This is a genomic window from Paucihalobacter sp., from assembly GCF_036825875.1.
Taxonomy (GTDB): domain Bacteria; phylum Bacteroidota; class Bacteroidia; order Flavobacteriales; family Flavobacteriaceae; genus Paucihalobacter.
The window spans coordinates 1-46145 of sequence record NZ_DAISXK010000022.1; the positions used below are offsets into that span (position 1 = coordinate 1).

At 34.9% G+C, this 46145-nt stretch carries 38 protein-coding genes and 1 pseudogene; 18 read left to right on the top strand and 21 right to left on the bottom strand.

The window, feature by feature from the left end:
* The 5 genes and pseudogenes from V7Z48_RS07890 to V7Z48_RS07910 all read right to left on the bottom strand — a co-directional run.
* Positions 1 to 359, bottom strand: a pseudogene (locus tag V7Z48_RS07890) (efflux RND transporter periplasmic adaptor subunit); the annotation flags it as partial.
* Between the two features lie 18 nt (positions 360 to 377).
* On the bottom strand, positions 378 to 4715 hold the full coding sequence (locus V7Z48_RS07895) for a CusA/CzcA family heavy metal efflux RND transporter (RefSeq protein ID WP_334112864.1): 4338 nt from the start codon (positions 4713 to 4715) through the stop codon (positions 378 to 380).
* Positions 4716 to 4834: 119 nt separating this feature from the next.
* Positions 4835 to 5230 carry a hypothetical protein gene (locus tag V7Z48_RS07900; protein WP_334112865.1) on the bottom strand — a complete coding sequence of 132 codons (396 nt, stop codon included), beginning with the start codon at positions 5228 to 5230 and terminating at the stop codon, positions 4835 to 4837.
* 93 nt (positions 5231 to 5323) lie between these two features.
* Positions 5324 to 5887 carry a PepSY domain-containing protein gene (locus V7Z48_RS07905; protein ID WP_334112866.1) on the bottom strand — a complete coding sequence of 188 codons (564 nt, stop codon included), beginning with the start codon at positions 5885 to 5887 and terminating at the stop codon, positions 5324 to 5326.
* Between the two features lie 34 nt (positions 5888 to 5921).
* Positions 5922 to 8402: a TonB-dependent receptor gene (locus V7Z48_RS07910; protein WP_334112867.1), complete on the bottom strand. Its 2481-nt coding sequence runs from the start codon at positions 8400 to 8402 to the stop codon at positions 5922 to 5924.
* 210 nt (positions 8403 to 8612) lie between these two features.
* Between V7Z48_RS07910 and V7Z48_RS07915 the strand changes: the two genes are divergently transcribed.
* The 10 genes from V7Z48_RS07915 to V7Z48_RS07960 all read left to right on the top strand — a co-directional run bounded on the left by V7Z48_RS07915 (position 8613) and on the right by V7Z48_RS07960 (position 16854).
* The gene (locus V7Z48_RS07915) at positions 8613 to 8948 is read left to right on the top strand and encodes an arsenosugar biosynthesis-associated peroxidase-like protein (RefSeq protein WP_334112868.1); all 336 of its coding nucleotides are present in this window, start codon (positions 8613 to 8615) and stop codon (positions 8946 to 8948) included.
* Positions 8949 to 9059: 111 nt separating this feature from the next.
* Positions 9060 to 10112 carry an arsenosugar biosynthesis radical SAM (seleno)protein ArsS gene (gene arsS / locus V7Z48_RS07920; RefSeq protein WP_334112869.1) on the top strand — a complete coding sequence of 351 codons (1053 nt, stop codon included), beginning with the start codon at positions 9060 to 9062 and terminating at the stop codon, positions 10110 to 10112.
* Positions 10113 to 10121: 9 nt separating this feature from the next.
* Positions 10122 to 10625 carry a rhodanese-like domain-containing protein gene (locus tag V7Z48_RS07925; RefSeq protein ID WP_334112870.1) on the top strand — a complete coding sequence of 168 codons (504 nt, stop codon included), beginning with the start codon at positions 10122 to 10124 and terminating at the stop codon, positions 10623 to 10625.
* Positions 10618 to 11229, top strand: a complete 612-nt coding sequence (locus V7Z48_RS07930; RefSeq protein WP_334112871.1) for a TIGR04282 family arsenosugar biosynthesis glycosyltransferase — start codon at positions 10618 to 10620, stop codon at positions 11227 to 11229. The genes V7Z48_RS07925 and V7Z48_RS07930 overlap by 8 nt, the downstream gene beginning before the upstream one ends.
* A 6-nt stretch (positions 11230 to 11235) precedes the next feature.
* Positions 11236 to 12048, top strand: coding sequence for a purine-nucleoside phosphorylase (locus V7Z48_RS07935; RefSeq protein WP_334112872.1), 813 nt, complete (start codon positions 11236 to 11238; stop codon positions 12046 to 12048).
* A 114-nt stretch (positions 12049 to 12162) separates the two neighbouring features.
* Entirely contained in the window at positions 12163 to 13131 is a 969-nt protein-coding gene (gene arsM, locus V7Z48_RS07940; RefSeq protein WP_334112873.1) for an arsenosugar biosynthesis arsenite methyltransferase ArsM, read from the top strand.
* 14 nt (positions 13132 to 13145) lie between these two features.
* Entirely contained in the window at positions 13146 to 14252 is a 1107-nt protein-coding gene (locus V7Z48_RS07945) for an inorganic phosphate transporter (RefSeq protein WP_334112874.1), read from the top strand.
* Between the two features lie 36 nt (positions 14253 to 14288).
* Positions 14289 to 15200, top strand: coding sequence for a sterol desaturase family protein (locus V7Z48_RS07950; protein WP_334112875.1), 912 nt, complete (start codon positions 14289 to 14291; stop codon positions 15198 to 15200).
* Positions 15201 to 15206: 6 nt separating this feature from the next.
* Positions 15207 to 16130 (top strand): DUF547 domain-containing protein, encoded by a 924-nt coding sequence (locus V7Z48_RS07955; RefSeq protein WP_334112876.1) that lies wholly within the window; start codon positions 15207 to 15209, stop codon positions 16128 to 16130.
* Positions 16123 to 16854, top strand: coding sequence for a TIGR04283 family arsenosugar biosynthesis glycosyltransferase (locus V7Z48_RS07960; RefSeq protein ID WP_334112877.1), 732 nt, complete (start codon positions 16123 to 16125; stop codon positions 16852 to 16854). The genes V7Z48_RS07955 and V7Z48_RS07960 overlap by 8 nt, the downstream gene beginning before the upstream one ends.
* A gap of 36 nt (positions 16855 to 16890) precedes the next feature.
* On the opposite strand, the gene V7Z48_RS07965 is transcribed toward V7Z48_RS07960, so the two are convergent.
* Positions 16891 to 18168 (bottom strand): hypothetical protein, encoded by a 1278-nt coding sequence (locus V7Z48_RS07965; RefSeq protein WP_334112878.1) that lies wholly within the window; start codon positions 18166 to 18168, stop codon positions 16891 to 16893.
* 141 nt (positions 18169 to 18309) lie between these two features.
* Positions 18310 to 19320 carry a glycoside hydrolase family 113 gene (locus V7Z48_RS07970; protein WP_334112879.1) on the bottom strand — a complete coding sequence of 337 codons (1011 nt, stop codon included), beginning with the start codon at positions 19318 to 19320 and terminating at the stop codon, positions 18310 to 18312.
* An 88-nt stretch (positions 19321 to 19408) separates the two neighbouring features.
* Between V7Z48_RS07970 and V7Z48_RS07975 the strand changes: the two genes are divergently transcribed.
* The 6 genes from V7Z48_RS07975 (at position 19409) to V7Z48_RS08000 (ending at position 27128) form a co-directional block, all read left to right on the top strand.
* Positions 19409 to 20707 (top strand): NAD(P)/FAD-dependent oxidoreductase, encoded by a 1299-nt coding sequence (locus tag V7Z48_RS07975; protein WP_334112880.1) that lies wholly within the window; start codon positions 19409 to 19411, stop codon positions 20705 to 20707.
* 67 nt (positions 20708 to 20774) lie between these two features.
* Positions 20775 to 21335 (top strand): transposase, encoded by a 561-nt coding sequence (locus V7Z48_RS07980; RefSeq protein WP_334112881.1) that lies wholly within the window; start codon positions 20775 to 20777, stop codon positions 21333 to 21335.
* A gap of 569 nt (positions 21336 to 21904) precedes the next feature.
* Positions 21905 to 23503 (top strand): 4Fe-4S binding protein, encoded by a 1599-nt coding sequence (locus tag V7Z48_RS07985; RefSeq protein WP_334112882.1) that lies wholly within the window; start codon positions 21905 to 21907, stop codon positions 23501 to 23503.
* A gap of 60 nt (positions 23504 to 23563) precedes the next feature.
* Positions 23564 to 24256 carry a glycosyltransferase family 2 protein gene (locus tag V7Z48_RS07990; protein ID WP_334112883.1) on the top strand — a complete coding sequence of 231 codons (693 nt, stop codon included), beginning with the start codon at positions 23564 to 23566 and terminating at the stop codon, positions 24254 to 24256.
* The gene (locus tag V7Z48_RS07995; protein ID WP_334112884.1) at positions 24253 to 25743 is read left to right on the top strand and encodes a cellulose synthase family protein; all 1491 of its coding nucleotides are present in this window, start codon (positions 24253 to 24255) and stop codon (positions 25741 to 25743) included. The genes V7Z48_RS07990 and V7Z48_RS07995 overlap by 4 nt, the downstream gene beginning before the upstream one ends.
* Entirely contained in the window at positions 25740 to 27128 is a 1389-nt protein-coding gene (locus V7Z48_RS08000) for a glycosyltransferase 87 family protein (protein WP_334112885.1), read from the top strand. Before V7Z48_RS07995 ends, V7Z48_RS08000 begins: the two co-directional genes overlap by 4 nt.
* Before the next feature lie 77 nt (positions 27129 to 27205).
* Here V7Z48_RS08000 and V7Z48_RS08005 read toward each other — a convergent pair whose 3' ends face one another.
* From V7Z48_RS08005 to V7Z48_RS08030, 6 genes are all read right to left on the bottom strand, one after another.
* Positions 27206 to 27538: a hypothetical protein gene (locus V7Z48_RS08005; protein WP_334112886.1), complete on the bottom strand. Its 333-nt coding sequence runs from the start codon at positions 27536 to 27538 to the stop codon at positions 27206 to 27208.
* 2 nt (positions 27539 to 27540) lie between these two features.
* Positions 27541 to 28518, bottom strand: coding sequence for a deoxyhypusine synthase family protein (locus V7Z48_RS08010; RefSeq protein ID WP_334112887.1), 978 nt, complete (start codon positions 28516 to 28518; stop codon positions 27541 to 27543).
* A complete protein-coding gene (speB, locus tag V7Z48_RS08015) occupies positions 28505 to 29443 on the bottom strand; it encodes an agmatinase (RefSeq protein WP_334112888.1) in 939 nt (312 codons plus the stop codon). The genes V7Z48_RS08010 and speB overlap by 14 nt, the downstream gene beginning before the upstream one ends.
* On the bottom strand, positions 29436 to 30833 hold the full coding sequence (locus V7Z48_RS08020; protein WP_334112889.1) for an arginine decarboxylase: 1398 nt from the start codon (positions 30831 to 30833) through the stop codon (positions 29436 to 29438). The genes speB and V7Z48_RS08020 overlap by 8 nt, the downstream gene beginning before the upstream one ends.
* Before the next feature lie 301 nt (positions 30834 to 31134).
* Entirely contained in the window at positions 31135 to 31983 is an 849-nt protein-coding gene (locus V7Z48_RS08025) for a pseudouridine synthase (RefSeq protein ID WP_334112890.1), read from the bottom strand.
* Positions 31984 to 32016: 33 nt separating this feature from the next.
* Complete coding sequence (locus V7Z48_RS08030) at positions 32017 to 34575, bottom strand: ATP-binding protein (protein ID WP_334112891.1); 2559 nt, start codon at positions 34573 to 34575, stop codon at positions 32017 to 32019.
* A 438-nt stretch (positions 34576 to 35013) separates the two neighbouring features.
* Between V7Z48_RS08030 and V7Z48_RS08035 the strand changes: the two genes are divergently transcribed.
* Together V7Z48_RS08035 and V7Z48_RS08040 are read left to right on the top strand one after the other, a co-directional pair.
* Positions 35014 to 36450 carry a glycosyltransferase gene (locus V7Z48_RS08035; RefSeq protein WP_334112892.1) on the top strand — a complete coding sequence of 479 codons (1437 nt, stop codon included), beginning with the start codon at positions 35014 to 35016 and terminating at the stop codon, positions 36448 to 36450.
* 84 nt (positions 36451 to 36534) lie between these two features.
* Entirely contained in the window at positions 36535 to 37878 is a 1344-nt protein-coding gene (locus tag V7Z48_RS08040) for a sigma-54-dependent transcriptional regulator (protein WP_334112893.1), read from the top strand.
* 1 nt (position 37879) lies between these two features.
* Here the strand turns inward: V7Z48_RS08040 and V7Z48_RS08045 are convergent, their stop codons facing one another.
* From V7Z48_RS08045 to V7Z48_RS08080, 8 genes are all read right to left on the bottom strand, one after another.
* A complete protein-coding gene (locus tag V7Z48_RS08045; RefSeq protein ID WP_334112894.1) occupies positions 37880 to 38521 on the bottom strand; it encodes a porin family protein in 642 nt (213 codons plus the stop codon).
* A 6-nt stretch (positions 38522 to 38527) separates the two neighbouring features.
* Entirely contained in the window at positions 38528 to 39415 is an 888-nt protein-coding gene (locus V7Z48_RS08050) for an MORN repeat-containing protein (RefSeq protein WP_334112895.1), read from the bottom strand.
* A 5-nt stretch (positions 39416 to 39420) separates the two neighbouring features.
* On the bottom strand, positions 39421 to 40248 hold the full coding sequence (locus tag V7Z48_RS08055) for a DUF2490 domain-containing protein (protein WP_334112896.1): 828 nt from the start codon (positions 40246 to 40248) through the stop codon (positions 39421 to 39423).
* A 9-nt stretch (positions 40249 to 40257) separates the two neighbouring features.
* Entirely contained in the window at positions 40258 to 42270 is a 2013-nt protein-coding gene (locus tag V7Z48_RS08060; RefSeq protein WP_334112897.1) for a hypothetical protein, read from the bottom strand.
* 49 nt (positions 42271 to 42319) lie between these two features.
* Positions 42320 to 42928, bottom strand: coding sequence for a porin family protein (locus V7Z48_RS08065; protein WP_334112898.1), 609 nt, complete (start codon positions 42926 to 42928; stop codon positions 42320 to 42322).
* A 94-nt stretch (positions 42929 to 43022) separates the two neighbouring features.
* Positions 43023 to 43928: a geranylgeranylglycerol-phosphate geranylgeranyltransferase gene (locus V7Z48_RS08070; RefSeq protein ID WP_334112901.1), complete on the bottom strand. Its 906-nt coding sequence runs from the start codon at positions 43926 to 43928 to the stop codon at positions 43023 to 43025.
* A 50-nt stretch (positions 43929 to 43978) separates the two neighbouring features.
* The gene (locus V7Z48_RS08075; protein ID WP_334112899.1) at positions 43979 to 44908 is read right to left on the bottom strand and encodes a mevalonate kinase family protein; all 930 of its coding nucleotides are present in this window, start codon (positions 44906 to 44908) and stop codon (positions 43979 to 43981) included.
* A gap of 85 nt (positions 44909 to 44993) precedes the next feature.
* The gene (locus tag V7Z48_RS08080; RefSeq protein ID WP_334112900.1) at positions 44994 to 46073 is read right to left on the bottom strand and encodes a diphosphomevalonate/mevalonate 3,5-bisphosphate decarboxylase family protein; all 1080 of its coding nucleotides are present in this window, start codon (positions 46071 to 46073) and stop codon (positions 44994 to 44996) included.
* Between the last annotated feature and the right edge of the window lie 72 nt (positions 46074 to 46145).

Sequence of the window (46145 nt, forward strand, 5' to 3'; positions counted from 1 at the left end):
TGAAGTTTTAAAAATTCCGGGTTTTCAATACTAACTAAAAAATCTCCTTTTTTTACCACATTACCCACCAAAAGGGGCGTTCTTTTAATATAACCACCCTTAATGGCATTCACCATAGCTTTATTTTGCGGTGGTACATCTATCATACCGGTAACATTTACAGTCATTGGAAAATCCTTGGTTTCAGCTTTTCCAATAGCCATGTTATTAAGGTCTAATTGTGCTTTTGTAATGACCAAAGTATCTGAATCTTCGTTCTCAATATTTTCTGTAGATTCTTTTTTAATATCGCAGCTAGAAGCTATAATCAACAAGACCATAATACTAAAGAAGGCTGGTTTTATTTTAAATATATTCATGATTTATTTTTTAAACTTTTAAAGACTTAAGTAATTGATGGCTATAACGGTTTGGTTATAATTGTTGAGGTCATCTAAATAATCTAATTCAATTTGAAAGGCATTTTCAATACTTAAAATATATTGAAAAAAATCTATTTCACCATTTCTAAAACTACTTTCGGCGGTTTTTAAAATAGCTGCTGAAAGGGCTTGACCTTCATTTTGATAATAGGTGACGTGTTGCTGAAATTTCACCAATTCCTTCTCTAAGGCATTCCGTCTAGAATTCATTTGTAATTCTATATCTTTTAATGAAGCCTCGGCTGCTGAAATCCCTATTTTAGAAGCTTTTATTTTAGATGATTGTGCGCCAAAGAGAATAGGTATTTTTAACCCTACCTGATAACCGTACAAATAACCGCTAAGCAATTCATTGGTACCTTGAAAATATTCCAAACTGATGTCTGGCAGTAGCCTGTTTTTTTCTAATTTATTTTCGGCAGTCATAACTTCTAAGCTACGCTTAAACATATCAACTTCTGGTTGTTGTTGCACATCAATTGAGACTAAATCTAATTGCGATTGAAGTGGTTGAGCTATGTTCAGGCTATCTTCTGTTTGAACCAATTTGTGTAATTCTTCATACCAAATACCTATATCCATAAGTGCTTGTTGGCGGGCAATTTGTATTTGTCGCTGTTTGGAGTTGGCCGTAATAGATTCTAAATAATTAGTTTCACCTAGCTCAAATCGGCGTGCAGCATTCTTAGCAAAATTGGTGTATAAACTATCTAAGCTTTTGTAAATTTCGGCTTTTTGTGAAGCTGTAGTATAATGATAATAAGCTGAAGTAACTGCTCTGGCAACCTGTTTAGAAGCTACCGCATATTTGCTATTGTTAAATTCGTACTGTTTGTTTAACAACCGTTTAGAAGCTGTATAAACCGTTGGAAACAAAAAGTTTTGCTGTATACCAAATACCCAAATTGCCTGTCCGTTTTCAGCAATATTATTTTCATCAAACCCATAATAAATATTGGTTTTATCAAAATTGAAAGCACTACCTTTTAACTCACTTGATTGCTCAAGTTTAAAGGCCTCCGATTTTAACGCACTGTTATTCTCTGTAGCGAGTTGAATAAGTGCTTCTAAATTTTTAGGTGAATTTTGAGCTGTCCCTCCCGAAAAACTACCCAATCCAAAAACAATTAGCATTGTTTTTAAAGCAGTCTTGGACTTTGGTCTTTTAAAATTCCATTTTTCAAAATAAATGTACAGTATTGGTAATACAACCAAGGTTAAAAAGGTGGAGGTTATTAAACCGCCAATAACCACTGTTGCAAGTGGTCTTTGTACTTCAGCACCAACATTTACCGAAACCGCCATTGGCAAAAAGCCTAATGCTGTTGAGGATGCGGTAAGCATAATAGCTCTAAAACGATCTTTGGTGCCTTGTTTGACTAATGCCTCCATATCTTTAAATGTATGTTGTTCTTTTAAAGTTTTAAAATGTTCTATCAACATAATGCCGTTGAGTACAGCCACGCCAAACAGCGCAATAAATCCAATACCTGCCGAAATACTAAACGGTAAATCACGTATCCACAAAAAGAATACGCCACCTATAGCAGCAAGCGGTATAGCCGAATAAATCATCAAGGCATCTTTCACAGAGTTAAAGGCGAAGTATAACATCACAAAAATTAAAATTAGGGCCACCGGCACCGCTATCTTGAGTCTTTGTAAAGCACTTTGCAGATTCTCGAATTGGCCGCCATAGGTAATGGTGTAACCAACAGGCAGTTTTAATTGAGCTTTTAAAATAATTTGAATATCGTCTACCACGCTTTGTAAATCTCTATTTCTTACCATGACACCAACTACCATACGCCGTTTGGTATCATCTCTGGATATTTTTGCTGGTCCCACCTGATAGCTGATGTCTGCGAGTTCACTCATAGGAATTTTACCGCTACTAGGCGTATCAACATAAAGGTTTTTGATCCCTTCTATATCTTGACGACCCATGGCTTCTAACCGTACCACCATATCAAATTGTTTTTCGCCTTCAAACACGGTTCCCATGGTCTTGCCAGCAACTGCCATAGCCAAAACATCGTTAACCTGACTTATGTTTAATCCGAAGCGTGCAATTTTTTTCCGATTGTAGACAACGCTAATTTGCGGTAGTCCTTCTATTTTTTCAACAGTAATATCGGCAGCGCCTTCAACGTTTTCAATGAGTTTTTTAATTTCTTCACCTTTATCGGCCAGGATGCTCAAATCTTCTCCAAACACTTTAATGGCTATATCGGCTCTAACTCCGGTGATGAGCTCGTTAAATCGCATTTCGATGGGTTGTGTAAACTCGAGTTCCATACCGGGAATGATTTCAAGTACTTCCTTAAAACGGTCGGCCAATTCATCTTTACTGTTGGCTTTGGTCCATTGTTTTCGAGGTTGTAATGTGATGATAACATCACTTTCTTCCATACTCATGGGGTCGGTGGGTACTTCGGCTGCTCCAATTCTGGACACTATTTGGTTCACCTCGTCAGGAAATTCATCTTTTAAAATTCGTTCTATCTGGGTGGTTATTTCAACCGTTTTCGCAAGGGATGTTCCAGTTTTTAAGACGGGTTGAATTACAAAATCACCTTCGTCTAATGTGGGTACAAATTCGCCACCCATCGTACTGAATAAATAAACACTAAACACCAATAACGCCAATGCTCCAATCAAAACTAATTTTTTAAAATCCAAGGCTTTATTGATGATTGGCTGGTACAAATTATAAAGCCAATTGTTGATTTTTACCGAAATAGATTTATTGGTTTCTTTGGAAGGTTTTACAAACAAGGCCGTCATCATAGGCACATAAGTCAAACACAAAATCATAGCTCCAATAAGTGCAAAACTAAAAGTAAGTGCCATGGGCTTAAACATTTTGCCTTCTACGCCGCTTAATGCCAAAATGGGAATAAATACTATAATAATTACCAGTTGCCCAAACACGGCAGAATTCATCATTTTAGACGCCCCTTTTGCAGTAATATTGTCTTTAATGTTTTGTTGATCTAATCTTGATAGTCCTATAAAACTGCCTGCTTTTCGGGTGATTTGGAAACTCACAAACTCAACTATAATGACTGCACCATCTATGATAATCCCAAAGTCGATGGCGCCTAAACTCATTAAATTGGCATCTACTTTAAACAGGTACATTAAACTTAAAGTAAATAACATACTTAAGGGAATGATTGAGGCAATCACCAAACCAGAGCGCCAATTTCCTAACAACAAAACCAACACAAATACCACAATAAGGCAGCCAATGGTAAGATTTTCAATGACTGTAAAGGTTGTTTTACCAATCAATTCACTTCTATCTAAAAATCCGTTGATATAAACCCCTTCGGGTAAACTACCTGAAATTTGCTCAATTCTATCTTTAACGGCATCTATGACTTGTTTTGAGTTGGCGCCTTTGAGCATCATAACCTGACCTAAAACTTTTTCGCCCTCGCCGTTGCCCGTAATTGCGCCAAATCTTACAGCACTGCCAAACTGCACCTTCGCGACATCTTTGATGTAAATTGGTGTGTTGCCAATATTTTTTACCACGATATTTTCAATATCACTTAAACTTTCCACCAAACCTTCACCGCGAATAAAATAGGCCTGATCTACTTTTTCGATATAACCACTACCAGCAACACTGTTGTTATTTTCTAAAGCCCTGAACACCTCATCAAAAGAAATGTTCATCGCGTTGAGCTTATTAGACTGTAAGGCAATTTCGTATTGCTTAAGAAATCCGCCCCAAGTGTTAACCTCTACCACGCCTGGAATACCGGACAATTGTCTTTTAACAATCCAATCTTGAATCGTTCTTAAGTCGGTAGCTGTGTAGCGGCCCTTAAACTCTGGTTCAACATCGAGAACATATTGATAAATTTCACCCAAACCCGTTGAGATAGGTCCCATTTCGGGAGTGCCAAACCCTGCAGGAATTTTTTCTGCCGCTTGCTTTATTTTTTCAGCAATCAATTGCCTGGGTAAATAGGTACCCATATCATCTTCAAAAACCACAGTCACCACCGATAAACCAAACTTTGAAACCGAGCGTATTTCAGTGACGCCGGGTAGATTTGCCATTTCTAATTCGATTTGATAAGTGATGAATTTTTCAACGTCTGCAGTAGATAAATTTCGAGTTGTAGTTAAAATTTGAACCTGATTGTTGGTGATATCTGGCACGGCACCAATAGATATTCTGGTAGCCGAAAATATTCCGAAAACTACTAAAAGCAAGGTAAATAACCAGATGATAAATTTATTGTGAATGCTAAAATGAATGATTTTAGTTAGCATAATTTTAATTATTTTGAAAAAGGTTTGTGGAAAACACCAATTAAACGGACTACCAATTTTACTAAGCACTAAAATTTAATGCGTGTAGGTAAATCAAATAATCGTTTTAAATAAATTAATTATGCTAAGCGTGGTGGTTGGAAAATACCAGACACAAATACATTACTACTTGGAGTATTGTAGAAAAATAGGGATTGTTGATTCTGTAAAGGAAAATCTTTTAAATATGAGAAAGAAGTGCTGTTCAAGTCTAATACAAACACAAAAGACAACTGGAAATTCTGCTGAAAAGGCAAATTTTCATGGCTACTTTGATGGTCTTCATGACCTGCGTGAAGTGCTTTTTCTATGCCGTAATGTTTGGCTATAAATTGAAAAAAATTATCGCCAAATTCTTCTTTGTGTTCTTGGGCGTGTTCAATTAATTCTCCAATATTTAAAACATCGGCAATATTGATATTGACACTTTGAAGTGTAATCACTGTGGAAAGTAGTATGGCTAATAATTTGCTCATTGAAACAAATGTAGGGAAATTTACTGAACTATAATCTGATATTCATCAAAGCACCATCTTATTTAGTTAAAAATGAATGATAAACAAATAACATTAGTCTGAACCTCTCAACCTTCGCATCACCTTCGGTCCATACCATAGCCAAAAACCCGATACCGTAAAAAGCAGTAAAGCCAAACTCATAATGCTGGTATAAATCAATTTAAAAACACTACTGTTGGTTTTAAAAAGTACATCTAAAATGGAGCCGTCATGAATATTTTCAACAAAGTCTGAGCGTCTGCTGGCTGTTTGTAAAATGGAACCGTTACCCAAATCTACTTGCACTTCGTAATAATCATTGTCAAATACCACTTTGGCTACTGCATTTTCAGGGCGAATATCAATTCTATCAATTGAAGGGGTTAGAGATTTATAATCCTTTTCAAACTGAATCAACGCAATTTTTTGCACTGAGTCAATCGAAATAAATTTTTCATGACTTACCAAAGTGCCTTGTTGGGTTTGTGGCAATAAAAAGCCATTGCTGTTTTTTTTCCATCCTAATAAAAAAGCGGTTATAGAAACCACAAAAAAGAATGAAAATAATGTGGCACCAGTAATGCGGTGAACCTTTCGGGTATTTCTAAGTAAATAGGCGTGGTTTTTTCTGTTCATTCAATTTAGGATGCAAGGGCAACAAAAATAACCTTTAAAAATTTGCTCTCAAGGCCATTATGAAATTTCTTCCTGCACCAGAAATACCAGAGCTAAATGGTCTATAACGTTGATCGGTAATATTTTCTAATCCAGCCGTAATCGTCAACTTTTCTGTTAGCGGGTACAAGGCCTTGAGGTTTAATGTGTACCAGGCAGGCGCGTAATTGTTACCATTATCATCTTTAGCATAGATTTCATCTTTGCTGCGTTCTTCTATGGCGAGATTTTCAAAACTTTGTTCTCCTTGATATTGGGTATAAAGCTGAAGATTGAGTTTCTCGCCTTGATAAGTCAATCGAGAAAAGCCAAAGAAGGGTGGTGCATGACGTGACGGACTTTTAACACCGTTATCCATTTCTTCTTCTCCTTTTTGAAAATTCAAGTCGGTTGAAAATTTAAATCCATCAGGAAGTTTTAACTCAGCCCCAATTTGCACACCATAAACATATGCCATAGCAGCGTTTTGTATGGACTGTACTCTGCTTAACTCGCCTTCGTATTCAATAAAATCGTCACCATTAAACTGCGAGTTTCTTCTCACCATGGCATTATCCAGAATTGTATAATAACCGGTAACATCGAACTTTATAAAATTACCGACCACCATAGCGACACCCAAATCCAAATTGTAGGCATATTCTGGTTTTAAATTGGTATTTGGCACTGTAACTGCACCTGGTTCTGAATCGAAAATTTTACCAATATCATCAACATTAGGAGCTCTAAAAGCCGAACCGAAATTAGCTTTAAAAATCCATCGTTTGGTGGGTCTATAAACTGCACCTAAACTTCCTGTAAAAGCGCTATTAGAGACATTAGCTTCAGTAAATGGGAACTCCAAAAATTGACTGACAAATTCAGAATTCACCTTAAAATAATTGTAACGCAAACCACCTTGTAAGGTAGTTTTAGCATTCAACTTATATTCATTAGAAACATAAACAGCAGCCGATTGCCATGTGGATTCCGGATATCTTGATAATGCAGCATTGGTTTCGTTAGTGTTTATGTTTTGCTCACTTCCACTAGACTTAACCTCGTTAAATATATACTCGGTACCATAATATAAAGTATGACTCTGATTTAATTTCTTCTTAAAATCTAAATTAACCGACATTGCATTGACCTGTTCTACCTGGCTGTTCTGAATATCGTTATTAAATCTGCGGTTGATACGGCTTTCTTCAAAATGTTGATGCGCAAGTCTCACCGTAAACTCATCGTATAATTTTTGTTTTTGGTTGTGGGTGATATTTAAATTATTCATCATCCAAATTTGCGGGCCATAATCCCATTGGGCAAATTGTGGCAAATCGTTTCGCAAACGGTTATGCCTGTCGTATCGGCCATAAGCCGAGGTTTCTGAATAGTGAAATCCGTATTGAAAATCCCATGCATTGTTGGGTTGAAACCGCACCTTTTGCATCACATTAATTTGAGAAAATGCCGATGGCGTTTGTGAAAGTTTATTGTCTTGGCTAATAATTTGATCTTGACCATTAATTCTTTGAACAAAATAGGGCTTTAAATAATCGTCTGGCCCATGACGACCTTGCCGGAGGTGGTCGTAATCTTGCGACGTTAAACTGGTTAAAATCGCCCATTGCTTCCAACCTACATTGGCGTGAAAATGGCCCGTAGATTCGCTATTAGCCGATGCATAGCGATAGACCGCACTACCTTTCACCAAAGGTTTATCGTCTAATGAAAATTGTGGTGTTAGCATTTGAAAACTCATCACGCCGCCAATGGCATCACTTCCATAAATTACTGATGATGGGCCAAATAAAATCTCTGTATTTTCAGTGGCAAAGGCATCTAACGATATCACGTTTTGAAGATTGCCGCTTCTAAAAATGGCATTATTCATTCGTACACCGTCAACAGTGTAAAGCAATCTATTTGAAGAAAACCCTCGAATCATAGGACTTCCACCACCCTGCTGACTTTTTTGAATAAATACTTTTCCCGAAATCTCGAGTAAATCGGCGGCTGTTTGAGGATTTTGTAAAACCACCTCTCGCTTTGCTATGTTTTCAATTTTAGTTGGTAAGTACCGATTTGACTGGCGCCATCTGTTTCCCGAAAGGACAACTTCATTCAAACTGAGATTGGAAACCTGCATTAATATTAAAAAATTGTTCTGTTGCAAGTCAGAATAGCTTTTTATTTCAGTTTTATAACCTAAAGAACTGAATTCAATTTCCCTTATTTCTTTAAAAGCTTCAATATTCACTTGACCTTTGGCATTGGTAATGGCATAAACGTTTGTCGCCTCATTCCAAAGTGTAACCATTTCTAAGGGTTCATTGGTTGTTGCATCTTTAACGGTAAGCGTTTGAGCATTTACTGCTAAGGACAACAAAAAGCAAAGGCCAATCCATACATCAAATTTAAACTTGATTTTAGCGTGAAAAATAGACGGATATGTGGAACGCGCAAAGCAAACTCCTTGCGGCTGACGATGATTCATAAATGATTTTTCAGTTGGTAAACGCAATATATCAAAAATCACACCAAAGCAGGCTTTTTAGTGTTGAAAGTGCTTAAGTCGATTTTAAGTTGGAATAAAATATTAGTTATCTTTAACCCTTAATTTTATAAAACCAAAAGTAAAGTACTTTCGTATGTAATGATATATTGCATTAAACGACCAAAAAAATAATTAACCTAGAACAACGCTATGCAAAAAACTTATTACGACCCAGCCGACCTCAAGAAATTTGGTAAAATATCTGAATGGAACGAAGAACTTGGCGCCAAATTTTTTGAATACTACGGAAAAGTATTTGAAGAAGGTGCACTAAGTGCCAGAGAAAAATCATTAATAGCCCTCGCAGTAGCCCATACCATCCAATGTCCGTATTGTATCGATGCCTATACAGGCGATGGATTACAACGAGGCATTACCAAAGCAGAGATGATGGAAGCACTACATGTAGCAGCGGCCATTAGAGGTGGCGCCTCCTTGGTGCACGGTGTTCAAATGATGAATAAGGTGAATAAATTGGATTTTTAAGCAGTGAACCAATTTTTTTATAAAAAAAATTGTGTGAATCGCTTATCCTGAGCAAAGCGAAGGATCTATTACAACATGAATAATCATTTAAAAAAAAATTGCTAAAAATCTATGATTAAATCCTTACACAAGCGCGAAAGCGAACTTGCCAACAGTAAACGACAATTAGAAATTTTATCGAATGGCATTTTTCAAAGTGGCGACTTACCAAAATTTGCTGATCGAATTGCTGAAACCAATCAGTTTCCGCTAAAGGCCAAAAAACTGGAGATTTTACAAGTAAACGTTGGTTATATGTGTAACCAAGTTTGCTCCCATTGTCATGTAGATGCCGGTCCGGATCGGAAAGAAATCATGACCCGCGAAACGATGCAACAAATTCTGTCGGTCATCGAAAAAACTGGAGCCCATACTTTAGATTTAACTGGTGGCGCACCCGAGATGAATCCAGATTTTAGGTGGTTTGTGGAAGAAGCTTCAAAAGTAGGTATTAAAGATTTCATTGTGCGTTCTAATCTTACCATTATTCGCGCCAACAAAAAATATTACGACTTGCCAGAATTTTTTAAAAAACACAATATTCATGTGGTGAGTTCTATGCCGCATTGGACCAAAGGTAAAACCGATAAACAACGTGGGGATGGTGTTTTTGATAAATCAATCAAAGCACTAGAAGAGCTCAATGCCATAGGTTACGGTATGCCAGGAAGTCCGTTAAAACTAGACTTGGTTTATAATCCGTCAGGAGCATTTTTACCTGGAGATCAAGCCTCGATGGAGAAAGATTTTAAAAAGGCTTTAATGGAAGATTTTGGTATTCAATTTCACAACTTATTCGCCATTACCAATTTGCCAATTAGCAGATTTTTAGATTACTTGATTGCTTCAGAAAATTATGAAGATTATATGTACGCTTTGGTTGAAGCCTACAATCCTTCAGCAGTTAAAAACGTGATGTGTACCAACACACTTTCGGTGAGTTGGGATGGTTATTTATTCGATTGCGATTTTAATCAAATGCTGCAACTTCCTGTCAACAGTAAGGCTAAACATATATCAGCGTTTGAAACCGAATTGCTAGAAGGCAGAACCATTGCCATTTCCCAACATTGTTACGGTTGTACGGCTGGTGCAGGTAGCAGCTGTCAAGGCAGCGTAACTTAATTTTAATTGATGAAATTTTTAAAATTATCCATCGTCATTTTGTTCTTTTTGGCAGTAAACTCAAGTTTCTCCCAGACTAGTTTTGACGAAGTTTTTAAAAAATACACCAAAGGCACTGTTGAAGTTGTTTCGGTTGAAGATTTAGCCGCTGCTTCCAATACAGTCCTTATTCTTGATGCACGTGAATTCAACGAATATCAAGTGAGCCATTTAAAAGATGCCATTCATGTTGGACATCATAAGTTTGACATTGAGCAAATCACGGAGCAAATACCCAATAAAAACCAACCCATTGTGGTGTATTGTTCTATTGGTGTTCGTTCAGAAATTATTGGTCATGAGTTAAAAAATGCCGGTTATACCCATGTAAAAAACTTGTACGGTGGTATTTTTGAGTGGAAGAATAAGAATTTTTCAATAGTTAATTCAGAAGGAAGGGAAACCGATAGTGTTCATGCATATTCTAAAGAATGGGGCAAATGGTTACAAAAAGGCATTAAGGTTTATGAGTAAAAATGTCGTCATCGTGTTTACCCGAAATCCAGAATTAGGCAAAGTCAAAACTAGGCTAGCCAAAACTATCGGCAATGAAGCAGCCTTAGAAGTCTACAAATTATTACTCCATCACACCGAAGCAGTTTTAAGCACTATAGATTGTGATGTGGCGGTTTATTATTCTTCTGAAATTGCGCCAATCGATATTTGGAATAAGGCTAATTATCGTAAATTTATTCAGCAAGGTGAAGATTTAGGCGATCGCATGCATGAGGCGTTTCAGGAACAATTCAATTTGAAGTATGAAAAGGTGATCATTGTAGGCAGCGATTTATTCGATTTAACCCCGCAACACATCAACCAAGCCTTCAAAGTCCTTGAGCAAAGCGACGCGGTGATTGGACCCGCTAAAGACGGCGGCTACTATCTTCTAGGAATGAAAGCTTTATTGCCAGCCATTTTTTCTAAGAAACAATGGAGTAGCGAGACGGTTTTTAAGGACACCATAAAAGATTTAAAACCTTACCAATTTGAAACCATAGAAACCTTAAACGATATAGATACTTTTGAAGATTTAGAATTACATCCAGAAATTCTCAAACAAATAGCTTTTTTAAAATAGCACATTATGATAAAATTTATAGAAGAAACCGCCAACTATCTTAAAGAAAAAGGTTTTGACCAACCCGAAATAGGCATCATCCTTGGCACAGGCTTAGGACAGATATTAGACCACGTAGACATTATTAAAGAAGTCAGCTACAACCACATTCCGTATTTTCCAACTGCCACGGTTGAGTTCCACAAAGGCAAACTCATTTTTGGCAAAGTTGAAGGCAAAAAAGTGGTGATTATGCAAGGTAGATTTCATGTATATGAAGGTTACTCCTTACAAGATGTAACCTATCCCGTTCGTATTATGAAACAATTAGGCATTAATACCTTGTTAGTATCTAACGCAGCCGGCGCCATCAATCTCAACTTTAAAAAAGGTGAATTGATGCTGATTGAAGACCATATCAACCTCCAAGGCAGCTCACCTCTAGCATTTAAAGGCGTGGCAAAATTAGGAGTGAGATTTGCTGATATGAGCGCTCCCTACAATGCAGAAATTAACCAAAAAATAGAAACTATTGCTGCAAACCACAACATCACCTTACACAAGGGTGTGTACGCCAGCGTGGTTGGTCCGCAGTTAGAGACCCGGGCAGAGTACCGCATGCTTAAAATTATGGGCGCCGATGCGGTGGGTATGAGTACTGTTCCAGAAATTATCGTTGCCAATCATCTAGGAATGAAGGCGGCAGCTGTTTCGGTTTTAACGGACGAATGCGATCCAGAACACCTAGAACCAGTCAACATAGACGAAATCATTGCCATGGCCAACAAAGCTGAACCTAACATGATCACTATTTTTAAAGAATTAATACAACAACTATAATTTTTTTGGAGCCAATCCTGCTTTCCGCTGTATCTCTCCCCAAGTCGGCTTGGGGAGAGGATGCCGCTGCAATCAGGGCTAGAGCTTAGATACAATAATTAAAATCACGCAATCATGGGATATTTAGATACCACTTACGACGTTTACAAAGAAGCAGCTTTAACACCAGATGTGGGTTTGTGCTGCACCACCAATCCCATTTGGGAATTACCGGGTTTAAAAATCCCAAAAATTATGCAAGAAATGAATTATGGTTGCGGAAGTACCGTTCATGCTCGCGACTTGTCAAATAATCCGAAAATGCTTTATGTAGGTGTTGGTGGCGGAATGGAATTACTACAATTCTCCTATTTCAACAGACAGAAAAACGGCGTGATTGGTGTTGATATGGTAGATGAAATGCTGGAAGCCTCCCGCAAAAATTTCTCAGAGGCCGAAGCCTTGAATCCATGGTTTAAAAGTGATTTTGTAGAACTTAAAAAGGGAGACGCTCTTAATTTGCCAGTGGAAGATAATAGCATAGACGTGGCAGCACAGAATTGTTTATTCAATATTTTTAAAGCTGAAGATCTTAAGAAAGCCATTGATGAAATGTACCGGGTTTTAAAACCACACGGAAAATTAGTTATGAGCGACCCTACTTGCGAGCAACCTATGAATGAAACATTGCGCAACGACGAACGATTACGGGCCTTATGCTTAAGCGGAAGTTTACCAATTAAAGATTACGTTAAAGCACTTACAGACGCTGGCTTTGGCACTATCGAAATCAGGGCGAGAAAACCTTATAGAATCTTAGATCCCAATCATTATCCAACAGACGAACTTATTTACATCGAATCTATTGAGGTTGCAGCTATCAAAGACCCTATGCCAATTGATGGTCCATGCATTTTTACCGGAAAAGCTGCCATTTACTTTGGAAACGAATCCTATTTCGACGACCACAAAGGCCATGTTTTAGTACAAAACCAACCACTGGCTATTTGCGATAAAACAGCAGCAGCTTTGGCATCTCTAAATAGACAAGATATTTTTATAAGCGAATCTACCTTCCATTATGATGGTGGTGGCTGCTGCTAAAAACCTATGCGAAATTGATTGTACTCTTAATCATAGCTGTATTCTTTTTGGCCTACTCAAATGGTGCTAATGACAACTTCAAGGGCGTTGCCACCTTATTTGGTAGCCAAACCTGTAGTTATAAAACGGCTTTAATTTGGGCAACCGTTACTACTTTTTTAGGTGGTCTTGCTGCCATATTTTTTGCTCAGCAACTCATGTCCAATTTTTCGGGAAAGGGAATTTTAGACGATGCCTTAATTCAATTGCCAACATTTGGGGTTTCAATTGCTATGGGTGCAGCCATAACTGTTTACATTGCCACTAAAATTGGGATGCCAATTTCTACAACCCATGCTTTGGTTGGAGCATTAACCGGACTTGGGTTAATAGCCAACACCAATAATGGATTTTTCAATAGCATCATGATACTCTTTTTATTGCCTTTGTTTGTTGGTCCTATTTTAGCCTCGGTACTGAGTTTTGTTATGTATAAAATTTTTAATTACGTTCGTATGCAAACCAGTATTACTAAAGACTACTGTATTTGTATCAACGAAAAAACACAAGAGTTTTTATATTACCAAGAAACAGAGAAGTGCGCTGCAATAACTAAGAATCCAATAATTAGCAGTTGTACTGTATCCGAACAATATTCAGGAAAACTGTTGGGGATTACCGCACAACACATCATAAGGCTTTTACATTTTTTTAGTGCGGGATTGGTGAGTTTTGCACGCGGATTAAACGACACTCCAAAAATTGCAGCTATTCTTTTAATTACAACCAATACCAATACTAGCTTGAGTTTAGTTGCAATAGCAGTCGCTATGTCAATTGGCGGGATTCTCAATGCTAAAAAAGTTGGTGTCAATATGAGTAAAAATATCACTAGCATTAACGAGGGCCAAGGATTTACAGCTAATTTAGTTACTGGATTTCTTACAACAACGGCAAGTGTTTTTGGGCTACCCGTATCAACTACACATGCTTCTGTGGGTGCTATCTTTGGAATTAGTTTTGCTAATAAAAAATCAAATATTAGGACCACCTATAAAATAGTGTCGTCTTGGCTGATTACATTACCAATGGCAGCTTTCGTTGCTGTTATAGTATATATTATATTAAATTTATTCTTTTAATGAAAGTATAGGAAACCTGTTACGCAGGAAGTGATTATGGAAAAATACATCGACATTTTTTTAAAATCCTATAAGGGTTACTGGAATTACCTGAAGCACGAACTTATTAATGTTAACCATTGGGATAATTATTTCTATGGCTTAATCATCATTTCAATTGTAGTTTGGACGCTGGAAATACTATTCCCATGGCGGAAAAATCAAAAAATCTTCAGAAAAGACTTTTGGTTGGATACGTTTTATATGTTCTTCAATTTTTTCCTGTTGAATCTAATCGTATTAATAGCTTTATCAAATACGGTGGCCGAATTATTCAATGATTTTATAGGTTTTTTCGGTTTAAACATCAACAGCCTGCAGCTCATTGATATGAACATCTTACCCAAGTTTTGGGGACTGTTCATTTTCTTTTTGGTAAGCGATTTTGTACAATGGAATACCCATAGATTATTGCATCGCGTGCCGCTATTATGGAATTTCCACAAAGTACATCACAGCGTCAAAGAAATGGGTTTCGCAGCACACTTGCGCTATCATTGGATGGAACCTATTGTTTACAAAACCATCTTGTACGTGCCTATCGCAATAATCGGAGGATTTAATGCCCAAGATGTGGCCATTGTTCACTTTTTTAATATTGTAATTGGACATTTAAACCATGCCAATTTAGGTTGGGACTACGGCATTCTAAAATACATCTTTAACAACCCTAAAATGCATATTTGGCACCACGCCAAAAAGCTTCCTGAACACGTAAGGTATGGTGTTAACTACGGACTAACTTTGAGTCTTTGGGATTATCTGTTTAAAACTTGCCATGTCCCTGAAAGCGGACGAGATATTGAACTTGGTTTTGATGGTGATGAGCATTTCCCAAAAGATTTTTTAAGTCAAGAATTGTATCCGTTAAATAAACAAAACAAGCTGAAGAGGCTTGTAAAACCTTAACTTACAATGAAAAATTTATCAATATTGCTAATATTACTTTTGCTTGTTACAGGCTGTAAAAGTGTCCGAACAACGTCTATTGTTGCCAAAGAAACGCCAAAGACTCAAACACCTGAAAGTGCAATAACAACTCAAATCAACACCAATAAAGTTATTGATTCTGTCGCTAGCCAAACTGCTGAAAAGGCAAAAACTGTAACTCAAGAACAAACAAGCGTTATTAAAGATACAATTACTATTAAGTTGGAACAGGAGGCCACAGATAAAACCCTGCCTAAAATGGTTGAAGCCTTTAATCATGAAGATTGGCATAAGCTTTTGCAAGCCCATGTTACAGAACAAGGTCATGTAAACTATAAAGCCTTTAAAGCAAACAGACAACAATTAAATAACTATATAAACAGTTTAGCGCAACAACTCCCTGATGATATGTGGACTAAAAACGATGTTTTAGCCTACTGGATCAATGCCTACAATGCGCTCACGGTCGATTTAATTTTAAGACATTACCCCATTAAAAGCATCAAAGACATCAAAAACCCTTGGGATGAACGCTTATGGAAATTAGGCAACAAATGGTATAATCTAAGTGAAATAGAACATCAAATATTACGAAAAATGGAGGAGCCGCGCATTCATTTTGCCATTGTTTGCGCCTCTTTTTCTTGTCCGAAACTTCAAAATCACGCCTTCACGTCTTCTAATTTAGAAGCACAACTCACTGAAAGTACTAAGGCTTTTTTAGCAGATCCTAACAGAAACATCATTACCGAAAACGACTTAAAACTCTCCAAGATATTTCAGTGGTTTACAAAAGATTTTAAACAGAATGGCTCAGTGATTGATTTTATCAACGGCTACACTGATATTGAAATTAGCCCGAAAGCCAAAACGAGTTACTTAGACTACAACTGGGATTTGAATGAGTAAAATTTCAATTGTCATACCAGTTTATAATGAATCTGTTAGGATAGTCAATCTTATTAAATATTTATTGGCACATTCATCAGGATTCAATGTTTCGGACATTATAGTTGTGGATGGTGGCAGCACCGATCAAACAGTTAACGAAGTAAATTACTTTATCAAATCCAATCAACCTGCAAACAACGACAACTTTATTCCGGTTAAATTATTACATTCTGAAAAAGGAAGAGCCAAACAAATGAATACTGGCTCTAAAGCTTCAACTGCCAATATACTTTACTTTTTACATGCCGATTGTTTTCCACCTAAATATTTCGACCAATATATAATAGATACCATTAATAAAGGTTCCAATACTGGATGTTTCCGAATGAAATTTGATAGCAATCATTGGTGGCTTAAACTAGCTGGATGGTTTACACAATTAAACTGGAGGATGTGTCGCGGCGGAGACCAAAGTTTATTTATAACCAAAGAATTGTTTGAAACCCTTGGTGGTTATGATGAAAGCTATCAAATTTACGAAGACAATATTTTAATTGCTAAACTTTACAAACATGGGAAATTTAAGGTGATTCAACAATGGATTTCCTCTTCGGCTAGAAATTATCAAAAACATGGGGTTTGGAAATTACAATACCATTATTGGATGGTACACCTTAAAAAGCGTTTAGGAGCTTCACCGCAATCACTTTACCAATATTACAAGAAACATTTTTCCTGTTAATAATTGTTGCTGCTTAATCTGGACAATAGTTTATTATTAAAAATATTGACCTATTCCAAAAACAATTCCACTGTTGGATTTATCACCAAGGCTAAATCCATAATCTATTCTAAAAACAGCATTAAAAATACGTTTGTGAATAAATCTCAGTCCCAAGCCGGAAAAGAGTGAGGCATTCTCTACCTTTACCAAATCGCTGATTTCTCCGCCGGGGTTTTGCCATGTGCCTGCATCAATAAAAGCATTGCCTTGCATGGCAAACCAACCTTTTTCGTAAAGGGTGTATCGGTATTCCGTATTCAGTACAACTGACGCTGAACCTCTGTCAACAACATTTCCAACACCTCTTATATTTAATTGATTGTCTAATGCAAACGGCGCAAATGGCGTTGAACTGTTACTAGCAAAACCCAATCTCAATCTATTTGCCCAATTGCCCTTAGTACCAACTCTTTTGAAATACTCAAAATCATTTCGCCCTACAAAAAAATTACGCAATAAGTCGTTATCACCTTTTGAGTCTAAGGTGAATTCATACGACAAAAGACTCCTAAAACCACTAACATATTGATATTCTATGGCCAAATTATTGTATTGATATTCTCCAACAACCAAAATTCTATTCAACTCTAAAGTTTCAGGAAAATTATTAGGCACATCACCATTTAATAAATTGTAGTTGATCGCTGCAAAATTCAATCCTATTTCAAATCTATTTTTAAAGTTGTGTTCGTAAAAAAATCGAAACTCGAAAGATGAGCTGTCAAATTTATAATCAACATCTCTACCGTCATCAAAAAATATAGGTTCCTGAAGTACATTATTTTGATAATTTAATCCAAATCCTAACTTTCGGGTAAACAGGTTAGGCGCTTCCCAAAATGCACCATAAGAATCAAAAACATTTCTGCTATAAAAGCCTCCAATTATTTGATTTTGACCTAAAAAATTAAAATCGAACAAAGAGGTTCTAAAAGCGATATCATCATTAACATCTTGCGACACATTTAAACCGGGAATAATTGCAAAATTTTCTACAATATTGTAAACTACTTTATAATTTTCAGGACCAATTTCGTACAATTGGAAGGACGCACTTGCAACTGATGGTAATAAGGTAAATCGCCTTACATCATCTGCTATTTTAAGAGAATCCAATGTGCTACCGTTCTTAACAAAAGCCAGTCGTTTTAAAAAATTTGTTGTTGTACGCTTATTTCCTTCAATTTCAACTTCCGAAATAAAAGAGTTTTGAGATAAGCCAGAAAAGGTCGTACTAAAAAAGACAAAAATGAGAATACATCTTAGAACCATACAATATAATTTAAGCCAGAAAACATTTTTTAATAAAGTTTTTCACGTATAACAAAATATTAAACTTCGTCGTGTAATATGTAAAACATTACAACTAAAGTTCAATAAACCGAATCATTAGGCTAAAATCAATATTTATAATTATTTAAATTTTAGAAATTGCTGTTTAATAATCATTTCCACAGGTTTATTCTGAGGTGTAAACTGGCTGTCATCAATACCGCCGGCAGTTTCGTGGTTTGGAAACCATTTCCAAATAAAACCACCCTTGACCCAATCTTCATGCCAGAACATCTCAAAAAATGCCTGTGTGGCATTGACTTGGGCCTCGAGATTTACCACATTCATGTCACGATCAAAACGCCATGGTTGTTTGGCTGTAAAATCTACGCTTCTGTAACCAAATTCGGTAAATACAATTGGCTTGCTATGGAGTATCGAAATCTCATGCATTTCTGTTTTCCATTTTTGCATAGCAGTTTTGCAGGATTCAATGCTTGGGGTTTGCTCGTCTATTAGCGGGAAATAAGCATTAACTCCAATGTAGTCTAATTCATTCCAAAAAGGAGTTTTATGGTATTCGTCCCAGTTGGCTGAGTAGGTCAACTTTCCGGTATAAATTTGTTTGATTTTTTTTATGAGAACATTCCAAAATTCTGGTCGATTCTTTATAAAACGCTCCAATTCAGTGCTAATACAAAACAATTTGATGTTTAAACTTTCGGCTAGTTGGGCGTATTCAAGAATAAATTTTTCGTAAGACATTTCAAATTGCTGCCATTGGGTTTCGGTTTCCAGTTCAATATGTCCAGTAAATTCACCGCTACCGATCCAAATTTGAGGTTTTAGCATGATTTGAATGTTGTGAGTACGGAGCATTTCAACATATTGCTTCACACCCAAAACGGTTTCACCAAACCATTGTCTTTCGGAATTATAAATAATTTCAGGATTGTTTTTATCTCTCATAAACCCAAAAGGCATCACGGCTGCATGAGTAGCATTAATGTTTATGAGAGGTTCTACATGCTCAATATCAATAGGAATTCGAGTACCAACAAAACTCACACCGTTGAACTTTTCCACGCTGGAAGGTGCCATAGCGCAAGAAGCCATAAACAAACAAATGATAAAGGAAATAAGTATTTTCATAGATTTAATGTTAAATTTAAATGATTTTTGAGAAACGCGTTAAGGATTTAACAATTCCTTCGACATAAGAAGTAACTATCACCAAAATATGAAACACATTGTTATTATCGGAAATGGCATTGCCGGCATTACAGCTGCTAGACATATTAGAAAAAATTCCAATCATAGAATCACCATAATTTCAGCTGAAACCGATTATTTCTTTTCTCGTACTGCCTTGATGTACGTTTATATGGGACATATGAAGTTTGAACATACCCAACCTTACGAGAATTGGTTCTGGAAAAAAAATAGAATAGAGCTTAAAAAAGCCTTTGTTGAAAATGTTAAAACCGACGAAAAAACACTCAAATTATCGGGTGGTGAAATCATGAGCTATGATTCTTTGATCATCGCCACCGGAAGTAAACCGAACAAATTTGGTTGGCCCGGTCAAGATTTAAAAGGCGTTCAAGGTCTTTATAGTAAACAAGATTTGGATAATTTAGAAGTTTATGCTCCAAATAAAGACCTTTGTAAGCGTGCTGTGATTGTTGGTGGTGGATTGATAGGTATAGAACTAGCCGAAATGTTTCGCTCTAGAGACATTTCTGTAACTTTTTTGGTAAGAGAAACTAGTTTTTGGGGCGGCGTTCTGCCTAAAGGAGAAAGCGAAATGATTAATCAACACATCACAGAGCATCATATTGATTTACGACTGTCAACTAATTTAAAAGAAATTATTTCAGATGATAATGGTAAGGCAAAAGCTGTTGTAATCGCAGAAACAGATGAAGTAATTCCTTGCGATTTTGTTGGTCTCACGGCAGGTGTATCGCCCAATATAGACTTTTTAAAATCCAGCAATATTGAATTGAATCGCGGAATTTTGGTCAATCGTTTTTTAGAAACTTCCACAGCAGATGTTTACGCTATTGGCGACTGTGCCGAGCAACGCGAAGCTATTGGTCATCGCCGACCCATTGAAGCCGTTTGGTACACTGGACGAATGATGGGCGAAGTAGTTGCACAAACTATTTGCGGCAATAAAACCGCTTATAAACCCGGACACTGGTTTAATTCTGCTAAATTTTTAGATATAGAATACCAAACTTACGGATGGGTGTTTTCACAACCTTTAGAAGGAAATGCTCATTTTCATTGGCGCCAACCAAGCGAGAATATTTGTATTACTATTGAATTTAATAGTTCTACACAAGAATTTTTAGGAATAAATACCTTTGGTATAAGAATGCGCCATGAAGTTTTTGATAAATGGTTAACTGAAAAACGTAGTATCGATTATGTCATTGACAATTTAGAAAAAGCCAATTTTGATCCTGAGTTTTATAAAAGGCACGAAAGTGATATCAAAGCTGGATTTTTAAATATAAAAGAAATCGTATAAATTAAATAAGTCCTCACAGGTTTTTAAAACCTGTGAGGACTGAAAAAAATCTTTAAACAAAGTATTTATGAAATACGAACCAATAACATCAGACACCTATTTTCATATTTACAACTGTGGTAACAACAAAGAAAATATATTTATTGATGAGGAAAACTATAGCTATTTTCTATCTCTTATTAAAAAATATCTTTTAGATGCGATGGACTTACTAGCTTATTGTTTACTAAAAAATCATTTTCATTTAATCATAAAAACTAAACCAGATGTATCTGACAAAAATTTATCGCGAGCCTTTTCAAATTTTTTCAACGCTTACGCAAAAGCCATCAATAAAAGATTTCAAAGAAGTGGAAGTTTATTCAAAGACAGATTTTCACGAATAAAAATAGAAGATGAGAAATATTTGCAATCGCTTATAATTTATGTTCATACAAATCCGACACATCATGGATTTACAACAGATTTTAGAAATTATAAACACAGTTCATACCAAACCATAATGTCGAATAAACCTACACAATTAGAAAGAGATTTTGTTTTAAGTTTATTTGAAGACAAAGAAAATTTTGAATTTGTCCATTTTAATAAGAACACAAGTTTACTTGAAAAATATGTGTTAGAATAACAATTATTAAAGAATTACAAAAATTTGAATAAGACCTCACAGGTTTTTTAAAACCTGTGAGGTCTGAGAACAAACAACAATAATATAAATTATAAACTTTAGTAAATACTAATTTAAGTCAGTAGTAAAATTATATTCATAACAGAAAAGAAATAGAGACCTCACAGGTTTTAAAAACCTGTGAGGTCTGGAAACAAAAATTATATAAATTATAAACTTTGGTAAATACTATTTTCAGTCTGTAGTAAAATTACATTTATAGCAAAAAGAAACAAAGACCTCACAGGTTTTTAAAACCTGTGAGGTCTGAGAACAAAAAATAATATAAATTATAATCTTTGGTAAATACTAACTTAAGTCAATGGTAAAATTACATCATAACAGAAAAGAAATAGAGACCTCACAGGTTTTTAAAACCTGTGAGGTCTGGAAACAAAAAATAATAACAATTATAAACTTTAGTAAATACTAATCTAAATCTGTAGTAAAATTACATTTATAGCAAAAAGAAACAGAGACCTCACAGGTTTCAAAAACCTGTGAGGTCTAAAAAAAATAAATCAAAATATATGAGCCTAAAAGATAATAACAGCTTATCACTAGCAAAACCTGACACCTTCGGCATCAACACCCAACAAAAAATTGCTTTAAGCATAGGATTGGTTGGCTTGTTCATTCTTGTTTTAGCCTTAGTAAATATTAACTTTCCCAATAAACCCGTTGTACTTACTATGGCGTTAGGCTTAATGACCGTTGGCATTATTTGGTTTTCAAACCAAGCTTATCTTACCAAATTAGAAGGTATTAAAAACGATGGCGTTTGGTTTAAATCTATGACTGGTCGGGGTGTTCTTGCTTACACCACAGGAGTGGTCTTAACTACATTCTATATTGTATTATATTTTTATCCCCAATATTTAGGTTTAGGAAAAAACGGTGCTGAAAGTACTGGTTTAATTGCACTGTTCGATCCATTAAGTCGAATTTTAAACGGTGGTCCTGCCAGTCAGTGGTTTGTTTATGGCACACTTTATACCTTGGCAATTTTAGGTTTTGGCTATAAATTTATTTTGAAATATCGCCATAATAAATACCAGCAATTGCGCACCTTTTCTGTAATGTTTTTTCAATTGGGATTTGCTTTTTTAATACCAGAATTTATGGCCAGATTAAATTCAGAAACATTTAAGTTGCCTTATTACGACCTTAAAAATATCTGGCCCTTAAATTACTATAACTTCGAAAAATACAGAGTTGATGATTTCATTAACGCTGGCAATATAGGTTTAGCATTATTGATTTTTGGGGTAGCTTCCATTTTTATCATTACTCCTTACCTTACCTATAAATATGGAAAACGCTGGTATTGCTCTTGGGTTTGTGGTTGCGGCGGCTTGGCAGAAACTGCAGGTGATCCTTATCGGCATTTAAGCGACAAACGCATGTTTGCTTGGAAAGTTGAGCGCTGGGTTATACACAGTGTGTTAGTGTTTGTCGTCTTAATGACCACAGCGGTTATACACAGTTATTTAGGAAACGATAGCAGCAAATATTGGTTGACTAAATCTACTTTTCTTATTATGGTGGCCGTTTTTCTAACAATTATTTTTGCTGGCACTATGATATTTAAACGTCAAGCACTTGATAAAGATGCCAAGTTAGGGGCCATCGGATATTTTGTTATTATTATGGTTTTGCTCGGTATGTATGTGTTTGGAGATAACGTAAAATTATTCATTTTTGAAAAAGAAACACTTCGTTCCACCTATGGATTTTTAATTGGTTCTATCTTTTCGGGCGTAATTGGAACCGGATTTTATCCCATATTTGGAAACCGGGTTTGGTGTAGAATGGGTTGCCCTATGGCAGCTGTTTTAGGATTTCAGCAGCGATTGTTTTCCAAATTCCGAATTACCACTAATGGCGGACAATGTATTTCCTGCGGAAATTGTTCCACCTACTGCGAAATGGGAATTGATGTACGCGCCTACGCTCAAAAAGGTGAAAACATCGTGCGAAGTAGCTGTGTAGGTTGCGGTATTTGTAGTGCCGTCTGTCCGCGTGGCGTTTTAAAATTAGAAAATGATAGTCTAAAAGGACGCATTAACCCTACCGAAATTTTATTAGGAAATGATGTAGATTTAATGGACTTGGTAAACAAGAAATAAATCGCTGTATGTCTGTGCAGTCACAAAATCTAATTAATTTCGCGCACCAAAAAACATTAAATGCCCATAATTAAAGTAATTATTCCCGCTTATAACGAAGCAGACTCCATTGGGCTTGTTATTAAAGATATACCAAATAATGTTGATGAAGTAATTGTAGTTAGCAACAATTCAACCGATACAACCGAAATAAACGCAATAAAAGCAGGCGCTACCGTGTTGTCAGAGAGCAGAAAAGGCTATGGTTATGCTTGTTTGAAAGGATTAGATTATATTTCAAAGCAAGCCATAAAACCGGACATCATTGTTTTCTTAGATGGTGATTATAGCGATTATCCCGAAGAACTTACTAAAATAATTGAACCAATCATTCAACACAATATAGACTTTGTAATTGGTGCTCGGGTAAAATCCAAAAGAGAGAAAGGATCGATGACTTTTCCACAAATATTTGGAAATTGGTTGGCTACCTCATTAATGAAACTTATATTTGACTCAAATTTTACGGATTTAGGACCCTTTAGAGCCATAAAATACGACAAGCTTTTAGCGCTTAATATGCAAGACAAAACCTATGGTTGGACTGTGGAAATGCAACTCAAAGCACTCAAACAAAAGCTTACATACACCGAAGTTCCTGTAAACTACCGCAATAGAATAGGTGTGTCAAAAGTATCAGGAACCATAAAAGGTGCTATATTTGCAGGCGTAAAAATCCTTTTTTGGATTTTTAAATACAGTTTTAGAAAATGATATTTAATACCTTCATTATCGTAATTTACACTGTTGCTATCGTATTGATTTTCCTTTACGCATTGGCACAGTTAAACTTGCTTTTTAATTATTTATCTGCTCACAAAAAGAAAGATAAAGGTCCAAAATTTGATTTAAATAATCCTGACGAAACTCCATTTGTCACGATCCAACTTCCTGTTTACAACGAAATGTATGTGATGGAACGTCTTTTGGAAAATATTGCTAAAATTGATTATCCAAAGGATAGGTTTGAAATTCAAGTTCTGGACGATTCAACCGATGATTCACTACAAACAACGGCAGCGCAGGTTGAAAATATAAAAGCATCTGGATTAGCCATTTATCACGTTACAAGAACTGATAGAAGTGGCTATAAAGCTGGCGCCTTAAAAGCAGGTTTAGAATTTGCTAAAGGTGAATATATTGCTATTTTTGATGCCGATTTTTTACCTGAACCAGATTGGCTAAAGCGTACCATCCCCTATTTTAAGGATGAAAAAATTGGTGTGGTACAAACCCGCTGGGGACATTTAAACCGCAACTACTCGTTGCTGACCAAAATTCAAGCATTTGCTCTTGATGCACATTTCACTTTAGAACAAGTAGGTAGAAATTCAAAAGGTCATTTCATCAATTTTAATGGTACCGCAGGCGTATGGCGCAAGAGCTGTATTTTGGACGCTGGTAACTGGGAAGGTGATACGCTTACCGAAGATTTAGATTTAAGTTATCGTGCGCAACTAAAAGAGTGGAAGTTTAAATATCTTGAAGATGTCGAAACCCCGGCTGAATTACCTGTGGTTATAAGCGCAGCCAGATCGCAACAGTTTAGATGGAATAAAGGTGGTGCCGAAAACTTTAGAAAAATGATGTGGCGCGTGCTAAAATCGAAAAATATTTCAGCTAAAACGAAAATGCATGGTATTCTGCATTTGCTTAACAGTACTATGTTTTTGAATATTTTTATTGTGGCCGTCTTAAGTATCCCAATGCTTTATATAAAAAATGAATACGCCCATTTGCGATACTATTTCTATATCATGAGCTTTTTTGTGGTAAGTACGGTTATATTTTTTGTTTGTTACTGGTTTATGTTCAAGCAAATTTATGGTAGTGGCTACAGAAAATTCTTTGAATATATCGTGATGTTTTTCACATTCTTTTCTATAGCTATGGGTTTTTCTTTGCACAATACCATCGCTGTAATTGAAGGCCATATTGGTAAGCGTAGTGAATTTGTAAGAACTCCAAAATTTAATATTAAAACGCTCAAAGATACTTGGAAAGGCAACAAATACCTGAGGAAAAAACTATCGGTCAATGTGTTTTTTGAAGGCTTCTTAATGTTGTACTTTGCCTTTGGTATGTATAGTGCTTTTATTGTAGGTGACCAAGGTGGCGATTTTGGATTGTTTCCATTTCACCTGATGCTATTTTTAGGTTTTGGCTACGTGTTTTTTAAATCCATTACTTCTAAAGTGTGATCGCCAGGTTTAAATACCCAGCGATTTCCATTTTAATCCTATCTATTTGTATTGCTTGCTATTTAATATTTGGCTACGATTTGGTTCGAAGCAATTTTTTAAAACTGCTTTTTCTTTACAGTATACTTTTTGGAGGCTTTATATTCCTCATAAGCTTCCATAAAAACAACTTTCAACTGCTAGTTGGTTTAGCCCTTGTTTTTAGAGCCTTATTTATAGTAGCTATACCAAATCTGTCACAGGATTTTTACAGGTTTATTTGGGATGGTCGATTACTGGCTGAAGGCATCAACCCATACTTGTTTACACCCATTTCTTTCTTAGAATCAGGTGATTTTCCCATTTCCCAAGCACAAGAACTAATTAATGGAATGGGAAGTTTGAATGCGAGCCACTATTCAAATTATCCACCTTTAAACCAATTGTGTTTTTATATCGCAGGATTATTTTCAGAAAATAATATTTTAGGTTCTGTTATCATTTTACGACTGCTTATTATTGCTGCTGATGCAGGTACTTTGCTTTTTAGCTACAAACTACTTAAAAATTTAAAATTACCTGTTTACCATATTTTTTGGTTCATTTTAAATCCGTTCGTAATTATTGAATTAACTGGTAATTTACATTTTGAAGGCGTGATGATATTTTTCTTAGTATGGAGTCTGTATTTGCTTCAAAAAAAGCAATGGCTGCATGTTGGTGTGATTCTTGGTTTATCGATTTCTGCTAAATTGATTCCACTCATGTTTTTGCCTTTATTTTTTAAATGGTTTAATTCAAAAAAAGAAGAAACCTTGGGTTTTAATAAACTCATAGGCTTTTATTCTATTGTAACTTTAACGACTGTGCTGACCTTTTTACCATTTTACAACGCTAGTTTATTTGATAATTATTCTAAGACCATCGGATTGTATTTTCAAAATTTCGAATTTAATGCAAGTCTGTATTATTTAGCTAGGGCTGTTGGTTATGCGATTTCTGGATATAATCAAATTGCGATTATAGGAAAAATGATACCAATGGTTGTAGTGCTGGTAATATTAGGAATTACCTTCTTCAAAAAAAATTCTGACTACAAAACACTTATGGCATCGCTCCTATTTTGTTTATCATTTTACTTTTTTACCGCAACAACTGTACATCCGTGGTATATAGCCACCGTTTTGATACTTGGGGTCTTTACCAACTATACATTTCCGATTTTATGGAGTTTTGTAATTATGCTCAGTTATTTCGCCTATTTCAATTCAGATAACAGTGAAAATTTCTGGGTTTTAATAATCCAATACGGATGCCTATACAGTTTCTTTATTTGGGAAGTTTTTATACTACAGAAAAATTCGCATAAAAAAACCCTTTCAAAAATTAACATTTTAAAAGGGTAGATTTTATTTGAAATCAATCAACCGTATTTAGTTAACACTATAGTGTTTAACTAGACCATGTTATTTTATTGGATTCATTAATCTTCGTCGTCGTTCATCTCTTCGTCGTCCACAATACCTTCTGGATCTTGAACTGCTTCTGGATCGTCACCATCAAAATCTTCGTAATCGTCTTCGTCGTAATTTTCCATAGTAACGGCCAATTTGGTACTTACTTTCACCAAATACTTGGTATCGTCGGTTGTAACTTCAACGGCTTCAATTAATTCATTTTTAGCGTTTCTAAAGGAAATAATTTGATCGTCGTCGTAACCATCAGGATATTTCTCTACCAATAAGGCAAGAATTTCGGGTGTTAATTTTTTAAAATCAACAATTACACGTTTTAGGTTGTCATTTTTGTTTGGCATAATTACATATCTAATAGGTAAGCAAATATAAGAGGTGCTACAATAGTGGCATCACTTTCTATGATAAATTTTGGGGTATCAATATCAAGTTTTCCCCAAGTAATTTTCTCGTTGGGAACTGCTCCTGAATAGGAACCATAACTTGTGGTTGAGTCGCTAATCTGGCAAAAGTAGCTCCAGAAAGGCGTATCGGTGCGTTCCATGTCTTGATAAAGCATTGGCACTACACATATTGGGAAATCTCCTGCGATTCCGCCTCCAATTTGAAAAAAGCCAATGCCTTTTTTAGAATTCTCGGTATACCAGTCAGCTAAAAAAGTCATGTATTCTATACCAGATTTCATGGTACTGGCTTTAAGCTCGCCTTTAAGCACATAACTGGCAAATATATTTCCCATGGTACTGTCTTCCCAACCAGGTACTACCATTGGTAGATTTTTCTCGGCTGCAGCAAACATCCATGAATTTTTAATATCTATTTCGTAATATTCTTCTAAAACACCACTCAATAGCATTTTGTACATAAACTCGTGCGGAAAAAATCGTTCGCCATTAGTTTCGGCATCTTTCCAAATTTTGTAAATATGTTTTTGTAATCTTCTGAAGGCTTCTTCTTCGGGAATACAGGTATCAGTAACACGGTTCAAACCTTTTTCTAATAAATCCCATTCTTGTTGCGGTGTTAAATCGCGGTAGTTCGGAACACGTTCGTAGTGAGAATGCGCCACTAAATTCATGATGTCCTCTTCAAGATTGGCTCCGGTACAAGAAATGATGTGTACCTTGTCTTGGCGAATAACTTCGGCAAATATTTTGCCCAGTTCTGCTGTACTCATGGCTCCTGCTAGTGAAACGAGCATTTTAGAGCCATCGGCCAATTGTTTTTCGTAGCCTTTTGCGGCATCTACAAGTGCTGCTGCATTAAAATGCAGGTAATATTTTTCTATAAAATTTGAAATCGCACCTTTAGATGTCGTCATCGTCATTGAATTTAGATAATTTGCTTCCTGAGTTGGTGTCTTTGAAATTACTTTCAAAATCGTCTTCCACCTCATCGTCCACAAACTTATAGGTTAACATTTTATAATACAACTTTGCAGCAAGAAAATCTGAAGATTTTTCATTTGGGTTTGGACATAACTCAACAATATCGAAACCAACTACATTTTTTTCTTCAAAAACTTTTTTCAAAAAGTCTAGGGTTTCGTACCAAAACAAGCCACCTGGTTCGGGTGTTCCTGTTGAAGGCATGATTGACGGATCGAAAGCATCTAAATCAATCGTGATATAAACATTATCGGTCATTTGATCGATGGCGCTGTCTGTCCAAAATTCATCGGTTGCCATTTCGTGAGCAAAGTATGCTTTTTCTTCGTCCATCACTGTTGTTTCAATCGCATCCATACTTCTGATACCAACTTGTATCAGGTTAGTGGTTTGGCTAGCTTCATACAAAGCGCAAGCATGATTACACTTACTGCCTTGATAGGATTTACGCAAATCGGCATGTGCATCTATTTGCAACACAGTAAGGTTGTCAAAACACTCGTGAAACGCTCTAATGTTTCCAATAGAAACTGAGTGTTCGCCTCCAAAAACTGTTACAAATTTGTTCTTTTTAATGTATTTCTTAACGGTTTGATGTACCGCATCAACCATTGCTTCTGGCGAGCTTTTCTCCAAAACAGGATCGGCAAGAAACACCCCTTGTTTATATACTTCGGTTCGTGTTTCAATGTCGTAAACTTCCATGTTTTCAGAAGCTTCCAAGAAGGCGTCAGGGCCATTGTCTGCTCCTTTTTGCCAAGTACTGGTACCGTCATAAGGAACAGGAATTAATACAATTTTTGAACTGTCTAATTTGGCAAACTCTTCAGGAATGCCGGCATACGTTTTATTACTCATTGTAACCTAATATTTTAAGTAAGTCTTCACTTTGTTGTTGCTCTTTAAATATTGTTGTCGTGAGGTTGCCCTCGCTATCTTTATCTATTAATAAATGCTTTGGCGTTGGAATTAAACAGTGTTGCAATCCGCCAAATCCGCCAATTGTTTCTTGATAGGCACCAGTATTAAAAAACCCAATATACAAATCTTTTTCTTTGTTGTACTTAGGCAAGTATATAGCATTCATATGCTGCTCACTGTTGTAATAATCGTCACTATCACAGGTTAGACCTCCCAATAAAACGCGTTCGTAAGTGTCGTTCCAGCGATTGAGTGGTAATAAAATGAATCGTTTATTTATCGCCCAAGTATCTGGCAACGTAGTTATAAACGAAGAATTTATCATGTTCCACTTTTCTCGATCATTTTGTTGTTTCTGGTACAAAACCTTATAGATAGCGCCACCACTTTCACCTACTGTAAAACTTCCAAATTCAGTAAAAATGTGAGGCACTGGGATTTCTTCATCTTCACAAGTCAATTTAATTTGATTGAGAATCTCATCGATTATATATTGGTAATCAAATTCAAAAGCTAGCGAGTTCTTAATTGGAAAACCGCCACCAATATTTAGACTGTCTAAAGATGGACAAATCTTTTTAAGGCTTACGTAAACTTTTAAACACTTCGCTAATTCGTTCCAATAATAGGCGTTATCTCTAATACCTGTATTGATAAAAAAGTGTAACATTTTTAGTTTCACTTTCTTATTGTCCTTTATCTGTCGGTTATAAAAAGGGACAATATTTTTGTAGCCAATACCAAGACGTGAGGTATAGAATTCAAATTTCGGTTCTTCTTCCGAAGCAATTCTAATACCAACATTAAATTTACCTTTAATTTCCTGAGAAAGCAAGTCTATTTCCTCGTAATTATCAATAATAGGAATGCAATTTTTATGACCTTCATTTATGAGTTCTGCAATATTGCTGATGTATTCATCGCGCTTAAAACCATTGCTTATTACGTAAGTATCATCGGTAATCTTACCTTCCTTTTTAAGATTTTTTACAATGTCGATATCAAAAGCTGAGGAAGTTTCAATATGAATATCATTTTTTAATGCTTCGTGTAACACATGCTTAAAATGTGAGCTTTTTGTGCAATAACAATAAAAGTATTTCCCCTTGTATTTATTCGTTTTTCGTGCATTTACGAACCATTGTTTGGCGCGCTGAATATTCTTTGATATTTGAGGTAAATATGTAAATTTTAATGGTGCACCATGCGTTTCTACCAAGTTCATTAAATCAATATCATGAAATTGAAGCTCGTTACCTTCAAGATTAAATTCTTCTTGTGGAAAATAAAATGTTTGGCTAATTAAATCTCTGTACTTTGTATTCATTATTTGGGTTGAAGTTTATAAAAATAACCATTTGAAATGGGCTCTAAAAGTATAATTAAAGTTTTCTGACATCTATAAAATCAAATGATGTATTCATTGGTGTGTAATATACATTTTGAAAAATAAAATGTGTGAGGAAATAGACACATCAAAATGGCGCTCAAAGTTTGAGTGTAATATGAACTTAATAGCTTCAACAGTCTAGTGAGGATAGCATTATTATAATGTCTATTTTTTGTTCTACAAATGAAATATAAAAATATGAAAAAAAAAGCTTTTTTTAAAGATTTGCATCTTTTTACTACAACATTTTTAAAGTGTTGATTTCTTGAGAACTAAGATGTTTCCAATGGCCGCGTGGTAAATCTTTTTTGGTTAAATGCGCAATTGCCACACAATCAATTTTTAAAATATCGTAATTAAAGTGCTCAAAAATCGTTCTAATCAAAGTATTACCGATATTTTTTATTTTCAATCCAATTTCGTTTTTGGGTGTTCCTTCAATATAACTGATCTCTTCAACGGCAATTAATTTCCCGTCAATTTTAAATCCATCTTGAATTTTTTTAAGGTCTTCATACTTTAAATTCTTATCCAATTCAACATGAAACAACCTTGGAACCCCATTTTTTGATTGGGTAAATTTTCGAGTAATATCATCATCGTTTGTAAATAACAACAGTCCTGTGGAATTTCTGCCTAACCTACCAATTGGTTTGATATTGGCAGTAGTAGCATTGGCAACCAAATCCATAACCGTTTTACCCTTTGCATCGCTATTGGTGGTAGCAAAACCTTTGGGCTTATTCAGTAAAACATAGGTTTTTTTCTCGGGGTTTACAATGCTGCCATCAAATCTAACTTCGTCTCCTGGCTGAACTTTATGACCCATTTCCGAAACAACTTTACCATTGACGGTCACGCTTCCCATAGAAATATGCATATCTGCCTCACGACGCGAACATACACCAGAATTGGCAATGTATTTATTTAACCTAATACCTCCTGAATCGGTTGTAGCTGCTTTAGGAGTAACCGCCTTTTTTAAGGGTGCATTACCACGGGCATAACTTTTTTTTGAAGAATTATTGCCGCCGCGTCCTGAAATACTTTTTTTACTCTTGTCATCGCTACCTTGATGTCTGCTCATGATGAAATTTTTTGTAAAGATATATCTATCTATTTAAAGTTGTTGCTTTGTTTTATAAAGTTGCTGAAGATAATCATTGAAATTTTTCCAAAAGCTACATAACTGTTCCGCTTGATTTAAACTATTTGGATGTGCGTGCCTTAACGCAGATTCTGTTTCTTTGGGACTCACGGGTGATTCAATAGCTAATTGCGCAAATCGAGAAGTTATTTTATGTATAATATTAGCACATTCTATATGGTTCTTTTGAAAAATTTGTTGCTTAAATAATGCCAACTCCTTTTGATTTTCATTGAGCATTAACTGTAACATTTCAAATAGTTCATCTTTATCGTCGCCAATAAAAGCTTTTAAAGGTTCTAAACTATGTGAAAAATTTGATGGCAAAACACCGTTTTTATTAACCTGATTTTCCACTGTTGTTTCGACAGAATTCAAACGAAAAGCTTCTACCAGCAATCTCACCAAATCTTGACGTTTAATAGGTTTATAGATTCGATAATCAAATATTTCTAAATCTACCTTGTCCTGTTCGCTGATTAAAACATTAGCTGTTGAAATCACACAGTTCCGCGGTTTTAGATTGTGCGCAATAAGTTGTGCTAATAGTTCATTTCCGTTGAGCTGTGGCATTTTTAAATCGAAAATTACCATGTCGTACTGCTTATTTTCTAACAAATGCTCTTTTGCATTTAATGGATTATTTTCGGTAATCACTTCAGCCCCAAAAGAATTTAATATGTTTTGATACAGTTTGGCAATTAAGTCATCGTCGTCTAAAACGTATATTATTTTACCTTTTAAAGCATCTTTAGGTAATATAATCTCTTGCGGTAGTTGATTTACTTGTGTTTCATTTGCTTTTTTAAACTTAAAACGCAAGTCAAATCTAGTACCTTTATTTAGCTCGCTCTTTATTTGAATGCTTCCGCCCATTTTGTCAACGAAAGTTTTTACAATTCCCATTCCTAAACCGGTGCCTTTGATTTTGTTTTTGTACGTACCAGCTTGGTGGTAATCTTTGAAAATTGCGGTTGCTTCTTCCGTACTCATGCCGCAACCAGAGTCTTCAACATATAAATTTAAAAGTATATGATCTTGAAGCTGCTCCTGAGTGTATCCCATTTTTATAAATCCGGTATCTGTGTACTTTACGGCGTTATGCATAAGATTGTAAACGATTTGCTGTAACCTATGCTCATCCGAAATCAAATATACAGGAGTATTATCAAACTCAAAAAATGCTTGTAAACCCTTTTGCTTAATCAGTGGCCTAAAATTGGTTTTTATTCTTTTTAAAACGGTATTCAAATTAAAAGCGGCATTTTCAATTTCTATAATCCCGGCCTTAATTTTAGCCATATCTAAAATCTCATTGGTCATCTGATACAAATAATCGGATGCGGTTTTAATGGCCTGCACATTGTCATCATTTTGGTCTAGAATTTCGCTGTATCCTATTATTGAGGTAAGTGGTGTGCGTAACTCATGACTCATGGTGTAAAGAAACCTTTGTTTTTCATCAGCTTCCCTCAAAGCACGCTTTTCATTTTCTTCAATTTGTTTTTGAAAAAAAATACTCTTGTTTATATCTTTTAAGATTACATAGCTAGAAATGATTCCGATTATCATAAAAATTAAAATTATGATAGTTGATTTGTAAACGTATTGTTTTGAACTGTCTGAGAAACGGTCAACATATTTATTAAATGAGCTAATTTCATCAAAAATTATGTCGTTAATTATTGTTTCGATGTAAGCGTTAATTTGAATATTCTTTTGGAAAATCTCGGACTCTCGCAGTTTGATATTATTCGCAAAATTTATTCTCTTGCGTTGAATGTTTTCAAAGATTGCAATGATTTTAGTTTCAGGCGGACCGGTACTAGAAACATTTAACAAGGTATCGACAGTGGTTGAAACTAAGGTATCCTTTTGCCTTTCAGGAATTACAATTTCAGGTTTTTCTCTGTCTTGTTTGGGTTCTTCCTTCTTTTTAGACGAACCTCCAAATAGCCTTTGGAAAAACGTTTTTCTTTCTTCGGTTTGTTCATTATTAGAAATATCATCAATAATTTCAAGGTCTTGACTGTAAATTTCTGAAGTGATTTGTTTAATGATGGTAACAGAATCTTTACTTGATAAATTGAGTTCTGATAGCTCATCTTGTAACATACCTTCCAAATCGTTTATAAAACTTCTCTGTCCTGCCAGTCGTTCTTTTTCAAGTTGAAGATACTCGATCTGAATCGTTTTAAGTAGCTTTGGAATGGTGTCGAGATTTTGATTAGAAATTGTATTTGTGTGGTAGTAATCCAGTTTTATGGAATCTAAATTTCTTTCAATAACACTAATAATGGTATCTGCCTTTTGTGCCGAAAACCTAATCGAATCTAATAAATATAAGCTGTTTAGTCTATTTACATTTAAGGCGATCTCTTTTAAATATTTGGTCCGTTTTTGCGGCAACATACCTTGCTCAACCTGTTCATTGAGCGAGGTTACACTAGTGTAAAAAAAGAATCCCACACCAGTAAAACCAACTACAATAACGGCGAGAAGAAATAATGTTTTACCCTTTAATTTAAACATGACGATTTACACATTGTTTACAAACTTAAATTCCACTCAACGGATAATTCCAATCTAAAGATACTCAATTAAAATTTCGATTAGATTATAATAATACTTATGTATACGCTACTGCTAAACAAACATCTAGAATACTTCAACCAGAATTCAAATAACATACTAAACTCTACTTAGGCGCTTAAATTAATGATATATAATTGATTTTTAATTGTTTGTGAATTATATTATCGTGGCCAATTGTTAAATAAAACCCATTTTAACCAAATGTTTTATACACATCAATCTACTATTATACAAATTGTATAGTTGTGATACACCTTCTCATCTCTAGGACATTTTTCTGTGTTTTTTAAGTACATGGTTTACTGATTGTTATAAAAGAAAATGAAATTGGAACTGATATTGCCATTGTAATCAAGAATAAAAATGACAAAAGAAATGAATGAAATAATATCTCAAATCACAGTTTATACCGACAAAATGCGAGGCACGTCTCCTGGCGAATCTTTTAAGCTAAGTAATTTATTGATTTTCAAATGGCTTAAATGCTTATTTGTGTTTTTAAATAAGTCTAAAAAAATAACCATAGTCAGTACCATCACGCTATTACTGTTTGGTGTTTCATTTTTAATTTATAGCCACCTAGCTACTGGAGACATATATTTATTGGACCCGAGTAGCTTTCACGGTCGTGCTTTGTTCTTTTTAACCATTTCGCTGTTAATTTTTAAACTTGGCTTTTTCTCGTTTCTATTAGTTTCTTATTCCAAATATAAATCTGTTAAAACGGTGTCGCATGAACAATTACCAAAATGTACAGTTATAGTTCCTGCTTACAATGAAGGGAAACAAGTTTATGAAACTTTAATAAGCCTTTCTAAGAGTGATTACCCTACCGAAAAGCTACAACTAATCTCTATTGACGACGGTAGTGTAGATGATACTTGGTATTGGATTAAAAAAGCTCAAGAAGAGCTTGGCCAGCAGGTCATCATTTTTAAGCAACCTAAAAACATGGGTAAAAGAGCTGCACTTCATCGCGGCTTTTTAGAAGCAACGGGAGACATATTTGTAACAGTAGATAGCGATTCTATTGTGCAACCTTCAACCATAGGTAATTTAGTGTCGCCATTTGTAACTAACGAAAATTGTGGCGCCGTTGCAGGAAACGTTAGAGTTTTAAATAAAGAAAAAGGACTCATTCCGCAAATGCTAAATGTAAGCTTTGCCTTTAGTTTTGAATTTATAAGATCGGCTCAGAGTCTTTACGGTTCAGTGTTATGTACGCCTGGCGCACTCTCGGCATATCGCAAAACGGCAGTGATGAATTGCCTAGAAGATTGGCTCAATCAAACCTTTTTAGGTAATAAAACTAATATTGGTGAAGACAGAGCTATGACCAATATGATATTAAAACAGGGCTCAGATGTGGTATTTCAAAAAGATGCCAAAGTCTACACCGATATTCCTGAAAACTACAGAAGTTTAAAGAAAATGTTTACCCGCTGGGAACGCAGTAACGTAAGAGAAAACATTATGATGACCAAATTTGCGATTGGTAATTACAAAGACGGCAACAAACTAGCGCCTAGATTAATTCTCGCAAATCAATGGATTAAAATTGTGTTTGCATACCCAGCACTTATTTTAATGTTGATCTTCTTGATGTCAAAACCTTTGCTATTCCTTAGTGTGTCATTCCTTGGAATTCTGTTATTTTCATCTATTCCTGCAATATTTTATTACCTTAAATATAACAATGTAAAAGACTCACTTTTAGCTTATACTTACGGTGTTTTTTATGCCTTTAGTTTATTCTGGATTACTCCTTACGCTATTGCAACAGCAGGCAATAATAAATGGTTAACAAGATAAATTTAATACCGCTGAATAAATAGTATTTCTTGTTAATTTATTGATAATGATTTGAATCGATTTAATTATATTTGAAAAAAAACTTTGAATCATATCTACCTGATTGACGACGACGTCTTTTTCAATAAAACATTAGGCACTTACCTTAAAAAACAAAATTTTGAGGTAAGTGCTTTTTTTAATGCGGAATCATTTCTTGATGCCTATAAAAAAGGCGGTAAGCCTGATTTGGTAGTTACCGATTATCGTTTGCCAAATCTCAACGGATTAGATTTAATAAAACAACTTAAAATTTCCAACCCTAATTTACCAGTCATACTCATCACCAGTTATAGTGATGTAAAAATTGCTGTAAAATCTATAAAATTAGGTGCTTACGAATACATCACCAAACCCCTTATTCCAGACGAATTTGTTAAGATTATCCAACTTGCATTAAGTAAAACAACGCAAGAAATTAAGTCCAATCCCACAAATAAACCGCAGCTTATTAAAGGTAATTCCATGCCCGAATTATGGCACAAAATTGAGCTGGTTGCACCAACAAATCTAAGCGTTTTGATTAAAGGTGAAAGTGGTACAGGCAAGGAATTAGTGGCACAATACATTCATGAAAATAGTTCCAGAAAAAAGGAAGTGTTTATCTCAGTAGACTGCGGTGCTTTACCTAATGAAACTGTCTTGAGTGAACTTTTTGGCCATGTGAAAGGGGCATTTACTGGTGCCATCAATTCAAAAAAAGGACAGTTTGAATTGGCTCATAAAGGCACACTGTTTCTAGATGAAATTGGTAATTTGCCTTATAATGCTCAAGTTATGCTGCTGAGAGCCATTCAGGAACGAAAAATTAAACGCATGGGCGATGAACAAGAGATTGAAATAGATATCCGTTTAATTGCAGCAACCAATGAAAACCTTGAATCGGCCATAGCTCAAAACAAGTTCAGACAAGATTTGTATTACAGAATTAACGAGTTTCCATTATATCTTAATCCTTTAAAAGAACGGCTTGACGATCTTGAAGTGTTTATTAATCAGTTCGCAACAGAAGCTTCGGAAGAGTTGCAAAAGCCATACACCGGATTTGATGTTGAAATATTAAGTTATTTTAAAACCTATTCTTGGCCTGGCAATTTAAGAGAATTAAAAAATTATATCAAAAGAGCAGTCTTAATGTCGCCAAATGGTTTTATCGACCTAAATCTTCTACCCATATTTCATCAAGAAACCGCACCCGAGCAACAAGTGAAACCTTCCCATGAAAACCATAGCAGCCTAAAGTCAAAAAACGAAGCACTAGAGTACCAAACCATAAAAAATGCTTTAGAGAAAAACTTCTATAACAAATCAAAAACTGCCGAAGAATTGAATATCACACGTGCAACACTGTATAAGAAAATTACAAAGTATAATTTGCTTGATAACTAATTTACTTCAACCAACTGTAGGACACATAAATTTGAAAAGATCGGTTTCTGGATTGCTCACCTAACAGGTCTTTCATGCTTCCATTTCCTAAATCGGCCAAACCATAGTGATATCGCGCTCCTATGGTATATTGCTCGTAATTGAAGTTAAGGCCCAACGATAAACCATAGTCAAAATTATTTAAGTCGGAAGGGTCTAAATTTGTGCTACTTGGAGAAATAGTATTGGATACATTTGAATTGATAAGATAGCTCATATAACCACCAATTTCCACAAAACTCATATTCTTTTTACCAATAGACAATAGCAAAGGAACTTCAAGGTAATCGAGATTAAGATCATAGGCGTTCAAACCAAAATTGACTTCAGAACCCTTTCTAGAGTAGCCTAGTTCTGTTTGAAAATATATGAGCTCCTCTGTTATATGAAACCTGACGAATGATGCTATATGAAATCCCGTTTTTCGTGACATATCATCTGGAAAGCTGGCGAATACGTTAGTTGAATTAACACCCATTTTTAATCCATAAGTGGTAGATTCTTGTGCGTTCATTAAAAACACAGACCCCAAAACGACAGCCAAAACAATCCCGTTTCTCATTTGATGTTTTAAAGTATCTGTGATTTTATTTATAAATTGCATTGAAACTTATTGTATTGGTTTGTCATTTTTCCATTCTCCATTAAAACTGGTATTATTGTCTCGATCGTACAAAATACCTTTGCCGTGTCTCAGACCATCTTTAAAGTCGCCAACATATTTTTCGCCAGTTTTATAATAAAATGTGCCTTTACCACTTCTGATTCCCATAACAAAATCTCCTTCAAATTTTGCACCATCTTTCCATGTAAAGTCACCTTCACCATTTCTTAAATTATTACGCCATTCACCACGGTAAATAGAGCCATTATCCCAAATGCCCACACCGTTCCCATTTGCCATTTCGTTTTTGGTTTCACCTACATAATGAATTAAATTACCACTTTCATTTTTAAAAGTTATCACCTTGACTACCTCTGCGCGTTGTTGCAATTTTCCTTTTTCTGCTGCAATACTATTTAAGCTATCATTAACATGGGTTAACATCGTAATCTTGCTTTGAAGTATACCTTGAACCGAATCATTCTTAACTTCTAAAGAATCTATTTTTTCCTTATATGCGGCAATTTCATCTTTCAAAAATGAAGTATCATCTCCACTTTGTGATTCTAGGACTTTTTGCAAGAATTTAATTCGTTCTTCAATAGTGTTTTTAAAATTTTTATCATTAGTGATTAATGATTCATATTCAGAAATAGCCTTTTTAATATTGTTACTAAAGATGAAATCCTCATCAATTTCGCTCAGTTGTATAAGGATTTGGTATTGTTCGTTCAATTCATTGTATTGAGAAATTGGCACCAATTGCTCTGTCTGGTATTTACCCAATTGTTTTTTTGAACTTATGAGCCAAATGGATAATGCCACAAGCAATAATGCACTTAAAATTAGCAATACTTTATAGGTTCTTTTTTTAATTTTCTTATTATTAGTCATAAATTTTAGTCATAAAACCTGGTGTCAGGTATTTTCTCATCAAATTTTCTGAAATCTAAATTCCAGTATACATTAAATCTAAATATCCATCTTTCGTTGTAAACAGCGCCATCGGCTAAGGATTGACCAGTGGTGTACATTAAACTCATTGTATATTTTAGGTTCGGCGCTGCGATGTAACCTAATATTGGTTGTATTCGCAAATCTTCTAAAGGACTGTCTATAACTGGATTTCCGCTTTGCATAATAATTTCCACATCGGGTGAAAAGAAAAATGTTCCTGGTCTCATATCTGGTGTGTTCAATGGAATATTCGCCATTACTTTATAACGCCAGCGATTTCTAAACAAATAATCGGTATCTGTAATGGCGTTTGTTCTAGTGAAGCGATGTTCAAATCTAAATCGGTGAAATAATTTAAAATTCTCAAAAGGCTGACCAATAACGTACTCATGCCATATTCTCGGCTCTAAGGTGACTGTTTCAAAGTTCTGGTTGCCTGGTTGTGGAGAAAAATTAAGCCTCAAAACACCACCAATTGTTGCTTGAAAATTATTTGAAAAATAATAATTAATGCCATGTCTGTTATAAATTTGAATCATCCGACCAACAAATGCTGTTGTTTCAAAATCGGTGGTTCTATAGTGTGTTTGTAAGTCGTAATAAAGGTTGTCTGCCAATCTTATTTTGCCATAAGTGCCCAGCCAAACTAGACTAGATGCAGGCTGGGTTTGTGAACCAGCCGGCCTGTCATCTTGTGCTGATACTAGGGTAGTGTAAAAGCATAAAAAAACAAGTACGGTTATAGATATAAGGCTTTTAAATACTGTCATGAACCTGTATTAATTGAGATTTAATTTAAGCACTTCCATAATTTTCTCAACGTCTTTTTCTCTTCTCAAATTAGCTTCCTCAAATTTTGTGTCGTTATCCCTAATATTCATCATACGATTGTAAATCATATCTAAATTTTCAATCTTACCTTCTAATGTTTCACACGACAAATTATCCTTAATATCGTTTAAAGCGTAAGGTAAAAGGTGTTCCTCATAGGCTCGATAAACCCGTTCTTTAAGTCTTTCGCTTATATCGGCCATTAAAAATGGATTGAATGAAATTCTGGTATATTCTTCGTCTAGCCGTTTTGCTTTTTTGTCAAACTCAACCAATTCATCCCACAAAAACGAAAGTTGATTTAAACAAGTATTATAAGTTTCAATTGTAATTTTTTTATCATCTATAGTTAAATTGGTGTAATCAGCAATGAGATTATTGGTAAACCGAATAACCTCTTCCGACATATTAAAATGGTAGGAATTATAGTCGTCGCTTTGATTACTGATACTGAATGATGATATAATTTTCTCCTTATTTGCGAAAAGTTCATTTTCAAAATCGGATAAAAATTCCTGTTTTTGAGATTCACTCAAAATAATATTTAGTAAGCCATTTTGTCTTTGTACATCATCGTAAACAGCATCCACCAAGTCGGAAACATCTGTTAGACTAAAATTTGAACCTTCGGAAACCGCTGGAAAGTTGCGATCTAAGTTTATTTGTTGATCTTGAAATTGATATATACCCGAACTCGAAAAGTTAATCTTAGGATAAATTTGATTGATAATAATAGATCTATCTACATACTGAAAGGCATCATCTACCACTTTTGAAAGTAAATCTTCAAATTGATTTGATTCATCTTTATAAACCTTCAAAATTGCATTAATTCTATTTAGCTGAAGGTTGGATGCCATGCTAGCTTTTAATTTCTTGTTAATAAAAAAGCTATTTATACTTTCAACTATAACATTGTATTTTTTCTTAATGTTTTGTAGTGCTACTGAGTCTGCTTCTGAATAGGCAAACTTTTTCACCTTAAATTTTCCGAATCGGATATTGTTCTTTCCTGGAATGGTACTCCATAGATCTAAATTATTATAGTAACCAAAGGACAATAACACATGTTCCATAAATTCGTTGGATTGATTTGTGATTTCTTCAAAATTAATATTTGATGGAAAGTTCTTTTCTTTTATTTTTTTGATATTTATATTGAAAATATCAAAATAACCATCACGCAAACCAATCTCAACCCATGCCTCTTTATCGCTGTCAAACTCCGTTGCAAAACCTTCATAAACAACCTCAAATGTCTTGCCATTAATCTTAAAAAAATTTCCTTTAAAAATCCCGTTTTCGAATCGCTTAATCTCTTCAATTTTTTGATCAGAATAATTATGAACAATGAGCCAATCACCATCAAGCAGTCCTTCACTATTAAAGCTCCCTCTAATTTTAAAATCTTCCGATAAAGCCTGTAGGTTTCCAACCATATTATCACCTTTAAACGACGCATAAGTTTGAAAAACAGTATCCTTTGGAATTGAATTGGCAAAATTTAAATTGACAACAGACCAGTTACCCTCTGCAGTTCCATTATTAAATTTAGCATTAACTTGATGTTCAATTCCGTTGGTTGACACCAAAACATCGTAATTAGAAATTTGGGTTTGATTAGAAGTATTAAGTCTTTTTTGAACAAACTGCCAGTTACCCGTTCTATTATTGTTTTGATAATCACCTAAAAAACCTAAGGTTTCGTATTGGTAATTGCTGTTTTCAGTTTCTTTGGTGGATTGAAAATTAAATTTTCCACTTAAAACAGTATCCTTATTTTTTAAATAATATTCGTAATTTAAAACGCCTTTTATACTATCATTAATGTTGTAATTATCAATTTTAAACTGATTTATACTTTGACCAAAAGAATTAAAATAGAACAGCATAAACAACCATAGCAAACAGCTTTGGTTTATGTATTGTTTTAAAATAAATTTCTTCCTTTTATAATTCATAGGTTACAGTTACTTATACTTTTTGATTTTATAAAACTTGGTTTTTTATTTAAAAATAAAACCCAAAATTAAATTGATACACCGCATTTTTCTGGGAATTGGTCTGTTCAGTAGGGTTTTTTAAAACATTAATAAGTCCGTGCGAATATCTTAAACCTATAAAAAAGCCCCAATCGGTTCTATAATTTAAACCTAAATTAAGGAGCGCATCAGCATTTCTATAATTGCTTTTTACACTTTGAACAATTCTTTCACTTCCTATTCTATCATCACGCTCAGCACGAATGAGATAAGCAAACTGAAGTCCACTTTCAACCGCAAAACCTTGAGTAAGATAGTATTTCCCCATTAGAGGTAAAGAAAAATAATCGAGATATAAATCATTGTCAAATCTTATTCCTTGATCAACACCACGATCAACTTCACCTTGTCTTGAATAAATGAATTCCGGCTGTAAACTAAACCGCTCATTAATCTCGTATTCTAAAATAGCGCCAATATTATATGTGGCTCTAACATTTAAGCCACTTCTATCTGTAATTAAATCAGCTACATTAGCTCCTGCCCTAATTCCGTAGGTAATTTTATCCTTTACAATCTGGCAATAAATGTTGGATGAAATTAGGTAAATTAATAGTGATAAAATTATCGATCGCATTGGCTGGATTTGATTTCTCAAAAATAAAAAACTTAAAATAACTTTATCTTAATAAATCTTAAAACTTGCGTATTCTATGGAGTTATCTAATGTTTTAATCAGTAAGCTTTAACAATAAGTTCACATCTATTAAAACTATGCACACAACACCAAATACAATTATAAATTTAACAATGTTATGCAGCCAAGTATATTGATATTTGGAAGTTGATTGCCACAACAATACTATAAAAATAAAAAGCATAAAAATACTGGAGAAAAAGTAAATAGACATATATCCCAAATTAAATTGTGTGAGCAAAATAACAATAGGTATAGCGGTTAAACACACCAAGGCCGTCACAATTTTTTTTGAAACTGCACTTCCGTATTTAACAGGAATTGTTTGGTAATTTTGAGCAAAATCGCCTTTTATGTTTTCTAAATCTTTTACCAATTCACGAATACTTATCAATAAAAACAAAAACAGCGCATGGTAAAAAATCACCAATTCAAAATTGCCATAATAGATAAAAATGGCGAAAAATGGGGTAACCGCGAGAATGGCAGAAACTAAATTGCCAACCATGGGCAGCTTTTTTAATTTATGCGAATAAAACCAAATACCGAAAATATAAAGCGCAAAAAACATCACGGCCCTAAACGATACATAACTTGCAAAAACAACAGACAAAAAATTGAGCGTAAAATAAAATGACAATTTGGTGTTTTGGCTCACCAATCTATCAAGCATAGTTTTTTGTGGTCGGTTAATTAAATCCTTTTCCGAATCGTAAAAACTATTAATGATGTAACCGGCAGCAATTGTAGCCGATGATGCCAACACTAGCATGAGCAAGTTAACGTCTACCAATACCGCTTTTAAAGGTTTGTCATGAGCAAAAATATAAATGGATGCCAAATATTGCGCCAACACAACCACCAATATATTGTAACCTCGTACTACCGAGAACAGACTGAAAAACTTTAGAACTATATGTTTTTGTCTGCGCGATAACATCATAAAATTTAAAATAAAAAAAGGCAATTTAGAAATATTGCCCTTAAAAGTTAGAAGTTATATACCACTTCAATTTTGTGACCATGAAGCGATTTTTTAGCTTTTTCAAGATTTTCAGTAAAGCCCAAAATATAACCGCCACCTCCCGAACCACATAGTTTAAGATAATAGTCGTTGGTTTCAATGCCATTTTGCCACAATTCATGAAATTGCTGCGGAATCATTGGTTTAAAATTTCTTAATACCACTTTAGATAACTTTTTGGTATTTTTAAACAACGACTTGATATCGCCTTTTATAAAATCGTCTACACAAGCATCGGTGTGTTTTACAAACTGGTCCTTCAACATGTTTCTAAAACCTTCTTGCTTCATGTTTTCCATAAATATACTTACCATCGGCGCCGTTTCGCCAACAATACCGCTATCTAATAAAAACACGGCACCTTTACCGTCAGCCTTTTGATAAGGAATTCCGGTTGCCTCAATATTGTCCTTAGAATTTATTAAAATTGGTAGACTTAAATAGCTATTTAGAGGATCCAATCCAGAAGACTTACCATGGAAAAAAGACTCCATTTCAGAAAAAATAGCTTTTAACTGTAGTAACTTTTCACGGGTGAGATTTTCTAAAACTGTAATTTTATTGAGGGCATATTTATCGTAGATGGCAGCAACCAAAGCACCACTGCTTCCAACGCCATAACCTTGCGGAATAGAGGAGTCAAAATACATACCAGCTTCAACATCGGCTTTGAATGTATCTAAATCAAAACTGACTAATGTTTCATCTAAAGTTGAAAGATGATGTGTGAATTTTTTAAGACTTTCGTTAGATTTTAAAGCCTTTTCAGAACTATCGCCATCCATTTTTAAAGCACCATTGTAAAAATTGTAAGGAATAGATAAGCCTTTCGAATCTTTGATAATGCCATACTCGCCAAAAAGAAGAATTTTCGAATAAAACAACGGACCTTTCATAATTAAATTACCTAAATTACTAATACAAAGCTAATCAATAAAATTACACATACAATTTGAATACTACTTATTTAAGTTTTATTTATTATAACAATACTTTAGCGCCAATTCCTACAACATCATGAATGTATTTGCCATTCTCGCAAAATACAGCTAACTCATTCTCAATAAACCTACTAACCTCTTCTTTTTCAGCATTAGGATACAGTACATGCACATTGGCTCCGGCGTCTAAAGTAAAACAAATTTTACTCGATGTTTCCCTTCTAAACTCCCATATTTTATGAATGATACTCAAAGTATTGGGCTTCATTAAAAGAAAATAGGGCTCACTTGTCATCATCATGGCGTGTAAACTGAGTGCTTCACTTTCAACAATGCTGATGAATTTATCAAAATCTCCTGTTTTTAAAACTTCCAGAATAGCTTCAAAATTTTGATTGGCCTGATTAAATCGCTGTTCTGCAAATGGATGGTTGTGCATCAAATCGTGCCCAACGGTGCTGGATACGACTTTTTCGCCTTGATCTACTAATAAAATAGTATCGCAATAATCTTTAAAATTGTCGTGAATTTCAAAAGGCAAAGTCGTACCTATTAATTGACTACTTCCTGGCAAAACTGGATGCTCACCCCAAACTACCAACGGACCCTGTATACTTCTACAAGCACTACCAGAACCCAATCTTGCTAAAAATGAGGCTTTAGCGTAAAAATATTCATCGGTTATATCGCTATTTGTTAAACGCTCTAAACTCATCAAACACAAAGCTAAAGCGCTCATACCACTAGCTGAAGATGCAATACCACTACTATGAGGAAAACTATTGCCGGTTTCAATTCTAAATTTAAACTGTTTCAAAAACGGCATATAAACTTCAATGCGCTCAAAAAACTTTAAAATTTTGGGTTCAAAACTTTCAGCTCGTTGGCCGTCAAGATATACCTCAAATTCAAATTTATGAGTGTTTGAAGGTGTGTAGTGCAACTTGGTTTTGGTATGGCAATTACTCAGGGTAAAACTGATAGAGGTGTTTTTAGGTAGCTGCTCACCGTATTTCCCCCAATATTTCACTAAAGCAATATTGCTGGGCGATTGCCAAGAAACACTTCCAGTAGTGAAATTGGCTTGGATGTTTTTTGAAATAAAATTTTCTGTTGTCATGCGGGGCAAAGATAACAGTTTTTGAATTCTTTACTTTCTGTGCTTTTGAGAATTATTTGCTGAAAAAGCATT

Bases quoted from the DNA above. Each gene is read 5' to 3' on its own strand.
- V7Z48_RS07895 (WP_334112864.1), bottom strand. From the start codon at position 4,715: ATGCTAACTAAAATCATTCATTTTAGCATTCACAATAAATTTATCATC.
- V7Z48_RS07900 (WP_334112865.1), bottom strand. From the start codon at position 5,230: ATGAGCAAATTATTAGCCATACTACTTTCCACAGTGATTACACTTCAA.
- V7Z48_RS07905 (WP_334112866.1), bottom strand. From the start codon at position 5,887: ATGAACAGAAAAAACCACGCCTATTTACTTAGAAATACCCGAAAGGTT.
- V7Z48_RS07910 (WP_334112867.1), bottom strand. From the start codon at position 8,402: ATGAATCATCGTCAGCCGCAAGGAGTTTGCTTTGCGCGTTCCACATAT.
- V7Z48_RS07915 (WP_334112868.1), top strand. From the start codon at position 8,613: ATGCAAAAAACTTATTACGACCCAGCCGACCTCAAGAAATTTGGTAAA.
- arsS (WP_334112869.1), top strand. From the start codon at position 9,060: ATGATTAAATCCTTACACAAGCGCGAAAGCGAACTTGCCAACAGTAAA.
- V7Z48_RS07925 (WP_334112870.1), top strand. From the start codon at position 10,122: ATGAAATTTTTAAAATTATCCATCGTCATTTTGTTCTTTTTGGCAGTA.
- V7Z48_RS07930 (WP_334112871.1), top strand. From the start codon at position 10,618: ATGAGTAAAAATGTCGTCATCGTGTTTACCCGAAATCCAGAATTAGGC.
- V7Z48_RS07935 (WP_334112872.1), top strand. From the start codon at position 11,236: ATGATAAAATTTATAGAAGAAACCGCCAACTATCTTAAAGAAAAAGGT.
- arsM (WP_334112873.1), top strand. From the start codon at position 12,163: ATGGGATATTTAGATACCACTTACGACGTTTACAAAGAAGCAGCTTTA.
- V7Z48_RS07950 (WP_334112875.1), top strand. From the start codon at position 14,289: ATGGAAAAATACATCGACATTTTTTTAAAATCCTATAAGGGTTACTGG.
- V7Z48_RS07955 (WP_334112876.1), top strand. From the start codon at position 15,207: ATGAAAAATTTATCAATATTGCTAATATTACTTTTGCTTGTTACAGGC.
- V7Z48_RS07960 (WP_334112877.1), top strand. From the start codon at position 16,123: ATGAGTAAAATTTCAATTGTCATACCAGTTTATAATGAATCTGTTAGG.
- V7Z48_RS07965 (WP_334112878.1), bottom strand. From the start codon at position 18,168: ATGGTTCTAAGATGTATTCTCATTTTTGTCTTTTTTAGTACGACCTTT.
- V7Z48_RS07970 (WP_334112879.1), bottom strand. From the start codon at position 19,320: ATGAAAATACTTATTTCCTTTATCATTTGTTTGTTTATGGCTTCTTGC.
- V7Z48_RS07975 (WP_334112880.1), top strand. From the start codon at position 19,409: ATGAAACACATTGTTATTATCGGAAATGGCATTGCCGGCATTACAGCT.
- V7Z48_RS07980 (WP_334112881.1), top strand. From the start codon at position 20,775: ATGAAATACGAACCAATAACATCAGACACCTATTTTCATATTTACAAC.
- V7Z48_RS07985 (WP_334112882.1), top strand. From the start codon at position 21,905: ATGAGCCTAAAAGATAATAACAGCTTATCACTAGCAAAACCTGACACC.
- V7Z48_RS07990 (WP_334112883.1), top strand. From the start codon at position 23,564: ATGCCCATAATTAAAGTAATTATTCCCGCTTATAACGAAGCAGACTCC.
- V7Z48_RS07995 (WP_334112884.1), top strand. From the start codon at position 24,253: ATGATATTTAATACCTTCATTATCGTAATTTACACTGTTGCTATCGTA.
- V7Z48_RS08005 (WP_334112886.1), bottom strand. From the start codon at position 27,538: ATGCCAAACAAAAATGACAACCTAAAACGTGTAATTGTTGATTTTAAA.
- V7Z48_RS08010 (WP_334112887.1), bottom strand. From the start codon at position 28,518: ATGACGACATCTAAAGGTGCGATTTCAAATTTTATAGAAAAATATTAC.
- speB (WP_334112888.1), bottom strand. From the start codon at position 29,443: ATGAGTAATAAAACGTATGCCGGCATTCCTGAAGAGTTTGCCAAATTA.
- V7Z48_RS08020 (WP_334112889.1), bottom strand. From the start codon at position 30,833: ATGAATACAAAGTACAGAGATTTAATTAGCCAAACATTTTATTTTCCA.
- V7Z48_RS08025 (WP_334112890.1), bottom strand. From the start codon at position 31,983: ATGAGCAGACATCAAGGTAGCGATGACAAGAGTAAAAAAAGTATTTCA.
- V7Z48_RS08030 (WP_334112891.1), bottom strand. From the start codon at position 34,575: ATGTTTAAATTAAAGGGTAAAACATTATTTCTTCTCGCCGTTATTGTA.
- V7Z48_RS08035 (WP_334112892.1), top strand. From the start codon at position 35,014: ATGAATGAAATAATATCTCAAATCACAGTTTATACCGACAAAATGCGA.
- V7Z48_RS08045 (WP_334112894.1), bottom strand. From the start codon at position 38,521: ATGCAATTTATAAATAAAATCACAGATACTTTAAAACATCAAATGAGA.
- V7Z48_RS08050 (WP_334112895.1), bottom strand. From the start codon at position 39,415: ATGACTAATAATAAGAAAATTAAAAAAAGAACCTATAAAGTATTGCTA.
- V7Z48_RS08055 (WP_334112896.1), bottom strand. From the start codon at position 40,248: ATGACAGTATTTAAAAGCCTTATATCTATAACCGTACTTGTTTTTTTA.
- V7Z48_RS08060 (WP_334112897.1), bottom strand. From the start codon at position 42,270: ATGAATTATAAAAGGAAGAAATTTATTTTAAAACAATACATAAACCAA.
- V7Z48_RS08065 (WP_334112898.1), bottom strand. From the start codon at position 42,928: ATGCGATCGATAATTTTATCACTATTAATTTACCTAATTTCATCCAAC.
- V7Z48_RS08070 (WP_334112901.1), bottom strand. From the start codon at position 43,928: ATGTTATCGCGCAGACAAAAACATATAGTTCTAAAGTTTTTCAGTCTG.
- V7Z48_RS08075 (WP_334112899.1), bottom strand. From the start codon at position 44,908: ATGAAAGGTCCGTTGTTTTATTCGAAAATTCTTCTTTTTGGCGAGTAT.
- V7Z48_RS08080 (WP_334112900.1), bottom strand. From the start codon at position 46,073: ATGACAACAGAAAATTTTATTTCAAAAAACATCCAAGCCAATTTCACT.